This window comes from Arthrobacter sp. RT-1 (assembly GCF_003367205.1).
Taxonomy (GTDB): domain Bacteria; phylum Actinomycetota; class Actinomycetes; order Actinomycetales; family Micrococcaceae; genus Arthrobacter.
On the sequence record NZ_QRGQ01000017.1, the window covers coordinates 1 to 57,671 of the forward strand.

General features: G+C 67.4%; 41 protein-coding genes and 2 riboswitches. Of the genes, 32 read left to right on the forward strand and 9 right to left on the reverse strand.

Annotated elements, in window-relative coordinates; translation table 11 throughout:
- The 15 genes from DXK94_RS14435 to DXK94_RS14515 all read left to right on the forward strand — a co-directional run.
- Positions 1-5,523, forward strand: a 5,523-nt coding sequence (locus DXK94_RS14435; RefSeq protein WP_147294386.1) for an Ig-like domain-containing protein, incomplete at its 5' end; no start/stop codon positions are given.
- 43 nt (positions 5,524-5,566) lie between these two features.
- Complete coding sequence (locus tag DXK94_RS14440) at positions 5,567-6,538, forward strand: MoxR family ATPase (RefSeq protein ID WP_115525499.1); 972 nt, start codon at positions 5,567-5,569, stop codon at positions 6,536-6,538.
- 53 nt (positions 6,539-6,591) lie between these two features.
- Positions 6,592-7,923 (forward strand): DUF58 domain-containing protein, encoded by a 1,332-nt coding sequence (locus DXK94_RS14445; protein ID WP_115525500.1) that lies wholly within the window; start codon positions 6,592-6,594, stop codon positions 7,921-7,923.
- On the forward strand, positions 7,920-10,544 hold the full coding sequence (locus DXK94_RS14450; protein ID WP_115525501.1) for a transglutaminase family protein: 2,625 nt from the start codon (positions 7,920-7,922) through the stop codon (positions 10,542-10,544). Before DXK94_RS14445 ends, DXK94_RS14450 begins: the two co-directional genes overlap by 4 nt.
- On the forward strand, positions 10,541-12,106 hold the full coding sequence (locus tag DXK94_RS14455; protein WP_395929418.1) for an RDD family protein: 1,566 nt from the start codon (positions 10,541-10,543) through the stop codon (positions 12,104-12,106). Before DXK94_RS14450 ends, DXK94_RS14455 begins: the two co-directional genes overlap by 4 nt.
- A complete protein-coding gene (locus tag DXK94_RS14460; protein WP_258868560.1) occupies positions 12,103-13,128 on the forward strand; it encodes a PP2C family serine/threonine-protein phosphatase in 1,026 nt (341 codons plus the stop codon). Before DXK94_RS14455 ends, DXK94_RS14460 begins: the two co-directional genes overlap by 4 nt.
- A complete protein-coding gene (locus DXK94_RS21275; RefSeq protein ID WP_147294387.1) occupies positions 13,115-15,094 on the forward strand; it encodes an FHA domain-containing protein in 1,980 nt (659 codons plus the stop codon). The genes DXK94_RS14460 and DXK94_RS21275 overlap by 14 nt, the downstream gene beginning before the upstream one ends.
- Positions 15,091-16,854 carry a serine/threonine-protein kinase gene (locus DXK94_RS14480; RefSeq protein WP_115525506.1) on the forward strand — a complete coding sequence of 588 codons (1,764 nt, stop codon included), beginning with the start codon at positions 15,091-15,093 and terminating at the stop codon, positions 16,852-16,854. The genes DXK94_RS21275 and DXK94_RS14480 overlap by 4 nt, the downstream gene beginning before the upstream one ends.
- Positions 16,855-16,899: 45 nt before the next feature.
- The gene (locus DXK94_RS14485) at positions 16,900-17,604 is read left to right on the forward strand and encodes a hypothetical protein (protein ID WP_079595600.1); all 705 of its coding nucleotides are present in this window, start codon (positions 16,900-16,902) and stop codon (positions 17,602-17,604) included.
- The gene (locus DXK94_RS14490; protein WP_115525507.1) at positions 17,601-22,046 is read left to right on the forward strand and encodes an FtsK/SpoIIIE domain-containing protein; all 4,446 of its coding nucleotides are present in this window, start codon (positions 17,601-17,603) and stop codon (positions 22,044-22,046) included. Before DXK94_RS14485 ends, DXK94_RS14490 begins: the two co-directional genes overlap by 4 nt.
- Positions 22,047-22,165: 119 nt before the next feature.
- Positions 22,166-22,762, forward strand: coding sequence for a hypothetical protein (locus tag DXK94_RS14495; RefSeq protein ID WP_115525508.1), 597 nt, complete (start codon positions 22,166-22,168; stop codon positions 22,760-22,762).
- Positions 22,763-22,798: 36 nt separating this feature from the next.
- Positions 22,799-25,075, forward strand: coding sequence for an NAD-dependent DNA ligase LigA (ligA, locus tag DXK94_RS14500; protein ID WP_115525509.1), 2,277 nt, complete (start codon positions 22,799-22,801; stop codon positions 25,073-25,075).
- Positions 25,072-25,911: an inositol monophosphatase family protein gene (locus DXK94_RS14505; RefSeq protein WP_115525510.1), complete on the forward strand. Its 840-nt coding sequence runs from the start codon at positions 25,072-25,074 to the stop codon at positions 25,909-25,911. The genes ligA and DXK94_RS14505 overlap by 4 nt, the downstream gene beginning before the upstream one ends.
- An 81-nt stretch (positions 25,912-25,992) precedes the next feature.
- The gene (locus DXK94_RS14510) at positions 25,993-26,496 is read left to right on the forward strand and encodes a GNAT family N-acetyltransferase (protein WP_115525511.1); all 504 of its coding nucleotides are present in this window, start codon (positions 25,993-25,995) and stop codon (positions 26,494-26,496) included.
- 47 nt (positions 26,497-26,543) lie between these two features.
- Entirely contained in the window at positions 26,544-26,927 is a 384-nt protein-coding gene (locus DXK94_RS14515; protein ID WP_115525512.1) for a RidA family protein, read from the forward strand.
- Between the two features lie 12 nt (positions 26,928-26,939).
- Here the strand turns inward: DXK94_RS14515 and DXK94_RS14520 are convergent, their stop codons facing one another.
- Together DXK94_RS14520 and DXK94_RS14525 are read right to left on the reverse strand one after the other, a co-directional pair.
- On the reverse strand, positions 26,940-27,605 hold the full coding sequence (locus DXK94_RS14520) for a response regulator (RefSeq protein ID WP_079595593.1): 666 nt from the start codon (positions 27,603-27,605) through the stop codon (positions 26,940-26,942).
- Complete coding sequence (locus tag DXK94_RS14525; protein ID WP_115525513.1) at positions 27,598-29,331, reverse strand: sensor histidine kinase; 1,734 nt, start codon at positions 29,329-29,331, stop codon at positions 27,598-27,600. Before DXK94_RS14525 ends, DXK94_RS14520 begins: the two co-directional genes overlap by 8 nt.
- Positions 29,332-29,533: 202 nt before the next feature.
- On the opposite strand from DXK94_RS14525, the gene DXK94_RS14530 reads away from it, so the two are divergent.
- The 5 genes from DXK94_RS14530 (at position 29,534) to DXK94_RS14550 (ending at position 35,397) form a co-directional block, all read left to right on the forward strand.
- On the forward strand, positions 29,534-30,994 hold the full coding sequence (locus tag DXK94_RS14530) for a CitMHS family transporter (protein WP_115525514.1): 1,461 nt from the start codon (positions 29,534-29,536) through the stop codon (positions 30,992-30,994).
- A gap of 146 nt (positions 30,995-31,140) precedes the next feature.
- Positions 31,141-31,437, forward strand: a complete 297-nt coding sequence (gatC, locus tag DXK94_RS14535) for an Asp-tRNA(Asn)/Glu-tRNA(Gln) amidotransferase subunit GatC (protein ID WP_079595590.1) — start codon at positions 31,141-31,143, stop codon at positions 31,435-31,437.
- Between the two features lie 2 nt (positions 31,438-31,439).
- Complete coding sequence (gene gatA / locus DXK94_RS14540) at positions 31,440-32,996, forward strand: Asp-tRNA(Asn)/Glu-tRNA(Gln) amidotransferase subunit GatA (protein ID WP_115525515.1); 1,557 nt, start codon at positions 31,440-31,442, stop codon at positions 32,994-32,996.
- Entirely contained in the window at positions 32,996-34,504 is a 1,509-nt protein-coding gene (gene gatB / locus DXK94_RS14545) for an Asp-tRNA(Asn)/Glu-tRNA(Gln) amidotransferase subunit GatB (RefSeq protein WP_115525516.1), read from the forward strand. Before gatA ends, gatB begins: the two co-directional genes overlap by 1 nt.
- A gap of 188 nt (positions 34,505-34,692) precedes the next feature.
- Positions 34,693-35,397, forward strand: coding sequence for a hypothetical protein (locus tag DXK94_RS14550; protein WP_115525537.1), 705 nt, complete (start codon positions 34,693-34,695; stop codon positions 35,395-35,397).
- Between the two features lie 57 nt (positions 35,398-35,454).
- Here the strand turns inward: DXK94_RS14550 and DXK94_RS14555 are convergent, their stop codons facing one another.
- Positions 35,455-36,366 carry a LysR family transcriptional regulator gene (locus DXK94_RS14555; protein WP_115525517.1) on the reverse strand — a complete coding sequence of 304 codons (912 nt, stop codon included), beginning with the start codon at positions 36,364-36,366 and terminating at the stop codon, positions 35,455-35,457.
- Positions 36,367-36,499: 133 nt separating this feature from the next.
- On the opposite strand from DXK94_RS14555, the gene tdh reads away from it, so the two are divergent.
- The 6 genes from tdh (at position 36,500) to DXK94_RS14585 (ending at position 43,066) form a co-directional block, all read left to right on the forward strand.
- Positions 36,500-37,546: an L-threonine 3-dehydrogenase gene (gene tdh / locus DXK94_RS14560; protein WP_115525518.1), complete on the forward strand. Its 1,047-nt coding sequence runs from the start codon at positions 36,500-36,502 to the stop codon at positions 37,544-37,546.
- Positions 37,547-37,554: 8 nt separating this feature from the next.
- Positions 37,555-38,754 (forward strand): glycine C-acetyltransferase, encoded by a 1,200-nt coding sequence (locus DXK94_RS14565; protein WP_115525519.1) that lies wholly within the window; start codon positions 37,555-37,557, stop codon positions 38,752-38,754.
- A gap of 111 nt (positions 38,755-38,865) precedes the next feature.
- Complete coding sequence (locus tag DXK94_RS14570) at positions 38,866-39,981, forward strand: FAD-binding oxidoreductase (RefSeq protein ID WP_115525520.1); 1,116 nt, start codon at positions 38,866-38,868, stop codon at positions 39,979-39,981.
- A gap of 11 nt (positions 39,982-39,992) precedes the next feature.
- The gene (gene hutI, locus DXK94_RS14575; protein ID WP_115525521.1) at positions 39,993-41,204 is read left to right on the forward strand and encodes an imidazolonepropionase; all 1,212 of its coding nucleotides are present in this window, start codon (positions 39,993-39,995) and stop codon (positions 41,202-41,204) included.
- 96 nt (positions 41,205-41,300) lie between these two features.
- The gene (locus tag DXK94_RS14580) at positions 41,301-42,089 is read left to right on the forward strand and encodes a DeoR/GlpR family DNA-binding transcription regulator (protein ID WP_115525522.1); all 789 of its coding nucleotides are present in this window, start codon (positions 41,301-41,303) and stop codon (positions 42,087-42,089) included.
- Between the two features lie 197 nt (positions 42,090-42,286).
- The gene (locus tag DXK94_RS14585; RefSeq protein ID WP_115525523.1) at positions 42,287-43,066 is read left to right on the forward strand and encodes a CPBP family intramembrane glutamic endopeptidase; all 780 of its coding nucleotides are present in this window, start codon (positions 42,287-42,289) and stop codon (positions 43,064-43,066) included.
- 39 nt (positions 43,067-43,105) lie between these two features.
- Here DXK94_RS14585 and DXK94_RS14590 read toward each other — a convergent pair whose 3' ends face one another.
- Both DXK94_RS14590 and DXK94_RS14595 read right to left on the reverse strand, forming a co-directional pair.
- Positions 43,106-44,656 carry an HNH endonuclease signature motif containing protein gene (locus DXK94_RS14590; protein WP_115525524.1) on the reverse strand — a complete coding sequence of 517 codons (1,551 nt, stop codon included), beginning with the start codon at positions 44,654-44,656 and terminating at the stop codon, positions 43,106-43,108.
- A gap of 321 nt (positions 44,657-44,977) precedes the next feature.
- Complete coding sequence (locus DXK94_RS14595) at positions 44,978-45,616, reverse strand: VOC family protein (protein ID WP_079595580.1); 639 nt, start codon at positions 45,614-45,616, stop codon at positions 44,978-44,980.
- Between the two features lie 165 nt (positions 45,617-45,781).
- A riboswitch (SAM riboswitch) is annotated at positions 45,782-45,897 on the forward strand.
- A gap of 45 nt (positions 45,898-45,942) precedes the next feature.
- Between DXK94_RS14595 and DXK94_RS14600 the strand changes: the two genes are divergently transcribed.
- From DXK94_RS14600 to DXK94_RS14615, 4 genes are all read left to right on the forward strand, one after another.
- Positions 45,943-47,268, forward strand: a complete 1,326-nt coding sequence (locus DXK94_RS14600; protein WP_115525525.1) for a bifunctional o-acetylhomoserine/o-acetylserine sulfhydrylase — start codon at positions 45,943-45,945, stop codon at positions 47,266-47,268.
- A gap of 152 nt (positions 47,269-47,420) precedes the next feature.
- A riboswitch (SAM riboswitch) is annotated at positions 47,421-47,536 on the forward strand.
- 12 nt (positions 47,537-47,548) lie between these two features.
- On the forward strand, positions 47,549-48,664 hold the full coding sequence (locus DXK94_RS14605) for a homoserine O-acetyltransferase (protein WP_115525526.1): 1,116 nt from the start codon (positions 47,549-47,551) through the stop codon (positions 48,662-48,664).
- A 179-nt stretch (positions 48,665-48,843) separates the two neighbouring features.
- Positions 48,844-50,226, forward strand: coding sequence for an MFS transporter (locus DXK94_RS14610; protein WP_115525527.1), 1,383 nt, complete (start codon positions 48,844-48,846; stop codon positions 50,224-50,226).
- Positions 50,227-50,330: 104 nt separating this feature from the next.
- Positions 50,331-51,449, forward strand: a complete 1,119-nt coding sequence (locus tag DXK94_RS14615) for a zinc-binding dehydrogenase (protein ID WP_115525528.1) — start codon at positions 50,331-50,333, stop codon at positions 51,447-51,449.
- 52 nt (positions 51,450-51,501) lie between these two features.
- Here DXK94_RS14615 and DXK94_RS14620 read toward each other — a convergent pair whose 3' ends face one another.
- Positions 51,502-52,401, reverse strand: coding sequence for a LysR family transcriptional regulator (locus DXK94_RS14620; protein ID WP_115525538.1), 900 nt, complete (start codon positions 52,399-52,401; stop codon positions 51,502-51,504).
- Between the two features lie 139 nt (positions 52,402-52,540).
- On the opposite strand from DXK94_RS14620, the gene mmsB reads away from it, so the two are divergent.
- Entirely contained in the window at positions 52,541-53,443 is a 903-nt protein-coding gene (mmsB, locus tag DXK94_RS14625) for a 3-hydroxyisobutyrate dehydrogenase (RefSeq protein WP_115525529.1), read from the forward strand.
- Positions 53,444-53,456: 13 nt separating this feature from the next.
- The gene (locus DXK94_RS14630) at positions 53,457-54,941 is read left to right on the forward strand and encodes a CoA-acylating methylmalonate-semialdehyde dehydrogenase (protein ID WP_115525530.1); all 1,485 of its coding nucleotides are present in this window, start codon (positions 53,457-53,459) and stop codon (positions 54,939-54,941) included.
- A 65-nt stretch (positions 54,942-55,006) separates the two neighbouring features.
- Here the strand turns inward: DXK94_RS14630 and DXK94_RS14635 are convergent, their stop codons facing one another.
- Genes DXK94_RS14635 through DXK94_RS14645 form a run of 3 tightly spaced genes read right to left on the reverse strand, consistent with a single transcriptional unit; the run spans position 55,007 to position 57,654 of the window.
- Positions 55,007-55,549 (reverse strand): hypothetical protein, encoded by a 543-nt coding sequence (locus DXK94_RS14635; protein ID WP_115525531.1) that lies wholly within the window; start codon positions 55,547-55,549, stop codon positions 55,007-55,009.
- 13 nt (positions 55,550-55,562) lie between these two features.
- The gene (locus tag DXK94_RS14640) at positions 55,563-56,744 is read right to left on the reverse strand and encodes a winged helix DNA-binding domain-containing protein (protein ID WP_115525532.1); all 1,182 of its coding nucleotides are present in this window, start codon (positions 56,742-56,744) and stop codon (positions 55,563-55,565) included.
- Positions 56,745-56,784: 40 nt separating this feature from the next.
- Positions 56,785-57,654, reverse strand: a complete 870-nt coding sequence (locus DXK94_RS14645) for an SGNH/GDSL hydrolase family protein (protein ID WP_115525533.1) — start codon at positions 57,652-57,654, stop codon at positions 56,785-56,787.
- Between the last annotated feature and the right edge of the window lie 17 nt (positions 57,655-57,671).

The window sequence follows — 57,671 nt, forward strand, 5'->3', positions numbered from 1 at the left end:
TCGGAGTCCGAGACGTGGGGCGAGTTGAAGGGCGCGGGCGACCTGCAGATCACGGTGGTGGGGGACCAGCCGGTGGTTCTTGATGCGGCTGCGGGGGAGTTGTTCCTGCCGGGCGGGAAGCGGCTGCAGCTGGACAACGCCCGCGAGGCGAAGCTGCAGCAGGGCGGTCCCGCCAGCGACTTCGTAGCAGTTTCCACGCAGAAGGCGCTGCTGAAGCAGCCCCTCGACGCCGGCACGGCCAAAACGGTGGCGATCGACGGCGAGGGTGTCCCGGCTGCGCCGGTGCAGTTGGGCGGGTGTGTGCACGCGGCGTGGTCAGGGGCGAACAAGTACGTCCGTGACTGCACGAACGACGCTGACGACAAGAACGTGGACGTGCCCAAGGCCAGTGCGTCGCCGTCGTATGTTTTCCGGGTGAACCGTGACCTGGTGGTCCTGAATGATGTGAACTCGGGCAATGTGTGGCTGGTCAACCAGAACATGCAGCTCGTGAACAACTGGGACGACGTCATTCCACCCAAGAACGAATCCGACGAGCAGGACCAGGAATCGGCGGACAACAACACCATCAACGTCCTGCCGGACCGCACCAAACCCAACCGTCCGCCGGAAACCAAGCCCGACGCCGTCGGCGTGCGCCCCGGACGGACCACCGTCCTCAGCGTCCTGGACAACGATTCCGATCCCGACGGCGACGTCCTCACCGCCGCCCTGGCGGATACGGGCCCGAAATCCGGCACCCTGGAGAACATCTACGGCGGCACGGCCTTCCAGGTCTCTGTCCCGGCAGATGCGCAACCGGGCACCGAGACGTTCAACTACAACGCCTCGGACGGCCGCGGCCTCTCGGCCGGCGGCCAGGTCACGCTCAGCGTGGTGGGCCCTGACGAGAACAAGCCGCCACAGTTCAAGCGCGGCGATGACACCACCATGCTGGTGGAGCAGGGCAAGACCGTCAGCCAGAACATCCTCACGGACTGGATCGACCCCGACGGCGACGACCTGGTCCTCCTTGACGCCAAGGCAGACAACGACCAGGACCAGGTGAAAATCCGCCGCGACGGTCTCCTGACGTTCCAGGACTCGGGCGCCACGGCCGGCAAGAAGAACGTCGAGGTGACCATCTGGGACGGCCGCGCCACCGTGACCGGAAAAGTCGTGGTCAACGTCCAGCCGCCGGGAGCCTTAGCGCCGGTGGTCAATGCCGACCACGTCACGGCAGTGGTGGGCCAGGACCTGGTCATTTCCCCGCTGAAGAACGACGTGGACCCCAACGGCGGCGCCCTCCGGCTCGCCCAGGTGGAGGCAAACGGCCCGGCCGAACTCGGCCCGGTCACCGACGGCGGCACGTTCACCTTCCGCAGCACCACCCCCGGCCCCGTGTACCTGACCTATATCGCCAGCAACGGCCCGCAGAGCAGCCAGGGCCTGATCCGCGTTGACGTCGAATCCGGGGATGAGACCGGCAACCCCGTCGCCGTCCACGACGTGGCGCTGATGCCCACCGGCGGAAGCGTGCTGCTGGACCCCCTCGCCAACGACTCCGATCCGTCAGGCGGGGTCCTGGTACTCCAGTCCGTCAGGCTGCCCGAAAACTCCACGGCATCGGTCAGCGTCATCAACCACAGCGTCCTGCGCATCACGGACATCCTGGGGACCAAGGACCCCATCCTGTTCGAATACACCATGTCCAACGGCAGGAAATCGGCCACGGGCAGCGTCTCCGTTGTCCCGGTCCCGGCCCCCGCCGTGGTGGAGGCCCCCCAGCCGAAACCGGACGAGGTCAACGTCCGCGTGAACGACGTCGTGACCATCCCGGTGCTCGACAACGACACCCACCCGCAGGGCCAGGAACTCACCGTGGATCCGGTCCTGCCGCAGGGCGTGGACCCGGTGGACGGCAAGAGCTTCGTCTCGGAAAACACGCTGCGGTTCATTGCCGGCAGCCAGCCCAAAACGGTGCGTGCCATCTATAACGCCGTGGATCCGCAGGGCCAGAAGAGCGCCGCCGCGGTGACCATCCATATCCTTCCGCTCGAAGGTGCCGAAAACTCGCGTCCGCAGCCGCGAAACTTCACCGCACGCGTGGTGGCCGGCGGCACGGTCCGGATCCCCGTTCCCCTGGACGGCATCGACCCGGACGGCGACTCGGTCCAGCTCACCGGCATCGACAGCACCCCGGCGATGGGAACGGCCGCCGTCGGCAGCAACTTCATCGACTTCACGGCAGCCGGGGACGGCGCCGGAACAGACACCTTCCGCTACAAGGTGGTTGACCGCCAGGGGGCTGTCAACACCGGAACGGTGACTGTGGGCATCGCGCCGCGCGGCGAGACCAACCAGAAACCCACCCCCGTGGATGACGAGGTGCGGGTCCGCCCGGGCCGGCAGATCGCCGTCGACGCCACCGGCAACGACACGGACCCGGACGGCGACCTCATCCGCATCCTGACGGACGGCATCGAAGCAGACCCGGCACTGCAGGCCACCGTCAGCAAGGCCAGCGGCAGGATCATCCTGCTGGCACCGGGCGAAGCCGGAACCGTCAACGTCCGGTACACCATCGCCGACGACAGGGACGCGTCAGCCCAGGCCGCCATTCGGGTGGTGGTGGACAACGAGGTGCCCCTCAAGGCGCCCATCGCCCGTGACGACAGGGTCACGTCCGCGCAGACCATGGGAAAGACCGCAGTGGACGTCCCCGTCCTAAAGAACGACGAGGATCCCGACGGCGTGGGGGAGAACCTGCAGATCAGCACGGAGGCCACCACCGCCCGGCCAGGGGCCGACGGCACCATGATCGTGGACCTTACCGAGCAGCCGCAGCTCATCCCTTACACCGTCGAGGACGTGGACGGCCAGCAGTCGACGGCGGTCATTTGGGTTCCGGGGCTCGGCCAGCAGGTGCCCACCCTGGCCAAGGACGAGGTCATCGAGGTCATCGCCGGCCAGTCCGCCGACGTCGACCTGGACGAGTGGGTGAAGGTCCGGGAGGGCCGTTCACCGCGGCTGACGCAGACTGACCGGATCAAGCTGATCGGTTCGGACGGCAGCGATCCCGTCACGGGCGACGGCACCGGACTGAAGTACACGGCAGGTACCGACTATGTAGGGCCGGGGTCACTGACCTTCGAGGTGACGGACGGGACCGGGCCGGACGACCCGGCTGGCCTGAAGTCCACGCTCAGCATCCGCACCAAGGTGCTGCCCGATCCCAACCGGAACAACCCGCCGGAGCTCCTGGGCTCAAGCGTGGAGGTGCCGAAGGGTGACGCCGCCAGCACCGATCTGGGCAAGCTGACCTCAGATCCTGACCGGGACGACGTCGAAAAGATGAAGTATGAGCTGCTGGGAGGATCACCCGCCGGCTTCAACGCAAGCGTCGACGGCAAGACCCTCAAAGTATCGGCAGCCGATTCGAGCGGCACCGGAACCACCGCGGCCGTCCAGGTCAAGGCCAGGGACCCGCGCGGGCTCGAAGCAGTGGCCACGTACCAGCTGTCAGTTACCGCGTCCAACCGGCCCAAACCGGTGGCCAATGACGATGTCCAGGACAACGCTGCCGCCGGCAAGCCCGTGACGGTCAATGTCCTGGCCAACGACGCCAACCCCTTCCCGGAAACGCCGCTGAAGATCATCGCGGCCGGGGCGGAAACCGGCAGCGGCAACGTTGACGTGAACGGTGACGCCGTGACGGTCACCCCGGCGCCGGGCTTCACCGGAACCATGGTGGTGTCCTATACAGTGGCCGACAAGACAGGGGATTCCTCCCGGCAGGCGACGGCCCGCGTCCGGCTCACCGTCAAGGACAAGCCGCAGGCGCCCGCCACCCCGCAGGCGCAAAGCGTGGGGGACCGGACGGCCCTCCTGAACTGGACGGCGCCGGCGGACCGCGGCTCCCCGATCACCAAGTACACGGTGTACGGCGAGGGCGGGTTCCAGCAGGACTGCCCCGCCAACACCTGCACCCTCAACGGACTGGTCAATAACACCAAATACCACTTCCAGGTCACCGCCACCAACGAGTTCGGCGAGTCCGAGCGGTCCCCGGCCTCGGCCGAGGTCCGGCCCGACGTCAAGCCCGACACCCCGCTGGCGCCCTCGCTGAAGTTCGGCGACAAGGAGCTGTCCATCAACTGGACCGCCCCGGCCAGCAAGGGTTCCCCGGTGAAGTCCTACGACCTGGAGATCTCGCCGCCGCCGGCAGGGCAGAACGCCCAGATCCAGAACCTGACGGCTGTCAGCTACGTCTGGAAGGGCCTGCAGAACGGCGTCTCCTACAAGGTCCGGGTCCTGGCCCGCAACGATGCCAAGGAACCGTCCGAGTGGAGCCCGTACTCGGCTGCCGAAGTGCCGGCCGGCGTCCCCGCAACCCCGGCGGCGCCGACCGCTGCCCAGGCATCCTCGGTTGGCAGCCAAAGCCAAATGAAGGTGACCTGGACGGCGCCGAACAACAACGGCGACGCCGTCTCCGCGTACACCCTGACCACCCTCCGCGGCGGTGCTGTGGTCAACAGCCAGCAGGTGGCTGGCACGTCCCAGAACGTGACGGTGGACAACTCGGAAACCAACTACACGTTCACGGTTTCCGCCACGAACAAGGCGGGCACCAGTGCAACCAGTGCCCAATCGGCGGCAATCCGTGCCGTGGGCAAGCCAGGAACCGTGGCTGCCCCCACGGCAGCCCTGGTGGATACCGACGGCAACGGCGGCAAGATCGACGTCCGCTTCACCGTGTTGACGGAAGCGCAGAGGAACGGGTCCGCCCCGGCCGAAATTACCTACCAGTACAGGCTCACGTCCGGAGGCGGCTCCGGAACCATCCCGGCAGGAGGAGGCGTGGTGGCAGCCCCCAACGGCACTAACACTGCAGTTGTGGTGTGGGCGGTGTCGTCCCGCAGTACCGTTGCCGGCGATGCCAGCGCCCCGTCCAACTCCGTCAACCCGTACGGCCTGGCGGATGCTCCCGTGGTGACGGGGGCCAGCAAGCCCCAGGGGGAACGGTCGGTTTCCTGGACCTGGACGCAGCCCAGCGGCAATGGCCGGCCCGTGACCGGCTACCAGTACAGCCTCGACGGCGGTGCCTGGACGAATACCGATGCGCGGTCCTTCTCCACGGGTGCCGGCTACAACGAAACCCATACCCTCCGGGTGCGGGCCGTCAGCGCCGGACAGCCGGGCCGGATCGGTAGCGATACGTCACGCAGCGGATCGGCGCCACCGCCTCCGCAACCCACCTCGTGGACCATCACCGCCACACCGGTCCGCAGCTGCACCGAGCCCGGTTACGGCGTGGACAGCTTCCGCGCCGGCAACCCGTCCAGCTGCGTCAGCCCCGGCAAGTGGCTGCCCGAAAACACCCCGTCCGAGTCAGATTTCTATGTGGTCTGGTACAAGACCTCGGAGAACCCATCCGGCATCTGGTACCACCTGACCAGCGGTCCCGCCGCCGGCAACTACGTCCGTCACGACACCACCAACAGGGACGGCCAAGGCCCGCCCGCCGGCATGCCGCAGCGCTAGCCCGTTACTGCTTTCCCCCTACTCATCAAGCAAAGGATTGACCATGACCATGACCACCGAGCAGGCCGCCTGGTTTGCCGACACGTTCGAGAAACTCGTTGCCAATGTGGGCCAGGCCGTCCTGGGCAAGGAACACGTCATCCGGCTGACGTTCACGGCCATGCTCGCCGAGGGCCACGTGCTGTTCGAGGACGCGCCGGGTACCGGCAAGACGTCCCTGGCCAGGGCCCTCGCCGCCACGGTGCAGGGCTCGAACAACCGCATCCAGTTCACCCCGGACCTGCTGCCCTCGGACGTTACCGGCGTGACCATCTATGACCAGAAGACGCAGAAGTTCGAGTTCCACAAGGGCCCGATCTTCAACAACATCGTCCTCGCCGACGAAATCAACCGCGCCTCGCCCAAGACCCAGTCCGCGCTGCTCGAGGTGATGGAGGAATCCCGCGTCACGGTGGACGGCGTCACCTACGAGGCAGGCCGGCCGTTTATGGTGATGGCAACCCAAAACCCCATTGAGCAGGCCGGCACCTACCGGCTTCCCGAAGCACAGCTGGACCGCTTCCTGATCAAGACGTCCATCGGCTACCCGGACCACGCCTCCACCGTGCGCCTCCTGGGCGGGTCCAACCTCAAGGACCGTTCCAAGGAACTGTCGGCCGTCATCACCACGCAGGCCGTCGCTGACATGGCCGACCTCGCCGCCACGGCGCATGTGGACACGGCCGTCCTTGAATACATTTCCCGGTTGTGTGAAGAAACCCGCAACGCCCCCGAGACCCGCCTCGGCGTCTCGGTCCGCGGCGCGCTGGCGATGGTGCGTGCCGCCAAGGTCTGGGCCGCCTCGCAGGGACGGAACTTCGTCCTCCCGGACGACATCAAGGAACTGGCTGCCGTGGTGTGGACGCACCGTTTTGTGATGGACCCGGAAGCGGAATTCTCCGGAGCCACAGCCGGGGCTGTGCTGACCCGTATCCTCGCGGACGTCGCCGCCCCGCAGCAGCGCACCAACGCCTGACCGCCGCCACCCCCGCGAAAAATAATCCAGCGCAACATAACGAAGGCACACATATGTCCAGCGGCACCCCGTTGATCCGTCTCACGGAGCGTCTCAAGCAACCCTTCGCCAGGAACGGCCAGCCCACCCGGCTGCACCCGGCCGCCGTCTGGGCCGAAGCGAGCAGCACGGCCGGACTGGCACTGGCACCAGCGTGGCGGGCGGTCCGCGGGGCCTGGCTGAAGTACGCCTGGCCGGTCCTGTCAGTGGTCAGCGTCCTGGGCTGGTCCGTGCTTGCCGCTTCCATCCTGCTTTGGGCAACAGGCCAGGCCTTCGGCTGGCAGGAGGCCAAGGCAGCTGCCATTGCAGCCTTCGTCATGCTCCTGGTTGCGGTGGGCTTCATCCTGGGCCGATCCTCCTACGGAGTGGTGCTGGACCTCGCCCGCACACGGGTGGCCGTCGGGGACAGCGCTGTGGGCAGCATCGCCGTGTCCAACACGTCAGCCCGTCCTTTGCTGCCGGCAGCACTGGAACTGCCGGTGGGCAATGCCACGGCGGTGTTCCACCTTCCCCGGATGAAACCTCAGCAGGTCCACGAGGACCTGTTCACCATCCCAACGGCCCGCCGCGCCGTGATCGTGGTGGGACCCGTGCGCTCCGTCCGCGCGGACCCGCTGCACCTCCTGCGCCGGCAGGTCCTGTGGACCGAACCGGAAGACCTCTTCGTCCACCCCCGCACCGTTGCCCTCGCCGGTTCCGCAGCCGGATTCATCCGCGACCTGGAAGGCATGCCCACCACGGACCTGTCCAGCGCCGACGTGTCCTTCCACGCCCTGCGCGACTACGTCCCGGGTGATGACCGGCGGCACATCCACTGGAAGACCACCGCGCGGACCAACAAGCTGATGGTGCGCCAGTTCGAGGAAACCCGCCGCGCCCACCTTGCCATCTCCTTGTCCATCAACACTGATGAGTATGCCTCCGAGACCGAATTCGAGATGGCCATCTCGGCGGCAGCATCGATCGGCCGCCAGGCCATCCGTGAACAGCGGGAACTGGATATCCTCACCCAAAAAGGCCCGCTGCGCTGCGAAACCGGCCGCAACATGCTGGATGACATGACCAGGATTGTCGGCACTCCCATGCGCCGCACCGCCGTCGACCTCGCCAGAACCCTGGCAGACACTGTCCCCAACGCCTCCGTCATTTTCTTCGTGATCGGCAGCAACGTGACCGCCACGCAGCTCCGTTCCGCGGCGGTGTCTGTTCCGCCCGGCGTCCGCAGTCTCGCCGTGAGGATCGAGGCGGGGGCCGCCCCCACCAGGGCCAACATCGCAGACCTGACGGTGCTGACGCTTGGCGACCTGGCCGACCTTGCCATCGTGCTGAGAAAGGCGGCAGCATGAGCTCCGCACCGGGCCAGGGCCCGCGCATGACCTCCCGCCGCGCCGCCGCGAGGAACCAGCAGGGGTCGCCGTTTGACGACGGCCAGCCGCTCTGGCATTTCGTGCTCGACGCCGGCGCCCTGACCGTCCTGCTGGGTCTGGGCCTGCTCGGCTTCGGGCTGAGCTTCGGCGGCGATCCCTACTACCTCTTGTCCGGCTTTGGCGGGATTATCCTCGGCCTGGCCATCGGCGTCGTCAATGCCCACCTCCGCCTGGGCCTGCTGATCACCACAGCCCTCGCCCTGGGCGCCTACCTGGTGTTCGGCACGCTGCTGGCGGTCCCTGACTCGGCCATCGCGGGGTTTGTTCCCACCCTGGACTCGCTGCTGATCCTGCTGCTGGGCATCGTCTTCGCGTGGAAGGACATGCTCACGGTCGGCGTGCCGGTTGGAACGGCCGGCGGCGTGCTCATCGTCCCCTTCCTCAGCTCGATGATCACCGCGCTGATCGCTGCGGTCCTGACCTGGCGCGCCAGGAGCCCCTACTTTCCGCTCCTTCCCGTGCTGGTCCTGTTCGTCACGGGCATCGCGTTCAGCACCAACGCAGCGTTCCTCACGCTCGAACGCGGCATCGGCCTCACGGTCCTGGGCATCGCCTGGGCAACGTTCCGCCGGGACGCCCTGCGGCGGAACAGCACACGCAAGGTCTCGGTGAACAACCCGCAGACGGATTCCTCCACCGCCCGCCGTGCCAAGGTCCGGCGGCTGGGAATGGCCGCGGGCGTCATCGCCGTCAGCGTCGCCGTCACCGCACTGTCCGCCCCGCTGGTCACCGCCGGCAACGACCGGAAAGTCCTGCGGAACGTGGTGGTCCCGCCGTTCGACCCCAAGGACTACATCACTCCGCTGGCCAGCTTCCGGACCTTCGTCAAGGACAAGAAGGACGACACCCTGTTCGTCGTCAAGGGCCTCCCGCGCGATGCCCGGGTGCGCCTGGGGGCGCTGGACGCCTTCAATGGCACCAACTACAACATGGACCCCAACGGATCGGGCAACTTCAGCAAGGTGGGCGATACCGAATCCATCAACACGCTGGCCGACACCTCCGGGACCGTGCCCACCAACGACTACGCCATCAACATCACCATCGAGGACTACCAGGGCTTCTTTGTTCCGGGCGGGCGCAAAACCACCGGCCTCAGCTTTGACCAGGGTGCCTCCGCCGCAGCCTCCGGCCTCTACTTCAACTCGGGCACGGACACCGCCGTCACCACCAACGGGCTGTCCCGCGGCGATTCCTACAGCGTGCAGGTGTCCGACCCCGTCAAGCTGGAACACGGGCAGCTCACCCAGTACGACTTCGCCAAAATCACCCTGCCGGACGCCCTGGAGGTGCCGCCTGTCGTAGCGTCCCAGGCCAACGACCTGTCCGCGGATGCGCCCACCGCGATTGACCGTGTGCGCCAGATCGAAGCGCACTTCCAGAAGACCGGCGCATTCAGCAACGGCCTGGTCAGCGAGGGCCAGCTGCCCAGTGTCTCCGGCCACGGTTCCGCCCGGATCCGAAACCTGCTGACGGCGAAACAGATGCTTGGTGACGACGAGCAATACGCCGTCGCCATGTCCCTGATGCTCCGCCACTTGGGCATTCCGTCCCGCGTGGTGATGGGCTTCTACCCTGATCCCACCAGCCCCGAAAACGGTGCGGGCGCGGTCAAGATCACCGGCAAGAACGTCCATGCCTGGGTGGAAGTGGCCTTCGAACGCGTGGGCTGGGTCAGCTTCGACCCCACCCCGCCGAAGGACAACGTTCCCATCCCGCCGGACCCGGAAAACAAGTCCAAGCCCAAGCCTCAGGTGCTGCAGCCGCCGCCCCCGCCGCAGGAGCCCGCGGACCTTCCGCCGGACTCCTCGCCCGATGCGCTGGACGCCGACCAGAAGAAGAACAATCCCTGGCTGTTCTGGGGTGCCCTGCTGGGCGCGCTGGGCGTCGCCCTGATCCCGCTGTCCATCCTTGCGTTGCCGCTGCTGCTGATTGCCCTGCTGAAATCACGACGCCGCAAGTCGCGTTTCAGCGACGGCCACCCTGCGCAGCGGGTCGGCGGAGGCTGGAGCGAGGTGGTGAGCCTTGCCACGGACCTGGGCGCCGCCGTTGATACCCGTGCCACGCGCCGGGAAAGCGCCGCGGTCCTGGCCGAGGCGTTCCCCGCCAGCAGGGAAACAACCACCCTGCTGGCACGACGGGCCGACGCGTCGATCTTTGGTGCCGGCCAGCCCACCGAGGACGAGGTCCGGGAGTACTGGACCATTGTGGACAGCTCCCTGACTGAGATGACCGCAACGATGGGATTCTGGCGCCGGCAACAGGCGAGGTTTTCCCCGCGTTCCCTCCTTGCCGATGCCCGCACGGTCCTCAACCTGCGGGGTTCACGCCTGGCGTTGCCGGCCCTGCCGTCCATCACGTTGCACGGGCGGCGCCGTGCCGCGGCAGGACCGGGGCCGGGGCAGGAGCCGGCTGACGGTCCTGCACCGCAGGCCCCGCCGGCCGGACAGCCGGGCACAGGACAGCCAGGCACAGAACAGCCGGGCACAGGACAACCGCCCACAACAGCACCTCCCACGCAAGGACCCATGACGCAGTGACCTCCGACGCCGAACGTTGCCCGCGATGCCAGCAACTGATCCGCACGGGGGCGGCTTTCTGTACGGCCTGTGGTGCGCCCCTGCCCAACCGGTCGGCGCGGAGCACCAGCAACCTGGACCGCAGGCCGAACCACGGCGTGGACTCCCGTACCGGCCTGCGCGCCGCGCACGGGCCGGCGATTCCCGGTACTATCCCGGTAGTACAAACGCCCCCGGCCCATCACGCCGCGGGCATCGCGGGCACGGGGCAGGGGAGTTCCGGCGGTTCCACTGCCCAGGTGGGTGCCGCTCCAGGGGGAGGAACGGGAATGGCAACAAACCTTCAGCTTGTTCCGGCCACGGCGGGCAAGCGGCTCGGTGCCGCCGTCGTTGACTGGCTGCCGCCGCTGGCAGTGCTGGTGGTGACGTTCGCCATTGGTTTTGCGGGGATCACCCGTACCCGAAGCGGCGGGTTTATCACCTACGACACAGCGTCCCTGGTGCTGTTCGGCAGCATCGGACTGGGGCTTACCCTCGTCTACACCTTCGTGGTGATGGGAATCGAAGCCCGGACCGGCAAGACTCCGGGAAACCTGTTGATGGGCATCCGCAGCGCCGATAACGACGGCTACGCCCCCGGTGCAGGTGCCGTCTTCCTGCGTGGCCTGGTCACGGGTGCCGGCATCCTGCTGGCGCTGCTCGCGGCGATCCTGGTGGTGGTCTTCCAATGGTTCGGTCCCGCCCTGTTCATCCTCACGCCGCTGATGCTGGTGGGCGCGGCCTGGGCCGTGCTGGTGGTGGTATCCAACAGCTGGGACAAGAACGGCCGGCTTCGGGGGTGGCACGATGCCGCTGCCAAGACGCTTGTCTTTGACGTGAAGGCCGGCCGCGACCCCATCACCACCGGCGGCATCCAGGGGCCCTACAGTTTCGCGCCGCTGGACCTGCCGCCCGTGCAGCAGGTGCTGTCGCCGGTGGCCGGTGCCAAAGCTCCCACGGTCATCAATGCCCAGGGCCCGGCAAGTCCGGGCCAGGCGCCGGTGGCCACTACGCAGGCGCCGGGCGTTACGCTGCCCTCCCAGACGATGCCGTACACCGCCCCGGCGTCCTTTGCGCCGCCCTCCGGCGCGGGGTTGGAAGCGGCTCCGGCTGCTCCACAGTCACCGGCCCCGCAGCAGGTCCGGGCGTACCACCCGGACGACGACGTCGAGCGCACGCAGGTGCGGCCGGGAACCGGTGGCCCTGCTCCCGTTGCCGTCCTGAGGATCCGGCTCGACGACGGCCGCGACTTCCAGCTGGACCGCAGCGTGCTGGTGGGCCGCAACCCTGTGGGCCAGGCCGGTGAACAGCATGCGCAGTTGCTGGCCGTTGACGATCCCGGCCGCTCCATCTCGAAGACCCACCTGCACCTGCTCACGGACGGCGCAGGAATCTGGGTGACCGACCGGAATTCGACCAACGGCAGCGCCGTGACCACCCCAGACGGACTCCGCACAACACTTGTGCCGGGTGTCCCCACCTTTGTTACCCCGGGATCCAGTGTTCATTTTGGAGACCGAACCTTTTACCTAGGACAGGCATGAACCAACAGCCCGCCAGCGTTCCCTCCACCATGCAGCCGGGGCCGGGCCTCAGCCTTACCTGCGGTTACGGAACCGACCGGGGCCTCCGCCGGGAGCTGAACGAGGATTCCTACATTGCTTCCGATCCCGTTTTCGCAGTGGCGGACGGCATGGGCGGCCACGAGGCCGGCGAGGTGGCCAGCGGACTGTGCGTCCGCGCCCTGGCCGCCATGCCCCAGCTCACCACCGGCGAGCGGACCGCCACGGCCGCGGTCCTCCAGCAATACCTGGTCCGGGCGGACAACTCCATCCGGGAAGCCACCGGCGCCCGCGCCGGCACCACCCTGAGCGGTGCCGTAATCGTGGAGCAGATGGGCGTGCCCTACTGGCTGGTCATGAACATCGGCGACTCCCGCACCTACCGCCTCAGCCAGGGCCGGTTCGAACAGATCAGTGTTGACCACTCCGAAGTCCAGGAACTCGTGGATGCCGGCGAGATCACCCCCCAGCAGGCCACTGTGCACCCCCGGCGCCACGTGGTCACGCGGGCCCTGGGCACAGGAGACGAGACGGAGGCCGACTACTGGCTTCTTCCCGTTGAGGAAGGGGACCGCATCCTGGTGTGTTCCGACGGGCTCACCTCAGAACTGAGCGATGAACATATCTTCCGGATCCTCAGCACCGTGGGCCAGCCGCAGGACGCCGTGGATGCCCTCATCCAGGCCGCACTGCGCAACGGCGGAAGGGACAACGTCACGGTGATCGTAGTGGATGCCCGCAACGTCCTGAACGACGCCGGCGCGGCCACCACCGCGCCGCGCCTCGACTCCTCCGCGGAAGACGAAGTGACGCTGCCCCGCTCGCAGGCCGTGCAGTCGGCCACCCAGCCGCTGCCTCAGCAGGACGCAGGGGAGGACGACGCAGGGCAGCACACGGGGCAGACGCCGGACCAGGGTGCTGAAACGAACAACGGCCAGGGCCAGGAAACGAAGAATGAACAGGGCAGCGACGACAACGGGGAGCCCGACCATGGCCGGCATTAGTTACGTACCGGGCACCTGGCTGGGCATCGTCCGTTCCCGGACCGCCGTCCTCCTCGGCCCGGACACACCGCCCGCCCTTGCCGATGCGCTCTGGACGCTGCTGGCGGACACACCCGAGGTCCACGAAGTACTGCATGCCGTCACCAGCAGCTCCGGCGGCTCCCTGGCGAGCATCCCGTCTTTCGGCATCCTCGACTTCACCGGGCCCCTGCGGGTGTTCCTGCGGGGGGAACTGGAGCTCACTGTCGCGTTGCCGACCGGCACAATGGAGCTCAACGGCCGGGACGTCACTACCTGGAACGAACGCCGCTTCGACATGCCGGGAGAGTGCACACTCACCATTCCGGACGCTGCTTCCGAGGGGCACCGGGAACTTCCGCTGGGTGAGGGGGCGGTCCTGCTGCAGTCCCTGACCCTTGCGCTGGCTACGGGACAGGCAGGAGCCGGCTCAGTGCAGGCGACAGTCGGCGCCGCTGCACTTCAGGGAGAGGTTGACGCCGAAACCGCCCTCGAAGGGCACCTGGAAGTTGAAGCCGAAGCGGATGTTCTGGAAATGACGGTGTCGCCGGAGCACGGGGTGTCAGCGGAAACAGTGCTCGAGGTTATCGACGACGAGGCGGACCACAACGATCCGGACCACAACGAAACGGACCACGACGATGCGGGCTTCGGCGGGCAGCAGGAGGTGGAAGGCCATGCGGGGCACGCCCCGGAATCCTCGAGTCCGCAGGTATCCGTCACGCCGCACGACGCTTCCCAATCAGGGTCACTGGAGGCAGGCAGCGCATCTGGCGGAGCGGGGTCTGCACAGGCTGGAACTGTGACGGCCAGCGACCTCACGGGTTCCTATGATCATCTGTGGGAGCGCACGGTGATACGGAACATCGAAGATGCGGCCGTACGGGAAGACGCGGAGGCGGACGAGGCTGCGCAGGCCTCTTCCCGGGCCCCGGCCGAGGTCGCCGCCCAAGCCCCGGCCCTGGAGCCGGCGGCCCAGCGGGCGGCGCTTGAACCCGCCAACGAGGGGGAGGTGCCGGGCGTGCCCGCCACCAGCGGGGACTCCGCAAGCGCGTCGGGCTCCGGTCCGCTTGATGGTCCCGGGCACCGGCCCGGGTCCGGCAACGGGCCCGTGTCAGCAGCACGCCCGGGCCAGGCCGGGACCCTCATTGATTCCGTACCCTGGCGGACGGGAAACCCAGCCTCCGGCCAGGCGCAGGCGCAGGTGGGGGCGCACATCACCGCAACCCCAACCGCGGCGGCGCACATCGCCGCGCCTCCAGCACCGCCAACCCCCTCAATCCCGCCAACCCCGGGAACACCGCCGTCGGACGTGCCGGCACCCGTGGCGGGAACAACGCCGCCGGAAGGGACTGGCTGGCAAGGAGGGGCGCATCCACAGGCCGCAGTGGACTTTGACGGTGACCACGACGGCCAGACCGTGATGAAGGGCAGCCTCGCCGGCATGGTGTCCCATCCCGCCCCGGCCGTCTCCGCGGATCCCGCCGCAGGGCCCACTGTGCTGGCCCGGGTCTGTGCCCAGGGCCATGCGAACCCTCCCACCCGTGCCCATTGCGCAGCATGCGGAGAGGCGCTGTTGCCTGACGCCGTCCAGGTGGCCCGTCCCAGGCTGGGCCGGATGCGCCTGTCCACCGGCGAGCTGCTGGATCTGGACCAGTCCCTGGTCATCGGCCGGCAGCCGTCCGTATCCCGCGTGCAGGGCGGCGTTATGCCGCGCCTGGTCCAGGTGGCGAGTCCCGGCGGCGACATCTCCCGTTCCCATGTTGAAGTCCGCCTGGAAGGCTGGCACGTCATGCTCTGCGACCTGAAGGCCACCAACGGCACCGTCTTGGTGCGGGACGGCCAGCCGCCGCGCCGGCTGGCCCAGAACGAGATGGCCATCCTGCTGGACGGCGACATCGCCGAACTGGGAGACAATATCTCGCTGCGTTTTGAGGAGATTCTTTGAGTTCCAAACGGCCTGTAGCGCCGCCGCCCCACATCCCGGGGTTTACGTACATCAGCCTGCTCGGCTCCGGCGGGTTCTCCGACGTCTACCTGTATGAGCAGGACCGGCCCCGGCGGAAAGTCGCCGTCAAGGTGCTGCTTTCGGACCTGAAGACCGAGGGCGCCCGCCGCCGCTTCGAGTCCGAGGCCAACCTGATGGCGCAGCTGTCCTCGCACCCCTACATCGTCACGATCTATGAAGCGGAAGTGACCGACGCCGGGCACTCCTACCTGGCCATGGAATACTGCTCCCGGCCAAGCCTTGACGTCCGGTACCGCCGTCAGCGCTTCAGCGTGGATGAGGTCCTGGCCGTCGGCATCCAGGTGGCGTCCGCCGTCGAAACAGCCCACCGCGCAGGCATTGCCCACCGTGACATCAAGCCCGCCAACATCCTGGTGACCGACTACAACCGCCCGGCGCTCACCGACTTCGGAATCTCCGGCACGCTGGCCGGCGACTCCGACGACGACTCGGGCATGTCCATCCCGTGGTCGCCGCCGGAGCAGTTCAGGGACGGCAGCGTGGACGGCGTGATGGTGGACGTCTGGGCCCTCGGCGCGACGCTCTACACGCTCCTCGCCGGCCGGTCGCCCTTCGTGATGCCCGGCGCGGACAATTCGCAGCGTGAGCTGATCAACCGGATCAGCACCATGGCCCTGCCCCGGCTCGGCCGCGCCGACGTGCCCGAGTCCCTGGAACTGGCGTTGTCCACGGCGATGGCAAAGTCCCCGCAGTCCCGCTACTCGTCCGCGCACGCCTTCGCCCTTGCCCTGCAGCGGATCCAGGCCGAGCTCAACCTCTCCGTCACGCCCTTCGAGGTGCTGGAGGAACCGCACCAGGAGGACAGCCACCCGGACGACGGCTTCGAGGAGACCCGTGTCCGGAGCATCGCCGCCATCGATCCCGAGCGGACAGGCAGCGCGCCCACCTTTCCGGCACGCACGTGGCCCCAGGACACAAGCAAGGGAGGCAACAACCGGGGAACCGGCGGCCCCGGAAGCGCCGCACCGCCGTCGCGCCTTCCCGCAGCAGGGGCGTTGCCCGCGTCCCCGGCGGCGCCCGCCCCGCAGGTCCCCGCCGGCCTCCCGGCCCAGGACGTTAGGCACGACGGCGGCCCGCAGGAATGGGCCCAGGCTACGGTCCTGCGCGGCGGCGCGGGGAGCGCGGCTCCTCATGACGGCGGGCCCGCGCACGCCGCCGATGCTTCCTATACCGGCGCCGCTGACACCACTGTCCACCGGCCGGCAAGGGTGGACGAACCAGCCGTGGCGCCCGTCAGGGACCACGGCAAGCGCAACCTCTGGCTCGCCCTCTCCGGGGGGACCCTGCTGGCGCTCGCCGCCGTCGTCGGCCTGGTGGTGGCAAACGCCGCCCCGCACACGCCCGAAGCAGTCGAGACGCAGCAAGTGAACAATCCGCCCGCTGATGCCCTCGACAGCGGCACCGTTCCCGACGTTGAAGGCCTTGCCGCGGCGCGGACGTCCCACGACCGGAACATCATCGAATTCTCCTGGACAAACCCGCAGCCGCAGGAGGATGACACGTACAAGTACCGGACCAAGTCGGCGAAATCGGACGGCGAGTATGAAACCGTACTCACGGAGAGTACCTTCGTCTCCGGTTTTCTCGAGCCGCCCATCTGCGTTCAGGTGATCCTGGTACGGGCCGACGGCAGCGCTTCTCCGGGAGGCCCGGACTCCATCGCCTGCCTGGAGGATTAGCCGGCGTATGACACAAGCACATTGCCCACAGAGGAGGCACAGAGCATGGGGGATCTAGCAATAGATTTCTGTGGTGAATGGTACGAGCCGTCGGACGAGGACGTCTTCAACATCGGCCGTGAAGGCGACCTGGAGGTGGACGACAACCCGTACCTGCACCGGCAGTTCCTGCAGGTGGCCCGCTACGACGGTATCTGGTGGCTGAGCAACGTGGGCAGCATGCTGTCCGCCACCGTTGCCGACGCCTCGGGCGGCATGCAGGCCTGGCTCTCGCCCGGCGCCCGGATCCCGCTGGTGTTCAGCCACACCAACATCATTTTCACGGCCGGTCCCACAACGTACGAGTTTGCGGTGCACCTGAAGACCCCCTCCTTCCGCCAGGAGGCGCGCGACGGCGACAGCAACGGCGACACCACCATCGGCCCGGTGGTGTTCACCGATTCGCAGAAGGCCCTCATTGTGGCGCTTGCCGAGCCGATGCTCCGCCGGGAAGGGACGGGGTTCAGCGCCATTCCCTCCTCAGCCGCGGCGGCCAAGACCCTGGGCTGGGCCCTGACCCGCTTCAACCGGAAACTGGACAACGTCTGCGACAAACTGGACCGCGTGGGCGTGGTGGGGCTGCGCGGCGGCGGCGGCAAGCTCGCCACCAACCGCCGGGCACGGCTCGTGGAACACGCCGTCACCTCACACCTGGTGACACCGGACGACCTCCACCTCCTCGAGAAGATGAGGGGCGTGGACGAAGGATGAGGATCCGGCTGACACTCCGCAGGGAACCCGCCGAAGCCAAGGACCTGGCCGTGACCGTGGACGGCCTGGCCACGGTGGCTGACATCGCCGCCGTGCTCTGGGCTGCGGACCCGGACCGCAAGGGCACCCCTGCGCCGGAGAACCTTTCCCTGCGCATCGATGAGGCCTTCGTGGGCGCCGGCATCAGCGGGAACGTCCTGACCCGCACCGACAACCTCCTCGAGTCCGGCCTCCGCCCGGGCTCGGTGGTATCGCTGGCCCAGGTGAGCGAACAGTTCCATGTTCCCGGCGCCAGCCGCGGGCCGGCCGCCGCCACCCTCCGTGTACTGTCCGGGCCCGACGTCGGACGGGAATTTTCCCTGCCCACCGGCACCAGCTACATCGGCCGGGACCGGGACGTCGACATCCGGCTCACTGACCCCCTGACCTCCAAGCGCCATGCCCGCATCACCGTGGGCGAAAGCGTGGAGATCGTGGACACGAACTCGGCCAACGGGCTCCTGATGGACGGCCTTCCCGTCACCCGCGCCACCCTGAACTCCTCGGACACGGTCACCCTGGGCGACACCACCGTGACGGTGGTTCCGCTGGGGCACAACCACGCGGCAGCCCCGACGTCGCCCCTTGTGGACTTCAACCGGTCACCCCGCGTGGTGCCCCGGTTCGAGGAACCCAAGCGGGTGGTTCCGGCCGGGCCCAAACGGCCCGATGACCAGCCTTTCCCCTACATCATGCTGATCACCCCGCTGATGATGGGTGCCGTCATTTTCGCCGTCACGCGCAACGCGCTGTCGATGGTGTTCATGCTGATGATGCCGCTGTTCGTGGTGGGCCATTATGTGGACCAGAAGATGCGGAGCAGGCGCCAGCAGAAGGAAGCACTCAAGCAGTTCCGGGCCTCCATGGCGGCCTTCCGGCAGGACCTCACCGAAGCCCAGCAGGTGGAGCGTGCTGTCCGCCTGCAGGAAGCACCGTCGGTCAGTGACACCGTTGATGCCATCTACAAGCTCGGACCGCTGCTCTGGACCCACCGCCCGGAGCACGAGTTCTTCCTGGGCCTGCGGTTCGGGCTGGGGACGGCGCCGTCGCGGATCCAGCTGGAAGAACCGTCCAGCACCGACACCGAAGTCCAGTACACCCGCGAAATCCAGGACTGCCTGAAGCAGTTCCGGGACATCGAAGGCGTGCCCGTGGTCTCGCAGTTCCGTACCTCCGGTTCCCTCGGCCTGGCCGGCGCGCGCGGCCTGGTGGACGACGTTGCCCGCGGCATGGTGCTCCAGCTTGTGGGGCTGCATTCGCCCGCGGAGGTGGTCCTCACCGCCATCACCTCGGCGCAATCGCGGGAGCGCTGGAACTGGCTGCAGTGGCTGCCGCACGTCGGCTCCGGCCACAGCCCCCTCTCCGGCGACCACCTCGCCGCCGGATCAGCCGGCGGCTCCTCACTCGTGGCCCGTCTCGAGGACCTGCTCGACGCGCGGGAGGCGGCCGCCAGACGGTCCGCCCCGGACCTGCGTCCCGCTGTGGATCCCGCCAAGCATGAGATTGAAGCGCCGGTGCTGCCCTCTGTGCTGGTCATCGTGGAGGACGACGCGCCCGTGGACCGCGGACGGCTCACCAGGCTTGCCGAACGCGGACCCGACTCCGGCGTCCACGTCATGTGGGTGGCCACTGACGTCCAGGCCCTGCCGGCAGCCTGCCGGGACTTTATGGTGGTGGACGGCGATCACGGCACCACCACCGGCCAGGTACGCCTGGGCCGCCACACCTACCCGGTCAGCTGCGAGAGCGTGGACGCCGAACTCGCCGGCCAGCTGGCACGGATGCTCGCCCCCGTGGTTGATGTGGGCAAGCCGGTGAACGACGACTCGGACCTGCCCCGCGCGGTCTCCTATGCAACGCTGATCGGCAAGGACTTCCTGGACAATCCCCAGGCAGTGGCCGAACGCTGGACGGAAAACAACTCCGTCCACGCCACCGCTGTGCCTAACCGGAAGGACAACGGCACCCTCCGCGCCCTGGTGGGGTCCAAGGGCATCGAGCCGCTGTACCTGGACCTGAAGAACGAGGGCCCGCACGCCCTGGTGGGCGGCACCACCGGCGCCGGCAAGTCCGAGTTCCTGCAGTCCTGGGTGATGGGGATGGCGGCCGCCTACAGCCCGGACCGCGTCAGCTTCCTGTTCGTGGACTACAAGGGCGGCGCCGCCTTCGCCGACTGCATCAACCTTCCGCACACGGTAGGCCTGGTCACCGACCTCTCGCCGCACCTGGTGCGCCGCGCCCTGACGTCGCTCCGGGCTGAGCTCCACTACCGCGAGCACCTGCTGAACCGCAAGAAGGCGAAGGACCTGCTGGCGCTGCAGCGCGAGGCCGACCCCGAGGCGCCGCCCTACCTCATCATCATCGTGGACGAATTCGCGGCCCTCGCCAGCGAGGTCCCCGAGTTCGTGGACGGCGTGGTGGACGTCGCTGCCCGCGGCCGGTCCCTGGGCCTGCACCTCATCCTGGCCACCCAGCGGCCCGCCGGCGTGATCAAGGACAACCTCCGCGCCAACACCAACCTCCGGGTGGCCCTGCGCATGGCGGACGAGGAAGACGCCACCGACATCCTGGGCGTGCCCGACGCCGCCTACTTCGACCCGGGCATTCCCGGGCGCGGCGCCGCGAAGACCGGCCCGGGCCGCATCCAGGGGTTCCAGACCGGTTACGCCGGCGGATGGACCACCGACAAACCGCAGCGTCCGCAGATCGACATCGTGGAAATGGCTTTCGGGTCAGGGCCAAGCTGGGAAGCGCCCGCCCCGAAAAAACCGGCAGTGGCCGAACCTGCCGGGCCCAACGATATCGCCAGGATGACGGCAAACATCGCGCGGGCCGCCGATGCGCTCGCCATCCGGCCGCCCCGCAAGCCATGGCTGGACGAACTGGCCAAAACCTACGACTTCTCCAGGTTGCCCAATCCCCGTACCGACGAGCAGCTCCTGCTCGGCGTGGCCGACGACCCCGTCCGGCAGGACCAGCCCACGGTGTTCTACGAGCCGGACAAGGACGGCAACATGGCCATTTACGGCACGGGCGGGTCCGGAAAATCCGCCGCCCTGCGCGGGATAGCCATCGCCGCCGCCGTCACGCCCCGCGGCGGGCCCGTCCACGTCTACGGCATCGACTGCGGCTCGGCCGGCCTGCGGATGCTGGAAGAACTTCCGCACGTTGGTGAAATCATCGACGGCGACGACGTCGAACGGGTGGGCCGCCTGCTGCGCCTCCTGCGCGACATCGCCGACCAGCGCTCCGCCCGCTTCGCCGAAGTCCGGGCATCCACCATCGTGGAGTACAGGAAGCTCGCCAACAGGCCCGACGAGAAGCGCATCTTTGTCCTGGTGGACGGCATGTCAGCGTTCCGCGAGGCCTATGAGCACAGCCGGCTGTCCGGACTGTGGGACATCTTCCTCCAACTGGCAACCGACGGCCGTGCCCTGGGTATCCACCTGGTGGTGACGGGGGACCGGCCCAACGCCGTGCCTGCGTCGCTGCTCGCTTCCATCCAGCGGCGGCTGGTGCTTCGCCTGTCCTCCGAGGACGACTACCTCTCCCTGGACGTGCCCCGCGACGTCCTGGGCGCCACCTCCCCGCCCGGCCGGGGACTGCTGGACGGGCTGGAAGTCCAGTTGGCCGTGCTCGGCGGAAACTCCAACCTGGCCCTGCAGGCACGCGAGGTGCACAAGCTCAGCGAAGCGATGCTGCGCCAGGGCCTGGACGCAGCGCCTGCCATCGAGCGGCTTCCGGACCAGGTGGAACTGGACGTGCTGCCGGCCGGCGGCCCGGACGTGCCGGTTATCGGCGTCGATGATGAAACCCTGCAGCCCGCGGGAATCATGGCCCGCGGTCCGCTGCTGCTGGCAGGGCCTCCCGGCGCCGGCCGCACCGTGGCCCTGGTGACGCTCGCCTACGCCCTGCGCCGGTCCAACCCCGAAACCGAGCTGATCTACCTCGGCGCCCGGCGCTCAGCGGTGGCCTCGCTGCCGTTGTGGAACCGCTCCGTGGTGGGACCCGATGACCTGGCGGAGGTGGTGCAGGACCTGGTGGCGCATTCCTCCGGAAACCCGGGCCGGCTGGCCATCTTCATCGAAGGCCTGACGGAATACACGGATACCTTGGCAGAATCCGGCGTGGCACAACTCGTCACCGCGTCCATCAAAGCGGACCAATGGGTGGTGGGGGAGTCGGAAACCTCCACCTGGTCCTCGGCATGGCAGCTCGCCCAGCCCTTCAAGTCCGGCCGCCGGGGCCTGCTGCTGAACCCCGGCGACATCGAGGGCGACAGCCTTTTGAACACGTCGCTGGGCCGGGTCAGCCCGGACTTCATCCCGGGCCGCGGATACGTGGTGGGCCGCGGAAAGGCGCGCAAAATCCAGGTGGCGCTGCCGCCCGAAAACCGGGACTAGGAACCATATAACCGAAGGGCCGCACATTCGATGGATTTGCGGCCCTCCGGCGTGTTGTAGAAGACTGCAGGGACACCAGAAAGCCGCAGACGGGGGACTGCGCGCGTCGAAAGGTACCCATGACCGCGTCCTCCCCGATACTCCGCGCTGCCTCGGCAACCGCATCAGCAGCCGTACTGGCGCTCTCGCTGACCCTTCCCGCAGGCGGAGCCGCCTTCGCTGATTCGCCCGAGCCAACAGGTTCTGCCACTACCAGCACCACCTATCCTGCGGAACCAACGGAAACCAAGACCACGGAGCGTACAGAGAAGCCCCGGGATCCCGACGATCCCCCCGGCCAACCCGACGACCCTGCTCCGGTGGCCCCGCAGCCCCAGCTGCCCTCCGCGCCCGCTCCCGCAGCCCCCACTGTGGTCCCCGAGCCCGCAGAACCGGCTGATGCCGACGCTCCGGACCCCGCCGGAACGTCCGGCCCGCCCGAAACCGGCACCCCGGCCGGCGTCAGTCCCTCCACGGCTGGACCGTCGTCGGAATCAAACTGGAACAAGCCCGTCACCCGCTCAGCCAAGGCCACCCAGGCCGCCGCGGTGACCCGTCCCGGCAGCCACGGCCCGGGCGCACCCAACCTGGCGGCCGTCACGGCCGGCGTCCTCCTGGTGGGCCTCGGCGGAGGCGTCTTTACCTGGTGGGGCAGGAACCGCCTCCGCGCGCACTGACCCTGGACTCCGGCACGGGTAGGGCAAGATAGGTCTGTGAGCACAGGAGCAGGCCCCGCAGAAAAGACAGCCACCCGGACCACCGCACCCGATGGTCAGGACGCCATCCCTTCCGAGTCCGTCCGGGAGGAGTACGAGAACCTGGCGGACCTCGTCCGGAAGTACCGGTTCGCGTACTACCAGGAAGACGCGCCCCTGGTATCGGATGCCGAATTCGACACACTCTTCCGCCGCCTCGAGGAGATCGAGGCCCTGCACCCCGAACTGGTCTCCAACGACTCACCCACCCAGGAAGTGGGCGGCGAAGTCTCGGCAGCCTTCGCAGCCGTGGAGCACCTGCAGCGCATGTACAGCCTCGAGGACGTCTTCTCCCTCGGGGAACTCGAGGCATGGCTCAACAGGGCCGAGGCAAGCATCGAAAAACTTGGCGACGGCGCTGCCAAAGCGGCCTGGCTCACGGAGCTCAAGATCGACGGGTTGGCCGTCAACCTGCTGTACCGGGACGGCAAGCTGGTCCGTGCCGCCACCCGCGGCGACGGAACCACGGGCGAGGACATTACCCACAACGTGCTCACCATCAAGGAGATCCCGCAGCAACTAAACGGCGACAGTTTCCCCGCCGAGATGGAAGTCCGCGGTGAGGTGTTCATTCCCTCGCAGGCCTTCGCCGAATTCAACGAAGCACTCATCGAAGCCGGCAAGGCTCCGCTGGCGAACCCGCGCAACGCCGCCGCAGGCTCGCTGCGGCAGAAGGACCCGGCGGAGACCGCCAAGCGGCCGCTGAAGATGTTCGTCCACGGCATCGGCGCACGCGAAGGCCTCGAAGCCCGCAGCCAGTCGGAAACCTACGCCCTGCTCAAGGACTGGGGCCTTCCCGTGAGCCCGTACTTTGAAGTGCTGGAACGCCGGGAGGACGTCCTGGCCTTCATTAAGAAGTACGGTGACCAGCGCCATAAGCTGCTCCACGAAATCGACGGCATCGTGATCAAGGTGGACGACTTCGCCACCCAGCGCGCGCTCGGCTACACCACCCGGGTACCGCGCTGGGCCGTCGCCTACAAGTACCCGCCGGAGGAAGTGCACACGAAGCTTCTGGACATCCTGGTCAACGTGGGCCGCACCGGACGGGTTACACCTTTCGGGATGATGGAACCGGTCAAGGTGGCCGGCTCCACCGTGGAGATGGCCACCCTCCACAACCAGGACGTGGTCAAGGCCAAGGGCGTGAAGATCGGCGACATCGTGGTCCTGCGGAAGGCCGGCGACGTCATCCCCGAAATCGTGGGCCCGGTCCTGAACCTGCGCGACCAGCAGGATCCGCCGGTCCGGGACTTCGTCATGCCCACCGAATGCCCGTCCTGCGGCACCCCGCTGGCCCCGGCCAAGGAGGGGGACGTGGACATCCGCTGCCCCAACGCCAAGTCCTGCCCCTCACAGCTCCGGGAGCGGGTGTTCCACCTCGCCGGCCGCGGCGCCTTCGATATTGAGGCGCTGGGCTGGGAAGCGGCCATCGCGCTGACCCAGCCGGCCGAACCGGAGGTTCCGCCGCTCACCTCGGAGGCCGCCCTCTTCGACCTCACCACCGAAGATTTGGCCCCCGTAAAGATCCGGCGCGAGAAGCGGTCCAAGGGCGTTGGAACCGGTGAGTACGAGCTGGTGCCCTACTTCTACAGCAAGGGCACGGCGAAATCGCCGTCGAAGCCCACCGCCACCACGGAAAAGCTGTTCAAGGAGCTGGAAAAGGCCAAGGCACAGCCGCTGTGGCGCGTCCTGGTGGCACTGTCCATCCGGCACGTCGGCCCTCGGGCCTCCCGCGCGCTGGCCCAGGCCTTCGGCACCATGGACGCCATCCGGGCAGCGTCGGAGGAAGACCTCGCCCACGTTGACGGCGTGGGACCCACCATCGCCGCCGCACTCAAGGAATGGTTCACGGAGGACTGGCACCGGGAGATCGTGGACCGCTGGGCAGCCGCCGGCGTGCGGATGGAGGATGAGCGTGACGAGTCCATGCCGCGCACCCTTGAAGGACTCACGGTGGTGGTGACCGGCTCCCTGCCCAACTTCAGCCGGGACGAAGCCAAGGAAGCCATCCTGCTCAGGGGAGGCAAGGCCGCAGGCTCGGTCTCCAAGAACACCAGCTACCTGGTGGCCGGCGAAAGCGCCGGCACCAAACTGGACAAAGCCGAGCAGCTCGGCATTCCCGTCCTGGACGAAGACGGCTTCCGGCAGCTGCTGGAGGCCGGGCCGGCAGCATTCGCGGAAGCAGCGCCGGCAGCGGCGGATACGGCCGAAGCCTTGGAGGAGGACGCATGAGCGCCGGCGAAGGACAGTTGGATACCGAAGCCACAACAGCCGGGCTCCTTGCCATCGCAAAGGACGCGGCAGCGGCAGGAGCGCAGGTCCTCGCCACGAGGAACAGCGACGCACTCAACGCCAGCAACAAGGGTGCGGCCGGGGACTGGGTCACGGCCTTCGATGTGGCCGCCGAGAACGCGGTGCGCGCGGTCATTGCCGCGGCCCGCCCGCATGACAGCATCACCGGCGAGGAACACGGAACCACCCGGCCGGAGGCGTCCTCCGGGTACCGCTGGTCCATCGACCCCCTGGACGGCACCACCAACTTCATCCGGAACATCGTCTACTACGCCACGTCCGTGGCGGTGGCGGATGCCGACGGCGCCTGGCTGGCCGGCGTGGTCAACGCGCCAGCGCTGGGCCGCGTCTACTACGCCTCCCGCGGCGGGGGTGCCTGGCTGGAGGAGGGCGGCACGGTGACCCGGCTGGAAGGTCCGGTTCCCGGCCGGAAGGGGCAGATCCTCGCCACCGGCTTCAGTTATGATCCCGGCGTCCGTTCCGAGCAGGCAGCCGTCTTTGGCCAGCTGATGGCGGGCTTCGCGGACGTCCGGCGCCTTGGCTCCGCCGCCCTGGACCTGTGCCTGGTGGCGGACGGAACCCATGATGCCTTCGGGGAGCGCGGACTCAACGAGCACGATTTTTCGGCCGGTGCCCTCATCGCGGAGGAGGCCGGGTGCTGGGTGCGGCGGCCCCGGCTGGCCAGCCCGCTGGAGGGCGGACCCACCGACCAGGAGCGGCTGGACGCCTGGACCTGTGCCGCGGGCCTGGAGCTCTCCGGCAGGTTCCCGCTCTGAAAGCTGCCAAAAGGTGATAGTTCGATCACGGAAAACGCCCTTTGGGGCCAGGGGAGCGCTGGCCGCCACTACCATTGATGGGTGCATCCGCAGATAACCGTCCGTCCCGCCGTCGAATCCGATTTCGACGCCGTTGCCCGCATCACGCGTGATTCCTACCTCGCGGCGGGCTACTTCGACGACGCCGAGCACCCCTACATGCGCAAGGTCCAGGACGTCGCACAGCGCGCCGGCCAGGCCACCGTCTGGGTGGCAGAGCGGGCCGGAGCCGTGGTGGGGTCGGTGACCCTGGCCCTGGCGGGCGAGCCGTACGCGGACATCGCACTGGGCGACGAGCTGGAATTCCGCATGCTGGTGGTGGACCCGGCTGTGCAGCGCAGCGGCGCCGGCAAGGCCATGATGGCGGCCATCGTGGACCACGCCAAAGCATTGGACGGGATCAACGCCGTTTCGCTGACCACCGGAAGCACCTGGGAAAGCGCCCGCGGACTGTACGACAAAACCGGCTTCGCCAGGGTGCCGGACCGGGACTGGTTCGTCCCCGGAACTGACATAAAGCTGCTGGTTTACCGGCTGGACCTGTAGCAGCCCTACAGTGGTGGCGACCTCATTCCAGCTCTGAAAGGCCCACCATGCGCAAAACCTTCGGCACCGGCTCCGTCTGGGAACAGACCCTCGGCTACTCCCGCGCCGTCCAGGTAGACAACACGCTCTACATTTCCGCCACCGCAGCAAGCGGCGAGGACGGCATCGTGGGCGAGGACTTCTACACCCAGACCCAGTACATCCTGCAGAAGCTGGGCAAGGTCCTGGCTGACGCCGGATTCGGGCTGGAGGACGTGGTGCAGTCCAAGCTGTACCTGACGGACATCAGCAAATGGGAAGAAGCCGGCCGGGCCCACGGGGAAGTCTTCGGTGACATCCGCCCCACCCTGTCGCTGGTACACGTGCTGCCGTTCCTGGACCCGAAGATGCTCGTCGAAATCGAGCTCGTGGCCCAGAAGAGCGCCGACTAGCCAGGGCGCGGCTCAGGACGTCGCGGGCAGGCCGTAGCGGTGCTCCGGCCTGCCCGTTGTCCCGTAGCGCAGCTGGATGTCCACGGCGCCGTCGTCCGCGAGCGAGGACAGGTACCGCTGCGCAGTCGCCCTGGATACGCCCACCCGGCCCGCGACCTCGGCCGCGGAGTACTGCTCGCCGGGAACCAGCGATTCGAGCACCGCGGCTTCCGTCGCGGAGCGCGGCCTGGCCGACGGCGTGACGTCCCCCGGGATCAGCGAACGTTTGGCCCGCTCCACGGAGTCCTGGTCCAGTGCACCTGGCTGCGCCAGGAGGCGGCGGTAGCGGGCGTAGGACCGCAGCTGCTGCGACAGGGCGTCAGCCGTGAACGGCTTCAGCAGGTAGCCCAGGGCGCCGCGGCGGAAGGCCAGCCGGACGGACGCCGCGTCCGACGCTGCGCTGAGGATGATGGTGTCCACGTCCAGCTGCTGCAGCAGGTCCAGGCCCGAAGCGTCCGGCAGGTACACGTCCAGCAGCACCAGGTCCGGCCGCAGGCTGTGGATCGCCTGCAAGGCCAGGGAGGCGGTGCCCACCGGCGAGAGCGCCAGGAAACCCGCCACCGAGTCCACGTAGGCGGCGTGCAGCTTGGCCACATGGAAGTCGTCGTCCACGATCAGGACGCGAAAATCCTCAGCCATCGTTATCCTTTCCAGTTACCCCCGGGATCTTTGCGGTATGGCTTCCTGCCGTGGTGTGCGGCAATGTGGCCATAAAAACTGCGCCCGGCCCGCCCCTGCCGCCCGGATCCAGCACCGTGACGTCGCCGCCGCGCCGCCGGGCCAGCTGGCGGGCCAGCGCAAGCCCGAACCCCTGGCCGCCGCCGGCCCGCACGTTTCGGGAAAGCGGTCCCGTGGCGGTGGTGAAGCCTTCGGCGAAGACCGCCTCGGCGTCCGTCCCCTCAGCCAGCCCGTCGCCCGAGTCTGCGACCACCACGTGGAGGGTGCCGCCGTCGTCGCCCGGCTCATCCAGCACCTCAAGCTCAACCCAGCGGTCCTCCGCCGAGCCGGCCACGGCGGCGTTGACCGCATTGTCGATCAGGTTGCCCAGCACGGTGGTGACGTCCTGGGCCTCGGTGACCTGCCCGCGGACCAAGGTCTCGGGCCCGATCCGCAGGGCGACGCCCCGCTCGTCGGCTTCCACGCCCTTGGCCCCCACGAAGGCCTGCAGGTAAGGGTCCTGGAGCAGTTCCGCCTGCTCGACAGGAAACTTCAGCGGCCCTGTGGCAGCCAGCCGGCTAAGGTACTCGCGGGCCTGCTGGTGCTGTCCGATGCTCATGAACCCCGCCAGCGTGTGCAGCTGGTTGGCGAACTCGTGCCGCTGGGCCCGCAGGGCCGTCGACATCGTGCCCACGGCGTCCAGCTGCCGGGTGAGTTCCTGCAGTTCGGTGCGGTCCCGCAGCATCACCACCCAGCCCAGGTCCTCCCGCCGGTGAAGTGCCTTGCGGGCGTTCGCCACCAGCACCCGGCCGCCGGCCACGATCTCCAGGGCGTCGGCACCGGCGGGACCTGGCCTGGTGAGGGACTTCAGCTGGTCCGGGACCGGGGCGTCCTCCCAGCGACTGCCCGCCAGGTCGGGCAAACCCAGCAGGCGCTGCGCCGCTGCGTTGAACACACTGATCCGGCCGTCGGCCGAAATGCCGATGACGCCGTCGTCCACGCCCTGCAGCACCGCCACCTGGTCGTGGACCAGCATGCTGATCTCCTCAGGCTCGAGCCCCAGCGTGAGCCGCTGCAGCCGGCGGCGCAGCAGGAAGGATCCCAGGACGCCGGCCAGCAGGGCGCCGGCGGCCGTCACCGCCACCGGCCCGATGTCGCGGGCCACGCTCTGGCCCACGGTTTCCATCGAATAGCCCACGCTCACCTCGCCCACCACGGCAGTGCTGTCCGGCGCGTACACCGGCACCTTCGCTCCCGCGGACGGGCCCAGGGTTCCCGTGTTCCGGGTGGTGACCTCCCGGCCCGCCAGGGCTTCGGAGGGATCCGTGCTGACCTTTTCCCCCAGCCGCTCGGGGTCCGGGTGCGCCAGCCGCAAACCTGTCTCGTCGGTAATCACCACGAACAGGGCGCCCGTCCGCACCCTTGCGGCCTCGGCTTCCCGCATCAGGGGCCCGGCCGCCAGCTCGGCCGGCGGGGGAGTGCCGGGCTGCCTGCTGATGGCCAGCACGTCCGCGCGCACGGAAGGGTCCGAGGCGACGGTCCGGGCAAGGGTCAGCGCCTGGTTCTCGGCCTCGCTGCCCACCCGGTCATAGGTGAGCCAGGCATGGACGGCGGCGCTGAGCAGGACCACCAGGAGGACCACGGCCACCTGCAGCAGGAGCGTCTGGGTGGAGAACCGCAACGGCGGGCGGGGTGCGGAACGCTGCATGATCCTCCTTGATGGGTGTCCGGCGGGCGGCGGGGCGGGTGGCAGTGGCGTGGGCAGAACGCGTGAGCACAATGCGCAAAATGCTCCCAATAAGCAGTATGCCAATCAATTGAGCCAAAGGCACTGCCGTGACGGCGGCCACCCTACAGTCTGTAGCACGCGTCACAACGCTGTGCCGCTGTTCACAAAGAAGGAGCCGGCCGTGCTGGTATTACTTGGATTCGCAATGATCGCGGTATTCATGGTGCTGATCATGACGAAAAAGTTGACGCCAGTGCTGGCGTTGATCATCGTCCCCACCGTTTTCGGACTTTTCGCAGGTGCCGGCCTGGGCATCGGCGACATGGTGATGGACTCCATGAAGTCCATGACCTCCACCGCAGCCCTGCTGATGTTCGCCATCATCTACTTCGGACTGATGATCGACGTCGGGCTGTTCGACCCGCTGGTGAGGTTCATCCTCCGCAAGCTGGGCAATGACCCCGCCAAGGTGGTCCTGGGCACCGCCCTGCTGGCTGCCGCAGTGTCCCTGGACGGTGACGGCTCCACCACCTTCATCCTCACCACCGCCGCCATGCTGCCCATCTACCTCCGCCTGAAGATGAGCCCCGTGGTCCTCACCTGCGTGGCCGGCCTGGCCAACGGCACCATGAACATCGTTCCGTGGGGCGGCCCCACCGCCCGCGCCGCCACCGCCCTGAAGATCGATGTCAATGACGTCTTCGTTCCCATGCTCCCGTCGCTGATCGGCGGCATCGCCGTCGTCCTCGCCTTCGCCTGGCTCCTTGGCCTGCAGGAGCGCAACCGCCTCCGCGCCACTGCCCCGGAGATCTGGGGCGTGCCGGACACCGCTGAAGGGTTCGACGGCGGCACCCCCGCGGGCGGTTCAGGAACCGGCCGCGGACGCAAGGGAACCAACCCCGGCGGAGCAGCCCCCGCCGTCGGCGGTTCCTCCGTCGCCGTCCTGGAACGCACCGAAGACCTCGTGGATGACAGCGACACCGCCATGGCGGACACCGCCCTGGACCCCAACCGCAGCACCCTGCGCCCCAAGCTGTTCTGGTTCAACCTGGTCCTCACGGTCGCCGTGATGGGCATGCTCATCGCCGACCTCGTGCCCCTGCCGTACGTGTTCATGGTGGGCTCCGCCATCGCCCTGCTGGTGAACTTCCCCCACGTCAAGGACCAGGCCGCGCAGATCGTGGCCCACGCCCCGTCAGTGGTTGCCGTGGTCAGCATGGTCATGGCTGCCGCAGTCCTGACCGGCGTGCTCACCGGCACCGGCATGGTGGAGGCCATGTCCGCGTGGCTGGTGCAGATCATCCCGTCCAGCATGGGCCCGCTCATGGCCGTCATTACCGGCGTCCTCAGCATCCCCATGACCTTCTTCATGAGCAACGACGCCTTCTACTTCGGCGTGCTCCCCGTCCTGAGCGAGACCGCCGGCCATTACGGGATCAGCGCAGCCGAGATGGCCCGCGCCTCCATCACCGGCCAGCCGTTCCACATGCAGAGCCCGTTGGTTCCCGCCATCCTGCTCCTCGTATCACTGGCCAAGGTGGACCTCGGCGACCACCACAAGAAAGTGCTGTGGCGCAGCGCGGTAGTGTCCCTGGTCATGCTGGGAATCGGCGTGCTGACCGGAGCCATTGGAATCGGTTAGTCTGTAGCTGCCGCGGTGCTGCCCTGAGGGGCAGGGACCCGGTAGGAAGGTGCCTGTCTGACGCCCGCTGGGGGTCGTCAGACGGGCATCATCGTTTCCCCACTAGAATGGATCGGAAATCAATTCAAACTTTGCAGGGGAGATCCATGGCTGCGATCAACCGTGACGACGTTGCGCATCTCGCGCGGCTCGCTCACATTGAGATGAGTGCTCAAGAGCTGGACAGGATGGCCGGGGAACTCGCCGTCATCGTTGATTCGGTCAAGTCCGTCAGTCAGGCCGCCGGTGACGACGTCCCGGCCACGTCCCACCCCATCCCGCTGAACAATGTGTTCCGCGAGGACGTTGTTGGGCACACCTTCACCGCGGAACAGGCACTCTCCGGTGCGCCGGATTCCGATGACAACCGTTTCAAGGTCCCGGCAATCCTGGATGAGGCATAACCATGACTGACAACAACGAACTCATCCGCCTCTCCGCCGCCGGGCTGGCGGAAAAGCTGGCCGCCGGTGAGGTGACCTCCGTGGAGGCCACGCAGGCATACCTGGACCGGATCGCCGCCGTGGACGGCGGCGAACGGGGCGTCAACGCGTTCCTGCACGTCAACGCCGAAGAGGCCCTCTCCGTCGCAGCCGAGGTGGATGCCATCCGCGCCGCCGGCGGCGCGGAAGCCGATGCGCTGCACGTCCTGGCCGGCGTTCCCATCGCCGTCAAGGACCTCATCGTCACTGTCGGCCAGCCCACGACGGCCGGTTCGAAGATCCTGGAGGGCTGGCACAGCCCGTACGACGCCACTGTGGTGGAGCGCCTGCGCGCGGCGAAGATGCCCATCCTGGGCAAGACCAACCTGGACGAGTTCGCCATGGGCTCCTCCACCGAGCACTCGGCCTACGGCCCCACCCGCAACCCCTGGGACCTGGACCGGATCCCGGGCGGCTCCGGCGGCGGGTCCGCTGCCGCCGTCGCCGCTTTCGAGGCCCCGCTTGCCCTCGGCACGGATACCGGCGGGTCCATCCGCCAGCCCGGGGCAGTCACCGGCACCGTCGGCGTGAAGCCCACCTACGGCAGCGTGTCCCGCTACGGCGCCATCGCCATGGCCTCCTCGCTGGACCAGATCGGCCCGGTGTCCCGGACTGTCCTGGACTCGGCACTCCTGCACCAGGTCATCGGCGGGCACGATCCGCGCGACTCCACCTCCCTTCCGGACCCGCTGGCGGACCTCGTGGCCGCCGCAAAGACCGGCAGCGTCGAGGGCATGCGGATCGGCATCATCAAGGAACTGCACGGCGAGGGCTACCAGGCCGGCGTCGAGAACCGCTTCAATGATTCCCTGGAACTGCTGCGGGAAGCGGGCGCGGAAATCGTTGAGGTGTCCTGCCCCAACTTCCAGTACGCGCTGGGAGCCTACTACCTGATCATGCCGTCAGAGGCGTCCTCCAACCTCGCCAAGTTCGACGGCGTCCGCTACGGCCTGCGCGTCCTGCCCGAGGACGGTCCCATGACCATTGAGCGCGTAATGGGTGCCACCCGCGCCGCCGGCTTCGGCGATGAAGTGAAGCGGCGCATCATCCTGGGCACCTACGCCCTGAGCGCGGGCTACTACGACGCCTACTACGGTTCGGCCCAGAAGGTCCGCACCCTGGTGCAGCGCGACTTCGATGCCGCCTTCACCGTGGCCGACGTCCTGATTTCCCCCACGGCGCCCACCACCGCCTTCCGCCTCGGCGAAAAGCTGGACGACCCGCTGGCGATGTACCTCAACGACGTCGCCACCATCCCGGCCAACCTGGCCGGTGTACCCGGGCTGTCCCTGCCCGGCGGACTTGCGGACGAGGACGGACTGCCCGTGGGCATCCAGCTGCTCGCCCCCGCCCGGGAGGACGCCCGCCTGTACCGGGTTGGCGCCGTGCTGGAGTCGCTGCTTGAGGCCAAGTGGGGCGGTCCGCTGCTGGCGCAGGCGCCCGCGCTGGGTGAGCTCGTTGAAGCCAAGGAGGCAAAATAATGAACACTGACGCAATCCTGAGCTTCGAAGAGGCCATGGAGAAGTACGATCCCGTCCTGGGGTTCGAGGTCCACGTGGAGCTCAACACCAAGACCAAGATGTTCTCCTCCGCGCCCAACGTCTTCGGTGACGACCCCAACACCAACGTCAACGAGGTGGACCTGGGCATGCCCGGCGTCCTGCCCGTGGTGAACAAGGCCGCGATCGAGTCCTCCATCAAGATCGGCCTGGCACTCAACTGCAAGATCGCCGAGTCCTGCCGCTTCGCCCGGAAGAACTATTTCTACCCCGACACCCCCAAGAACTTCCAGACCTCGCAGTACGACGAACCCATTGCGTACGACGGCTACCTGGACATCGAACTGTCCGACGGCACCGTGTTCCGCGTTGAGATCGAACGCGCGCACATGGAGGAGGACGCCGGAAAGCTGACCCACATGGGCGGAGCCACGGGCCGCATCCAGGGTGCGGACTTTTCGCTGGTGGACTACAACCGCGCCGGCGTGCCCCTGGTGGAAATCGTCACCAAGCCCATCGAGGGAGCGGGCTCCCGTGCGCCGGAGCTGGCCAAGGCCTACGTGGCTGCGGTCCGCGAAATCGTGAAGAACCTTGGTGTGTCCGACGCCCGGATGGAACGCGGCAACGTGCGCTGCGACGCCAACGTCTCCCTTCGCCCGCACGGCCGCGAACGGTTCGGCATCCGGTCTGAGACCAAGAACGTTAACTCGCTGCGCGCCGTCGAGCACGCCGTCCGCTACGAGATCCAGCGGCACGCCGCCGTGCTGGACTCCGGCGAGCCCGTGGTCCAGGAAACCCGCCACTGGCACGAGGACACCCGCACCACCACATCCGGCCGGGCCAAGTCCGACGCTGACGACTACCGTTACTTCCCGGAGCCTGACCTGGTTCCCGTGGTTCCGTCCCGGGAATGGGTTGAGGAACTCCGGGCCACGCTGCCCGAGCCGCCGGCTGCCCGCCGCAAGCGCCTGCAGGCCGACTGGGGCTACTCGGACCTGGAATTCCGCGACGTGGTGAACGCCGGCGTTATGGACGAGATCGAGGAAACCATCGCCGCCGGTGCGTCGGCTTCGGTTGCCCGCAAGTGGTGGATGGGCGAGATCGTGGGCCGCGCCAAGAACGCCGATGTGGATCCCGGCCAGCTGGGTGTCCGTCCCGCCACCATCGTGGAACTCGCCCGCATGGTGGAAGAGGGCAAGATCAACAACAAGATGGCCTCCGAGGTGCTGGACGGCGTGCTCGCCGGCGAAGGCACTCCGGCGGAGATCGTCGACAAGCGCGGCCTCGCCGTCGTGTCCGACGACGGCCCCCTGCTCGAAGCCATCGACGCCGCCCTGGCAGCGCAGCCCGACGTCGCGGACAAGATCCGCGGCGGCAAGGTACAGGCCATCGGCGCCATCGTGGGCGGGGTCATGAAGGCCACCCGCGGCCAGGCCGACGCCGGTCGCGTCCGCGAGCTGATCCTGGAGAAGCTGGGCGTCACCGTCTAGGTCCTTTCGTCCTAACCGGGCAGCAGTTTTGCCGTTCATGACGGCATCTACTGCTGCCCGGTTGTGCTTTAAGTACTCAGGTGGCCGCCCCGAAAAGTACGCGTGTTCATGCGCCCGCCACGGTCCTACACTGGAGCGCACGGGGCCGGCCTATGGCGGCCCCGGCCAGCGATGCGAAGGGGGCCGCGATGCCACAGCAGGACCAGCCGGGGATCCGGAAGGCACTCCTGGCGGGGGCTGTGGCCCTTGCCCTGACCGGAACTGGCGCGGCCCTGGCTTGGTCTGCCGACTCACCCACGCCTTCACCGTCCCAGTCGGCGCCCGGGCAGGACAACCGCCAGGACAAGCCGGCCAAACCGGACAAGCCGGCCAAGCCGGACAAGGCCCAGCGGCCCCAGCTGCAGCACAGCGAAAGCGTGGTTAAGAGGGCGGACGGCACCTTCCAGACGGTTCTTGAGCAGCGCGGAACCGTGGAATCGGTGAGCGCCACGGCCATCACGGTCAGGAGCGAGGACGGCTACACCCGGACGTACGCCGTCACCGCTGATACGAAAATCACCAAGGTCCCGGCTCCTGCGGCGGACGGCGGGTCCACGGGCAGCCCAGGGTCTACGGGCAGTCCAGGGTCTACGGGCAGTCCGGGGGCAACGGGCGACGGCGGCAAGCGGCATAAGCAGTCAGCAGGAACCATCGCGGACATCACCGCCGGGGAAGTGGTCCGGATTTCCGGGGTGACGAACGGGGACCAGGCCACGGCGGACCGGATCGCCGAGGGCGCTGGGGACGTGCCGGGCCTCGGGCTGGGCCGCGGCCACGGCCTGGGGCATGGAAAGGACCACGGGCACGGCAACGGGCTGGGCAGGGGCCACGGGCACGGAAACCAGCCCAAGTAGGTAGCACCAACTGTCGTTATGGGTGCCCAGAACGACAGTTACTGCTACCCAGTTGGGTCAGTCCCGGTCCACGAGCCCCGCCATGATGTCCTGCAGCGCCTCGCACACGATCATGACGGAACGGCGCTTCAGGTTTTCCGGCCGGGCCAGCAGGTCGATCCGTCGGCGGGTGCTGATGCCCTCAAGGGGACGGAGCACAATGTCCGGGTTGAGCACCGGGCCTGCCGTGTACCGCGGCAGCAGTCCGATCACACCCCCGGCAGCCACAAGTGCCGCCACCGTGGAGTAGTCGTTGATGCGATGCACGATGTTCAGTTCCCTGCTGGACACGGCGGCGACGGCGGACAGCACATCGGCGGGGGAGTAGCCGGCGTGGCTGGTCACCCAGGCCTCGCGGCCGACGTCGTCCGCTGTTACGGCGGCCTGGCGGGCCAGCCGGTGCCCTGCGGGCAGCGCCACGTCCAGCGGCTCATGGGCGAGCGGAATCACTGTCACCCGTTCGGCAGGCCAGCGGGGGCTGTGGTCCATGCGGTGCGCGAGGACCAGGTCGTAGCGCGCCGTCAGCGCGGGAAAGTCCTGCTGTGCCACGTCCTCGTCGGAGAGTTCCACCCGCGGCTGCCCGGGGGCGTCCAGGATCCTGGCCAGCGGCGCGAACACGGCCTGACCGGCGCTGTGGAAACCGCTGAGGGTTACCCGGCCGGACGCCGACCCGTGGTAGGTCCCGATCGCACCCCTGGCGTCGGCCATGGCACTGACGACGGCGGCACCGGCGTCAGCAAGCACCTGCCCCGCCTCGGTCAGCACCAGGTTCCGGCCCTCCTTCCGCGTCAGGGGCACGTCCACAGTTCGCTGCAGCAGGGCCAGTTGCTGGGAGACGGCCGACGGGGTGACCATGAGGGTGTCCGCAACGGCCTTGACGCTGCCCAGGGCGCCGAGTTCGCGCAGGATTTCGAGCTGGTGGATCTCCATCGCACCAGTCTATGCATTAGGAAAAGCTACATCGTCGATTGAGAATATCCCTGTTGTGCTAAAGCTTCTTCGCCGTTGTAATGAGGAGGGCAGCAACCTGCCGAAGAAGTGACTGACGAGAGTAAGGAAGCCAATGAAGGCTCTGTACAAGGCCGGCCCACAGGCCGGCTTCGAGCTGGCGGACCGGCCGGAGCCGGAGGCCGGCCCTGCCGACGTCAAGATCCGCGTTATGACCACGGGCATCTGCGGCACCGACCTCCACATCCAGTCCTGGGATTCCTGGGCGCAGGGGATCATCGAGGCGCCCCTGATCGCCGGCCACGAGTTCTACGGCGAAGTGGTGGAAACAGGCGAAGACGTCCGCGACGTAAAGGTGGGGGACCGGGTATCCGGCGAAGGGCACGTGGTGTGCGGAATATGCCGCAACTGCCGTGCGGGCCGCCGTCAGATGTGCATCCACACGGTCAGCGTGGGCGTGCAGCGTGATGGTGCCTTTGCCGAATACGTCGTCATACCGGAAACCAACGTCTGGGTGCACCACGATCCGTCGGTCACCCCTGAGCTGGGGGCCATCTTCGATCCTTTCGGCAACGCCGTGCACACGGCACTGAGCTTCCCGCTGGTGGGCGAGGACGTGCTGATCACCGGCGCCGGGCCCATCGGGCTGATGGCCATCGCCGTCGCCCGCCATGCCGGTGCCCGCAAGATCGCCATCACCGATGTCTCCCGGCCACGGCTGGACCTGGCCCGGCAGCTGGGCGCAGACCTCGCCATCGACGTCTCCACCACGCGCGTCCATGATGCCCAACGCGAACTGGGCATGCGGGAGGGCTTCGACATCGGCATGGAAATGTCCGGCCACCCCACAGCCCTGCCCGAGATGATTGACAACATGAACCACGGCGGCCGGATTGCCATGCTGGGCCTGCCGAGCCAGGACATCACCATCGACTGGGGCAAGGTGGTCACCCACATGCTCACGCTTAAGGGCATCTACGGCCGGGAGATGTTCGAAACCTGGTACGCGATGAGCGCCATGCTCTCCTCCAACCCCGTGCTCCACGCGGGCATCTCCGCCGTGGTCACCGATACGCTCCCCGCTGCCGAATGGGAGAAAGGCTTCGACAATGCCCGCAGCGGCGCGGGCGGCAAAGTTGTCCTCGACTGGACCCGACTCTAAGGAACACCATGTACACCTCGATCAAGGACCAGCTGCGCACCGAGCTGGAGGACATCCGCACCGCCGGACTCTACAAGACCGAACGCAGCATCAACTCCCCGCAATCCAGCCACATCACGGCAGGAAGGATTGGCGCGGACGGAGCAGCCGTCCTGAACTTCTGCGCCAATAACTACCTTGGCCTGGCGGATCACCCGGACATCATCGCCACGGCCAAGGCCGCGATGGATGAGCGGGGCTTCGGCATGGCCAGCGTCCGTTTCATCTGCGGCACGCAGGACCTGCACCTGGAGCTCGAGGCGCGCGTCTCCCGCTTCCTGGGCACCGAGGACACCATCCTGTTCTCCAGCTGCTTCGATGCCAACGGAGGTGTCTTCGAGTCCCTGTTCGGTCCTGAGGACGCCATCATCTCCGACGCCCTCAACCACGCCTCGATCATCGACGGCATCCGGCTGTGCAAGGCCCAGCGGTTCCGCTACGCCAACCAGGACATGGCGGACCTAGAAGCGAAGCTCGTGGAGGCGAAGGGAGCCCGGCGCAGGATCATCGTGACCGACGGCGTTTTCTCGATGGACGGTTACCTGGCTCCGCTGGAAGCCATCTGCGACCTCGCCGAAAAGCATGACGCGCTGGTGATGGTGGATGATTCGCACGCGGTCGGTTTTATGGGCGCCACCGGCGCAGGAACTCCGGAACATGCCGGTGTTTCGCACCGGGTGGATATCTACACCGGCACCTTTGGCAAGGCCCTGGGCGGAGCGTCCGGCGGTTATGTGTCCGGGCGTGCCGAGGTGGTGGCCATGCTGCGGCAGAAGGCCAGGCCGTACCTCTTCTCCAACTCCCTTGCCCCGGCCATTGTTGCCGCCACCACTAAGGCGCTGGACCTGGTCCAGAACTCAGCGGACCTGCGGCGGCAGCTCTTCGACAATGCCGCGCTGTTCCGTCAGCGGATGACGGAGGAAGGCTTCGACCTGCTGCCCGGCGAACACGCCATTGTCCCGGTGATGTTCGGCGACGCTGTCCTGGCGGCCAAGGTTGCTGACCGGATGCTGCAGCACGGCGTCTTTGTCACTGCCTTCAGCTTCCCCGTGGTTCCGCGCGGCGCCGCGCGGATCCGGGTGCAGCTTTCGGCCGCACACTCCGCGGACGACGTCGAGGCCTGCGTGGCTGCCTTCGTCGCCAGCCGGGCTGAGGTAGCAGCAGACTGACCCGCCACCGCACCCCCTGCAACACTTTGGTTCGCTCCCTAACCTCCGGTGGTTGAGCCTGTCGAAACCAGAAGGAGCCCAGCAACTCTGCATCTCTGCAAGGATGGACGCATGGCAGCACATTACGATGTCCTGATCGTCGGCGGCGGCATCGCCGGATTGTCTCTGGCGTCCGCGCTGGCGGGCAGATGCAGCGTGGCGCTGGTGGAAGCGGAGCAGGAACTCGCGTACCATACGTCCTCCCGCTCCGCCCGGCAGCTCATCCCGAGCTACGGACCGCCGGTGGTCCGGGAACTGACGGTCCGGACCCTGGAGCTTATTGCCGCCAGGGACGTGGAACTGCCTGAACCGGTGCTCACGCCCCGCAGCTTCATGCTGATCGGCGGCGAGGAGGACGTGGCGGCGGAAGCCAGCGGCTCCATGCAGCCCATCACGCATGCCGAGGCGCTGGAGCTCTGCCCGGCGCTGGTCCCGGACGCGTTCAGCGCGGCCGGCCTGGACACCCACTCCTTCGGATGCAATGCTCCACTGCTGCTGGCGGACCACCGGCAGCGGGCGGTAGCGGCCGGGGTGGATATCATCACCGGCGCACGGGTCCATTCGGCGCAGCGCCTGGGTTCCGGCTGGCAGGTGGGGGCGGGCACCGAGGCCTTCCAGGCCGGCGTCCTGGTCAACGCCGCCGGTGCCTGGGCCGATGAACTCGCCGTCATCAGCGGCGTGGAAAAGCTGGGCCTTCAGCCGTACCGGCGCACTGCGGCGATTGCCGCCGTCGGGCACCCCCTGCCGGAGCACAGCCCCATGGTTGCAGCGGCGGACAACACCTTCTACTTCCGGCGGGAAGGCAACGACGTGCTCATTTCGCCGTCGGAGACCGTGCCCAGCGGGCCGGAGGACGCCCGGCCCCGCGCGGGTGACGTGGAGCATCTGGTGGAACGGCTGAACGCTGTCACCACGCTCGGGATCACGGCGGTGCGCAGGGCCTGGACGGGACTCAGGACCGAGGCTGCCGACGGCGTCCCGGTGGCGGGATTCGACGCCGAAGCGCCCGGCTTCTATTGGCTCGCGGGGCAGGGCGGCTACGGGTTCCAGACCTCATCCGCCCTGACGGAACTGGCTGCTGAGCAGATTCTGTCCGGGCAGCAGGGCCGGGGTGAGGCCGGCGGCGAGCGTCCGGAATCCCGGACAGCGGAGGCGTTGGCAGCCACCCGCTGGTCCATCCGGCGCTGAAGAATGGTTCAATGAGCACCCTGATCACCAACATTGCCGAGCTGATGACCCAGGATCTCGAGCACCGGGTCCTGAAAGACGCGGCGGTGGTGGTTGAGGGGGAGCGCATCGCGTGGATTGGCGCTGCTGCCGATGCCCCTGCTGCGGACGAGGCCATTGATGCCGGCGGCCGGGCGGTCCTCCCGGGGTGGGTGGACTCCCATACCCATTTGCTGTTCGCCGGCGACCGGACGGCCGAGTTCGAGGCACGCATGGCGGGGGAGCAGTACGCCGCAGGCGGCATCGCCGTCACCATGAACGCCACCCGCGCCACCTCGGACTTCGACCTCACGCGCCTGGCGCTCGGCCGGGTGGCGGAAGCCGTCTCACAAGGAACCACCTACCTGGAGACGAAAACCGGTTACGGCCTGGACACTGACCATGAGGCCCGCAGTGCCCGCATCGCGTCCACCGTTGCAGACCAGGTGACGTATCTGGGCGCCCATCTGGTTCCGGCGGGCCAGGATCCGGAGGCGTACACCGACCTGGTGTGCGGTCCCATGCTGGCTGCGGTCCGTCCCTACGTTCAGTGGGCTGATGTTTTCTGCGAGGAAGGCGCCTTCACAGCTGAGCAGTCACGCCGGGTCCTGCTGGCCTGCCGCGACGCCGGCCTCGGACTCCGCGTGCACGGCAACCAGCTCGGCGAGGGCCCCGGCGTGCAGCTGGCCGTGGAACTCGGCGCAGCCAGCGTGGACCATGTGAATTACCTGGCCGGCGGGGATGTCGAAGCGCTCGCCGGAACCTGGTCGGGCTGGGACGCAGCCGCCGGCGAGGGTTCGCGGGGGACCGTGGCCACGTGCCTGCCGGCGTGCGACCTTTCCACCCGGCAGCCGTTGGCACCCGCCCGCGCGCTCCTGGACGCCGGCGTGCAGGTGGCGCTCGCCTCCAACTGCAATCCCGGCACCTCCTACACCAGCTCGATGGCGTTCTGCGTCGCTACTGCCGTGCTCCAGATGCGCCTCAGTGTGCACGAGGCAGTCCGGGCCGCCACCTACGGCGGCGCCCTGGCGTTGCACAAGGACACCGGAAACGACGCCGACGGCGAACGCGCCGTCGGTTCCATCGCCGTCGGGCACCGGGCGGACCTTCACATGCTTAACGCGCCTTCGGCCACGCACCTCGCTTACCGGCCGGGCATGCCGTTGACGTACGCTGTGTGGCGGGCCGGAGACCGGGCACGGTAAATCCCTGCCACCTTTGTGACGTAAGGTGATCGTTTCGCTTCTGTTATGATCAGAAAGCGTCATCGAAGCGATGGCCGGAGTACCGAGAGGCCCTGCATGACCCGCACTGACCGGCTGACCGCCATCCTTGACCTGCTGGCCAAATCGGGCCAGGTGGAAGTCGATGAAATCGTCAGCAACCTGGGCGTATCACCGGCCACCGCACGGCGGGACCTGGACAGCCTGGCCAAGCGCCGGCTCCTCACCAGGACCCGGGGCGGAGCCACCACCGGTGCCCTGGCGTACGACCTTCCCGGCCGCTACAACCGGGACGACCACGCCGAAGCCAAGGAACAGATTGCACAGGCGGCGTCCGCGCTGATCAGGCCGGGCGCCGTGATCGGTCTCTGCGGCGGCACCACCAGCACCGCGCTGGCACAGATCCTCGCCACCCGCGAAGACCTCAACGCCCCCTCCAACCAGCCCACGCTGACGGTGGTCACGAACGCCATTAACATCGCCGGGCAGCTGGCGGTGCGGCCCAATATCAAGGTCATGGTGACCGGCGGCATCCTCAACCCCCGGTCCTACGAGCTGGTGGGCCCCTACACGGACATCATCATGCAGAAGGTAGTGCTGGACATCGCCTTCATCGGGGTCAACGGCATCGACCCGGAAGTGGGGCCAACGAACACCGGCGAGGGGGAGGCATCCGTCAACGCGCTGCTCGCGAGCCGGGCACGGGTTTCCTATGTCCTGGCTGATTCTTCCAAGGTGGGCGTCCGGGCCTTTGCCACCATGGACGGGTACAACTTCACCCGGCTGATTACGGATGCCGGGATCTCGCCGCGGGACAAGGCGGCCTTCGAGGCCAATGGCACCGAAGTTATCGTCGCGCCCAGCTGAACTCCCGGCTCAATACGGCAGGCCTGAATATCCCCGGCCTGAATATCCCGCCTGAATATCCCCGGCCTGAATATCCCCAGCCTCAATACCTCCGGCCTGGATACGGCAGGCCTGCACACCGCCCTCCGAATACCGCCGGCGCCACGCGTGGATTGCTCGGTCAGGCTTGACCCAGCAACTGCAGGCAAGATGGGTACATGTTGGTTCCCTCCCGCCGCCGCCTGAAGTTCGAAGTCTGGATTGTACTGGGCCTCTCCCTTGGCCAGTCCGCCGTGTACTCCGTGGTGCAGCTCCTGGACAAGATGACCCGTGCGCCGCTGGCCGAGGGCACCTCAACGCTGAACCGCTCCCAGAGTACACGCGAGTATTTTGACCTGACCTACCAGTTGCTGGACATCATTTTCGCGCTGGTTCCTGTGCTGCTGGTGATCTATTTCCTCACTGACCAGCGGCAGGCGGCGTCCGGAGATGTTGGCAATCAGGGCTCAGCCTTCCGGAAGCTGGGCTTCAATTTTGCGCGGCCGGGAATGGACATGATGCAGGGGGTGGGGTTGGCGGCCCTGATCGGCATCCCGTCGCTCGGCCTCTACGCCGCGGGCCGGGCGCTGGGGATAACCACCGCGATCATTCCCAGTGCGCTGGACGCCTACTGGTGGACGGTGCCGGTTCTGATCCTGTCCGCCATCCGGCATGCCGTGGTGGAGGAAGTCATCGTGGTGGGCTACCTGCTGAACCGCTTCGGCAAGTTTGGCTGGAGCGTGCCGCTGTCCATTGCCGCCAGCGCGCTCCTGCGTGGAAGCTACCACCTGTACCAGGGCTTCGGGCCGTTCATCGGCAATGTGGTCATGGGTATTGTCTTCGCGTGGCTCTACACCCGGACCAAGCGCGTCATGCCCCTGGTCATTGCACATGCGTTGCTGGACATCGTCGCTTTTGTCGGCTTCAGCCTTTTTGGAAGGTCCGTGGGCCTGGGCTAGGCGGGCACGACGACGGGCGGGGCACAAGCGGGCCGTTGCTCAGTTTCCGGTCCCGTGCAGGACACGCAACAGGCCTTCCTCACCCGGGGACAGCCCGATGTAGCAAAGGTCCGGGTAGCCGTAGGGACCACCCTTGGTCAATGACCGCGGCCGGTGCACGTTTCGCTTCCGCCGTGAAAGTTGTCTCCGTTTCCGCTTCCGATGCAGCTCGCGCCTGAGTTGATCCGGCCATTGTGGTGGTTCCCAGTCCTGGTGTTCGCTTTTGTATCTTCGGCCTGCTGGTGAAATCCAGCCGGGTGGTTCGTTTTTGGTGGCCGGGGTGGGTGTCCAACCACTGGTGTGCTTCAGGCGGTGGTGCTTCGGGCAGGGCTGGCCCAGGTTGCTGATCCCGGTGGTCCCGCCGTGATGCCACGCCAACAAATGGTCAGCTTCGTTGTCCAGGGAGTTGTTGGAACAGCCCGGGAACGGGCACTTCCCGTCCCTCATACGCAGCCACCGCCGGATAGCCTTCGTAACCCGGTAGCTGGTGCGCCCGATTTCCAGCGGCGCCCCGTCCCGCGGATCCACCAGCACCCGATAAAACGAGCCAGCACCGTCCGCCACCAACTTCCGCGCCATCGACGCCGGGATCGGGCCGTAGCCGTCGAGCATCGCCGGTTCATCCGTCAGACCCATAAGCGAGAACACGGGCACCGTAACCAGGACCTCCGCGTGCGGAATACGGACCTCCGCAACAGTACCGCCGGAATCCTGCACGGTCTGCCCGTGCTGCCCGTTCTGTCCGTTGCTGAGGACGGCGTCGGCGAAGATGTCGGCGCAGATCTGAGGCAGGGTCCGGGACTCGTCCGGGCCCTGCAGTCCCCGGGCCAGGGCGGTGGTGCGGTTCCACATCGCCGACGCGGTATCGGCAGGGAGGTAGGCGTGGAACCAGGCCATCCCGTCCTGGTCCGGACGGTGTTCGACCCGCCGCTCCGCGACACTTTTGGCGTGGCGTTTTTCAAGGGATTCGGGGTGGTGGCGTTCGCGCCAGATCCGGGCCTTGTGCCGGAACCGGTGCGGCACCAACTCACCCGGCCCCGCACACCCGGTGGCCAGGTTCGGTGCGTCCGGGCCCAGGAAATGCTCCTCCAGCGCGGCGGCCCCGGCCCGATCCAGGGTGGCGGTTTCCTCCACCATGGCCTTCGCGTGCGCCCACGACAAGCTACCGTCCTGCAACCCCGCCAAGGTCAACGGCAAAACATTGGCCAGCACCTGCGACTGCTCCAGCAGCACACCGGCAGCCCGCGCACCAATAGTCAACACACCCGCGACCTCCGCGACCATCGACGCTTCCTGCGCCATCGCCCCGGACGGCACCATGGCCCGTGACGCCACAGCCTTGGCAGCTTCTGCATACCCTGCCGCAAGATGCACCTTCAACGCCGCGGTCCGTGCTTCAAGCCGGGCGACCCCGGCGAGCCCGTCCAGGCTCCGATCAGCCTGCTCCCGCAACGGATCAAAACCCTCACCGGTCCCACGCAGCACAGCACCCAGCTCAGCAAGGGACGCCTCAAGGACCTCCAACGCTTCCAATGCCGCCCTGCTTGCCATAGGAAAACTATGACAGGGGGGTCTGACAAAGCACCGAGGGATTTCAGCATGCCGGGTCCAGCACGCATTCCACCCTTGCTGTCTGCGACCGTCTGGAACCCGGCAAACCAAGAACCCGGCAAACCAAGAACCCGGCAAACCAAGAACCCGGCAAACCAAGGAACCGGCAAACCAAGACCGGGCACGCCAGGAAATGGATTCGGCCGCCATCGGCAGGTGACTTCGTTGTCACATGCTGATGGCGGCCGAAGATGGTCGGACAGGGAACCCAAGGGGGGTGCCCCTGCGTGATCCGGCAGCACCGGACCACGCAGCAGGAGGTCAGATTGTGACGGCTCCGCTGGCGGTTTCGAACGTAACTGACAGAATGCCCGGCGTCCCGTGTGGCGCCACCCACTCCACGGCCACGTCTTCCAGCGGCTTCTCCACCGGTTCGCCCAGCCACTCGGTGACCCGGGCAGCCGAACCGGCAATGGTGAGGCAGCTCATCTTGACGTTGCTGTCGTAGGCGTTGGACGGGTGCAGGGAGGGGTCGCCCTCCCACTTGAGCATGTACGGAACCTGGGGGTCGGCAATGAGCCCCAGGATGCCGATCTGCTTCCACACCAGTTCACGGCCGTCCGGGAATTTCCGGTTGCCGTTCACGGCGGAGCGTCCGAGGCGTTCTTCGAAGGGGGCGAGGTCGTCCACTTCGACGCACCAGCCCATCCATCCGCCGCCGGCCGCCGAGCGGGCACGTACTGCCTGCCCGAAGGGTGCCTTGTCCGATGCGGGGTGGTCCAGGACCTCCACCACCTCGAGGTATTTGTGTCCCGCGAGCGGGATGATCATATTCCGGGTTCCGAACCGGGGGTGTACCCCGCCTTTCACTGCCTCAACGCCGAGGGCAGAGGAAATACGTTCGGTAGTGGCCGCGAGGCCATCGTGTTCACAGGCGTAAGAGACGTGATCCATGCGCATGCCAACATCTTGGCACTTTGTGATCGGGCTCTCAGCTAAGGGTTGCCTTACTGGGATTTTCCGAGGTCAACCCCTTCACGGGCCACCTTCAGGCGGCGAAACCTGCAGGACTATGTTCGTCACAATGCTGTCCGGCCAGCCGGCAATGTTCCTACACTGAGCTCAGGTCATGAGCGCCAGCGCCAAGCCCCGGCTCGCTGGCCGGCAACCCTCCATCCGCGGTGGGGTGCCCCGGGTGAGGACCTGGCTGTCCGGCAACGGCCGGATGGCAAGCGCGGCCCGTGGTGCTCCCAGCCCGCCCCGGGCCCATGTCAAAGGAGCCTTGAATGTCCAACGGATGGTCCTTCGAAACCCGCCAGATCCACGCCGGACAGGAACCGGACAGCGCCACCGGCGCCCGTGCGCTGCCCATTTACCAGACTACGTCCTTTGTGTTCCCCAGCGCGGAAAGCGCCGCGAACCGGTTTGCGCTGGCGGAACTGGCGCCCATCTACACGCGCATCGGCAACCCGACCCAGGACGCGGTGGAGCAACGGATTGCCAGCCTCGAAGGCGGCCTGGCAGCCCTGCTGCTCAGCTCCGGACAGGCAGCCGAGACCTTCGCTGTCCTGAACATTGCCGAGGCCGGCGACCATATTGTCGCGAGCCCCAGCCTTTACGGCGGAACCTACAACCTCTTCGCCCACACCCTGAAGAAGTTCGGCATCAGCGTCACGTTCGTGGCGGATCCGGACAACCTGGCCCAGTGGCGCGCCGCCGTGCAGCCGAACACCAAGCTCTTCTTTGCCGAGGTGGTGTCCAATCCGCGGCAGGATGTCCTGGACATCGAAGGCGTCTCCCAGGCCGCCCACGAGGCAGGTGTGCCGTTGATCGTGGACAACACGCTGTCCACGCCGTACCTGATCCGTCCGCTCGAGTGGGGCGCGGATATCGTGGTCCACTCAGCCACGAAGTACCTCGGCGGCCACGGCTCAGCCATCGCCGGCGTCATCGTGGACTCGGGCAAGTTCGACTTCAGCAAGGACCCGGAGCGGTTCCCCGGCTTCAACACCCCGGACCCCACCTACAACGGGCTGGTCTATGGGCGTGACCTCGGGGAGGGCGGCGCCCTGGGCGCCAACCTGTCCTACATCCTTAAGGCACGCGTCCAGCTCCTGCGGGACCTGGGCTCTGCTGTTTCGCCGTTCAACGCCTTCCTGATCGCCCAGGGTCTGGAGACGCTGAGTCTCCGCGTGGAACGCCACGTGGCCAACGCCGCGGAGGTTGCCCGCTGGCTGGAAGCGCGTGACGACGTCGAATCCGTCGCCTACGCGGGCCTTCCCTCGAGCCCCTGGTACGAGCGCGGCCGAAAGTACGGACCGAAGGGGACCGGTGCCATTGTGTCCTTCAACCTGGCCGGGGGTGCCGAGGCCGGCAAACGGTTCGTGGACGCCCTGGAGCTGCACTCGCACGTGGCCAACATCGGGGACGTCAGGTCCCTGGTCATCCACCCTGCGTCCACCACCCACAGCCAGCTCTCCCCGGAGCAGCAGGCCGTGGCCGGCGTGACCCCCGGGCTGGTCCGCCTGTCGGTGGGCATTGAGCACATCGACGACATCCTGGCCGACCTTGAGGCCGGCTTCCGTGCAGCAAAGGCGGCGTCGGGCGCCTGACCAGGATCAAGGCGCGACGGCGGCCGGAACGTCAGGCGGGCAGGCAGCCTCCACAGCAAACAGGCAGCCAGGGCCGGCGTGCCCGGGCCGGGGAAGTCACAACCAGTCACACTCTTGGCTTGGGACGGGTGGTGTTTCGTACACTCGAACCAGGTCATGAGTGCCAGTGACAGCCCCGGCTTGCTGGCCGGCAACCCTCCTTCCGCGGTGGGGTGCCCCGGGTGAAGACCTGGCCTGCCGGTCATTCGACGGCAGGCAAGCGCGTAGAAGAGGTCTTGCCATGACGGTTACCGTCACCCGTACCACCGTTCCCGAACACGGGATTGTCCGCTACGCCTCCATTGGAGGCCTGGAACTTGAGGCCGGCGGCTATCTTCCGGAGGTGACGCTCGCCTACGAAACCTGGGGCACCCTCAACGCGGACGGCAGCAACGCCATCCTGATCGAACATGCCCTCACCGGCAGCACCCACGTGACCCGGGGCGACACCGACGAACCGGGCTGGTGGGAACAGCTGGCCGGGCCCGGCGCACCCGTGGATACAGACCGTTTCTTCGTTGTCTCCATCAACATCGTGGGCGGCTGCTACGGATCCACCGGCCCGTCCTCGCCTGCCCCCGACGGCAACCCCTGGGGTTCCCGCTTTCCCCTGGTCACCCTGCGGGACAGCACCGTGGCAGAGGCCCGGCTGGCTGACCAGCTCGGCATCCAATGCTGGTTTGCCGTCCTGGGCGGTTCGATGGGCGGCGCCCGCGCACTCGAATGGGCTGTCACCTACCCGGAGCGCGTGCAGCGCTGCGCGGTCATCGCCGTAGGGGCCGCCAGCACGGCCGAACAGATCGCCTTCGCCCAGGCGCAGACCCTCGCCATCCGGCAGGACCCCAACTTCAACGGCGGCGATTATTACGGCGGCCCTTTCCCCGAGGCCGGACTGGCACTGGCACGGCGCATCGCACACATCACCTACCGCTCAGCCGCCGAGCTGGAAGGCAGGTTCGGCCGTGCCCCGCAGGCTCCCGAATCGCCGTTGCAGGGTGAGTGCCTGGCGGAACGCGGACGCTACCAGGTGGAGAGCTACCTTGACCACCAGGGAAACAAGCTGGTGCAGCGGTTTGACGCCAACAGCTATATCGCCATCACCGAGGCGCTGATGAGCCATGACGTGTGCCGGGGGCGCGGCACGCTGGCCGAAACACTGGCCGCCAGCCAAGCCCGCTTCTTTGTTGCCGCCGTGGACTCCGACCGCCTGTACTTCCCGTCCCAGTCACGTGAGCTGGCCCGGGCGCTTCCGGGGGATGTGGACGTCCACCTGATCGAGGCGCCCATTGGCCACGACGGGTTCCTGACCGAAATCGGCCAGCTGGGACCGCAGCTCCAGAGGCATCTTTCCGCGTAGCACCACTCCCTCCTTTGCCCGGATGTGCGTTTATGCAGATGTGCTCTGCGAGATTCGCCGTTGAGCTGGGCTGACAGGCGGACCATACTCAATGGGACCCGGCGGTTCGTGGCCAAAATCACACTTAGCCGCCCCAATACGTCCCAGTGGTGTCGACGACGACGCCGAAGGAGTAACAGATGAGCACGGAAAGCTCCGCCGCACGGCGGACCGAGGAAACCGACGTCAAGGCCTCCGGCCTGAAGAAAGTCGTCACGGCCTCAATGGCCGGCACCGTTGTGGAGTGGTACGAGTTCTTCCTCTATGCCTCCGCCGCCACCCTGGTGTTTGGCAAAATGTTCTTCCCCAATTCAGGGACCGAACTGGATGGCATCATCGCCGCCTTCGTCACCTACGCCGTAGGGTTCGTGGCGCGCCCCATCGGCGGCATCGTCTTTGGCCACTTCGGTGACAAATTCGGCCGCAAGCAGCTGCTGCAGCTGAGCATCATCCTGGTGGGCGTGGCCACCTTCCTCATGGGATGCCTGCCCACATTCGCCCAGATCGGTTACTGGGCCCCGGCCCTCCTGGTGTTCCTGCGCTTCGTGCAGGGCTTCGCCGTCGGCGGTGAGTGGGGCGGCGCCGTGCTGCTGGTCGCAGAGCACAGCCCCAGCAAGTCCCGCGGTTTCTGGTCCAGCTGGCCGCAATCAGCAGTACCGATGGGCAACCTGCTGGCCACCGGCGTGCTGTTCACCCTTTCGGCCACGCTGTCCCAGGAAGCATTCCTGGGCTGGGGCTGGCGCGTCGCCTTCTGGCTCTCTGCGGTCATCGTGATCGTCGGCTACTACATCCGCACCAAGGTCCAGGACGCGCCGATCTTTCTCGAGGCCCGCAAGGAAGTCACCGTGGAGAAGAAGGGCTACGGCGTTGCCGAAGTCTTCCGCCGCTACCCGCGTGGTGTCTTTACCGCCATGGGTCTGCGTTTCGCCGAGAACATCCTGTACTACCTTGTGGTGACCTTCTCCATCACGTACCTCAAGGTTGTAGTCCAGACCGACACCTCCCGCATCCTCCTGCTTCTGCTCGTGGCGCACTTCATCCACTTCTGCGCCGTGCCGCTCGTCGGCAAGATGTCCGATGCGTTTGGCCGGCGCCCGGTCTACATGGCCGGCGCCATCCTCGGCGGCACCTGGGGCTTCTTCGCCTTCCCCATGATGGACACTGCGAATGACATCGTCATTCTGGCCGCCATCACCATCGGCCTGCTGTTCCACGCGCTGATGTACGCGGGCCAGCCGTCCATCATGGCCGAGATGTTCCCCACCCGCATGCGGTACTCGGGCGTTTCCCTGGGTTACCAGGTGACCTCCATCGTGGCCGGTTCACTGGCCCCGATCATCGCCACATCGCTGCTGAGCAGCTTCAAGTCCTCCACTCCGGTGGCGCTGTACCTGCTGGGAGCCTGCATCGTGACGGCAATCTCCGTGTTCTTCCTCAAGGAAACCCGGGGCATTTCGCTCCACGATGTAGACGCAGCCGATGCCCAGGGCACGGCCGACCTTCTCGCAGCCGGCAAGAAATAGGCAACGCCACCACAAAAGCCACACAGCATGCCAACTGCCCGGACCCGCCACCACGCAGGCCCGGGCAGTTGCGCGTCAGCACCTCGAGGAAGTCAGGATTCTCCATGAAAGCAGCCGTTCTTTACTCCACGGTCCCGTCCGGAACCAGCTACACCCAAGCGCACCCGCTTCAGGTGGAGGAGCTCGACCGGCCCGAACCCCGCGCCGGCGAGTTGGGGATCGACATCACCTATTCGAGCCTGTGCCACTCTGACCTCTCGGTGGTGGACGGTTCCCGCGTCAGGCCGCTCCCGATGGCGCTGGGGCACGAGGCTGTAGGACGGGTCGCTGCCGTGGGACACGGCGTCACCGATGTTTCCCCGGGGGACCATGTAGTTCTCGTCTTCGTCCCCAGCTGTGGTGGCTGCCGTGCCTGCCGGGCAGGCCGCCCGGCGCTCTGCCACCGCGCCGCCGACGTCAACGGGTCGGGGGACCTCCTCCATGGCGAAGCCCTGCTGCGGACACCTGCCGGGAAGCGCATCAACCACCATCTGGGGGTTTCGGCATTCGCCAATTACGCCGTGGTGGCCCGTGAATCAGTGGTGGTCATCGACGACGACGTCCCGGACACCGTTGCCGCAATGTTCGGTTGCGCCGTGCTCACCGGAATGGGGGCCGTCCTCAACACAGCGGCCGTCCAGCCCGGCCAGTCCGTAGCTGTCTTCGGGCTCGGTGCCGTGGGGCTCTCGGCCGTTATGGCCGCGGCGCTCGCCGGTGCCTCCTCCGTGATCGCCATCGATCCCAACGCCGCCAAGCACGGGCTCGCACTGAAGTGCGGGGCAACGGCCGTAGGGACCCCGGATGACGCTTCCCGCCTGATTGCCGACGCCTCCGGTGACGGTGTGGACACCGCCGTCGAAGCCGTGGGGTCTGCCCGGGTCATCGCCTCGTGCCTGGAGCACGTAACGCGCGGTGGCTCCGTAGTCTCCGTAGGGCTGCCGCATCCCACGGCGGAACTGACGGTGCCGGCGCTCCAGTTCGCCGGTGCGGGCAAACGGCTGCTGGGCTCGTACATGGGGGACGCCGTCCCGGGCCGGGACATCCCCCTCTACCTTGGCTACTGGCGGGAGGGCAGGCTTCCCGTTGAACTGCTGCACACCGACACCCGGCCGCTTGACCAGATCAACGAAGGCCTTGACGCACTCGCTGCGGGGCAGGTGGTGAGGCGGCTCTTCCAGGCCTGACAACTGCACCGGGTCCCAGGGACCAGGACCCGAGTGACCAGGGTGCCAAGGCCTAGGCTGCCAGAAGATCCTGGCGGGCCGCCACTTCTTCCTTGAGGGCAGCAATCACGGCCTGCACCCGGGCGGACCGGAGCGATTCCGGCCGGGCCACCGCCCAGACGGGAATCTGGCGCTGGAAGGCGTCGGGGAGCACCGGAATGAACTCCGCGTTCTGCGCCACCATAAAGTTCGGGAGCAGCCCGATGCCGGCGCCACGGCGCACCGCCTCCACCTGGGCAAAGATGCTCGTCGCCTGGAAGCTGGATTTCGGCATCGGCAACTGCGAGGACCGGTGGCCCAGTTCGGCAACCTGCAGGGCGGACTCAACGTAGGAGACGAAGCCGTGCTGCCCCACGCCGTCGGGCGTTTCCGGCAAGCCCCGCTGCGCCGCGTACGCGGGACTGGCATAGAGCCGCACGAAGTAGTTGGCCAGGAAAATGGCCTGCGCATTGCTCACATCCGTGCGGCCCACCACCACTTCAAGGTCCACGCCGGAGCGGTTCTGGCTGACCTTGCGCGTAGCGCTGAGCATCTCCACATTCAGCAACGGGTGCCGCTGTTGGAGGCGGACCAGGGCAGGAGTGACGAATTCGGCGCCGAAACCGTCAGAGGTGCTGATGCGCACCATACCGGACACTGCGTCCCGGTCCTGGCCCACAACGGCGGCCAGTGACCCAAGTGTTTCCTCGATCGTTTCCGCAGCCGCGACGGCCGAAGCGCCAAGCTCCGTCAGCTCCCACCCGTGCGGACTGCGCTCCAGCGTCCTGCCGCCCAATTGCTTGTCCAGGGCGAGGATCCGCCGCGAAATCGTGGTGTGCGTGGTCCCCATCGTTTCGGCGACCGCGTTGAAGCGTCCCAGCCTGGCCACGGTGAGCAGGATTAACAGGTCGTCCGGACTTGGAAGCCGCGCCACCGGATGTCCCTTCATTCGTGTGCATCAGTGCACATGCCTTCTGTGATTTTTCCCCTTGATTGCACTGTAGCAGGGTGTGATGGTGGACACAGACCTTCCGGCCGGTCCCGGCCGGAGGCACAGCAAAGGAGCTTATGCCATGGCAGTAGTCGGTTGGATCGGTTTGGGAAACATGGGCGGATCCATGTCGGGGAACCTTGCCAAGGCGGGTCACGACGTACGGGGATTCGACCTCAACCCCGCCGCCGTCGCCGCTGCCGAGGCTGGCGGTGTGAAGCCGGCAGGAAGCATCGCAGAGGCTGTGGCGGGCGCCGATGTTGTGTTCACCATGCTTCCGAAGGGCGAACATGCCAAGGCCGTCTACCTTGGTGCGGACGGCGTGCTGGCACATGCGGAAACACGGACGCTCCTGGTCGATTCCTCCACCATCGATATCGCCGCTGCCAGTGAACTGCACGACGCCGCCGCTGCCGCCGGCTTCCGCTTCGTCGATGCCCCCGTCTCCGGCGGGATGAGTGGCGCCAAAGCAGGAACACTCACGTTTATGGTGGGCGGTGAAGCCGACGCAGTAGCGGATGCCACCCGCTACATCGGGCCGATGGCCACCAACATCATCCCCACCGGCGGAGCCACTACCGGCCAAGCGGCCAAGATCTGCAACAACCTGATGCTCCTGATCAACCTGGCCTCCACCGCTGAGGGTGCAGTGCTGGCCGACAGGCTCGGACTCGACAAGAAGGTGTTCTGGGACATCGCCTCCGTGTCCTCCGGTGACAGCTGGGCCCTGCGCACCTGGTACCCCGTTCCCGGTGTGGTCCCCACCGCCGCATCCAACAACGACTTCGCGCCCACGTTCACCGCCGAGCTGGCGAACAAGGACATCGGCCTGGCCATCAGCGCTGCCGAGGACACCGGCACGCCGCTCGAAATCGGCAGGCATGTTCAGCAGCTGTACCAGCGCCTCATCGATGCGGGCGAGGCCGGCAAGGACTGCTCCATGATCATCAAGCTCGCCGACGGTTCCCTGGATTCAGCAAAGTAGAAGAGAGACTTTCATGCACACCATTCCGCATTACATCAACGGCAGCCGCGTTGCCGATGCCGAGCGCTTCGGCCCCGTGTTCAACCCGGCCACCGGAGAACAGGAAAAGCAGGTTGCGCTCGCTTCCGCTGCCCGGGTAGAGGAAGCCATCGCCGCTGCCACGGCCGCGCTGCCCGCCTGGCGGGCGACGAGCCTGGCGAAGCGGACCAACATCTTCTTCCGGGTCCGCGAAATCCTCACACAGCGCAAGTCCGAGCTGGCCGCCATCCTGACCAGTGAGCACGGCAAAGTACTCTCCGACGCCGAAGGGGAGATTTCGCGCGGCCTTGAGAACATCGAGTTCGCCACCGGACTGTCCCACATGCTTAAGGGGGAACGCTCGGAGCAGGTTTCCAGCGGCGTGGACGTGCACTCCGTCCGGCAGCCTGTGGGTGTGGTCGCCTGCATCACCCCGTTCAACTTCCCGGCCATGGTGCCGCTCTGGATGATCGGCAGTGCCTTGGCGTGCGGCAACACCGTGCTGCTGAAGCCCAGTGAAAAGGACCCGTCCTCCGCCGTGTTCATCGCGGAAGTCTTCGCCGAAGCGGGACTGCCGGCCGGTGTGCTGAACGTGGTGCAGGGCGACAAAGAGGCGGTGGACGTCCTGCTCGAACACCCGGACGTCAAGGCCGTCAGCTTCGTGGGCTCAACGCCCATAGCGCAGTCCATTTACAAGCGCGCAGCCGATCACGGCAAGCGGGTCCAGGCCCTGGGCGGGGCCAAGAACCACATGGTGGTCCTGCCGGACGCGGACCTGGACATGGCAGCAGACGCCGCCATTTCGGCTGCCTACGGCTCGGCCGGTGAGCGCTGCATGGCGGTCAGCGTGCTCGTCGCCGTCGGTGCCATCGCCGACGACCTGGTGGCGGCCATCCAAAGCCGGATGGCCACCCTTACGATTGGTCCCGGGACGGACCCTGCATCACAGATGGGACCGTTGATCACCGCCGAGCACCGGGACAGGGTGGCCTCTTATGTGGCAGGCGCCGAAGATGAAGGCGCCACAGTGGTTGTTGACGGCCGCTCGCAGCAGTTCGATTCCAACGGGTTTTTTATCGGAGTCAGCCTGGTGGATCACGTCAAGCCGGGCATGAAGGTCTACGACGACGAAATCTTCGGTCCGGTCCTGTCCGTAGTCCGGGTAGATACCTACAGCGATGCGGTCCGCCTGGTCAATGACAACGAGTTCGGAAACGGGGTTGCCATCTTCACCCGCGACGGCGGTGCCGCCCGGCAGTTCGAGTTCGACGTCGAGGCCGGCATGGTGGGCGTCAACGTGCCCATCCCGGTTCCGGTGGGTACCTTCTCCTTCGGTGGCTGGAAGAACTCCCTGTTCGGGGACACGCACATGTACGGGCCGGACAGCATCCGGTTCTACACCAGGGGAAAAGTGGTCACCACGCGGTGGCCGGACCCGGCAACGTCCGTCATCGACCTGGGCTTTCCGCAGGTGGACTAACGCGCCAGGGCTTTCCGCAGGTGGACTAACGCACGTGGGCTTTCCGCTGGTGGATGTGACGCAGGTCAGCCGTTCATGATGTCGCTGCGGCGTGTCATGTACTCCTCGACGGACAGTTCGCCGTTGCTGTATTGCTGGTCCAGTTCCGCAAGCTTCCGCGCCCGGTAGCCCTGCGGGGCCGACGGCGGCGGGGGAGTAGCGGGGGCCGCGTGCTGTTCGGGGGAGGGCTGGCCGGGCGCGCCCTGCTGGGAGAACGGGGGCTGCTGGAACGGCGGCTGCGGCGCGGTCCGGTTGTCGGCGCCCGGCATCGGCTGCTGGGGCGGCTGGCCATACTGGTAGGGCAGCGGCTGGGGATCATTGATGGGCTGCGGCCGCTCGATCTGCTGGAATCCGCCGGCAAAATAGTCCTGCTGGGTGTAGCCGTCGCGGGGCTGCTTGCTCTGCGGCCCGGCCGATCCAGGGAATTGGCCGGCGCCCGGGAACTGCTCCGGGTAGCGCCCGGAGAAGCTCTGCCCATGGTCCCTGCGGGCCACGGATTTCCGGTACATCCGCATGGCCACCGGGATCAGGAGTGACAGGATGATGATCCAGAAAAACAGGTTGCTCACGGTGGGGCGCCTCTCATGTGTGTCCTTCCAGCTTAGTCCCCGACTGCACACGAACGGCCGGGAGCCCCGTGAAAGCCGCGTAGCGGTCCACAGCGTCCTGGATAGCGGCGGCCAACGGGGAACCCGGCGTCTCGGCGGCATGAGACAACCGGATATCGAGTTCGCACCGGTCCGGAAGCAGTTTGTGCCGCCAGGATCCGGCCATCCGCCCATCCAGCAGCACCACGTGGATGGGCTCCCCGGCAAAGGGGAAGGAAGGGGCGCTGCCGCCCATGTAATGCCGGGTGGCGGAATAGCCCATCACATATTCGTCGTAGCACTGGATCAGGTCCACCCGCGGTCTGCTATCGGAGCGAGGTCCGCGGTCAGGACCAGCGCCGGCTTCCCCGCCGGCGTCTCCAGCGAAGTAATGCTCGACGCCGTCAATCGCCGTTGCTCCCAGGGCACCGGGACTAGCCTCCATGGCCAGCTGCACACCCTGCCGTATATCGGTCATTGTCAGCTTTGACCAGTCCGCGCAGTCCCGGATGGTGGCGGGTCCCCGGCTGGTGAAGTAGCGGAGGGCGAGTTCAGCCAGTGCTTCCGGCCGGGAAAGCGGTACGGCCGGCAAGGCGGGTACCCGCTCGTCAAAGAGCGCGTACGTCTGTCTCAGCGCACCGCCCGGGCTCCGGACCGGCGTGCCGCTGGCAAGGACGCCGCTGGCTTCGGCGTGCATGATGATGTACGCAAGGCGCAGTCCGCTGGCCTCGAAGCCGGCCTCCTGCAGCTTTACGGCCAGTTGCCCGCGGGTGAGGTGGTTGCCGCCGGCCACAGCCCCGGCCAGCACCTCGCTGCCCCGGGCGGCAGTTGCTTCATCGATTCCGGTGAGGCGGTACGTCGGCGCATTGGCCTGGTGCAGGCGCGGTGCCGACAGGGCAACAAGCCAGCGAAGGTCGTCACGGTGGACGAAGTGCCAGGTGGGCGGAAGGATATGCGTCCGCAGGATCCGGCCGTCGGCCACTGCCTGCTCAACCTCCGCTGCCGCAACGGGGGATGCGCCCGCCGACACCCGCTGGGCAAGGCTCCACCGGGCGTAGGGAAACTCCTGCGCCTGCACGGCCAGCAGCTTTCGCAAGGCGGCCTCCGGCGATGCGGCAGCGGGCTCCCGAAGCATCTGGGCTTGCAGCCTCAGCCGCACCACCATATCCGGTTGCATACCGCCCGCCTGCGCCGCTGCCGGGTTCCGAGTACCGGCGTCAGCGCCGGGACGGCTCCGCGGTACCCAGCGGCCCCTCGCCCGAACCCAGCGGAACGCCCGGGCCAAAGACGGGACCCGGCGTCGGACGTTTTGCGGTGATGCCGTCCCCGGAGGACTGGTGGCGGAGGCGGCGCAGCACCCACGGGACAAAGTATTCGCGCGCCCACACCAGGTCGCCGGACCGCGCCTCGCGCCACGTCCGGTGCGGCAGGGCCTTGGGCTGCAGCGGCTCCAGGGTGTGCTCCACGTTCAGTGCATCCAGCACCATGGCCGCGATGGTGTGGTGGCCCAGCGGGGAGAAATGCAGCCGGTCCTGGTCCCACATTTGGGGGTCGCTGAGCTGCCGGAGGGACCACATGTCCGCAATGACCGCATCGTGCCTGGCCGCGACGGTACGCAGGTTCTCGTTATAGATGGCCACCTTGCTGCGGATCCTGCCCAGCACGGACGAACCGGTATCGGGCCCGTTGAAGAGGACCACAGTGGCGCCGCCCATGGCCAGTATTTGCACCACGGAATCCAGCTTTTCGGCCAGCGCGTCAGGGTCGCCGCCGGGGCGGATGAGGTCGTTGCCCCCGGCGGACAGGGTGACAAGGTCCGGCTTCAGGGCCAGGCAGGGCGCCAGCTGCTGGTCCACGATCTGCCGCAGCAGCCGGCCCCGTACCGCGAGGTTGGCGTACGCGAAATCCGGCTGGGTGCGGCCCAGTTCCTCCGCCACCCGGTCCGCCCAGCCGCGGAAGCCGCCGGGGCTTGAGGGCTCGGGGTCGCCGATGCCCTCGGTGAAGGAATCGCCCATGGCCACATACCGGGTCCAGGGGTGGGATCCGGAGCGTGCATGCGGGGTTTCAATGATGCTTGCGTCAGTCACGGTCCTTATCCTGCCTT

Coding starts and splice junctions, on each gene's coding strand:
- DXK94_RS14450 (WP_115525501.1), top strand. CDS start 7,920: ATGAGCTCCGCACCGGGCCAGGGCCCGCGCATGACCTCCCGCCGCGCC.
- DXK94_RS14595 (WP_079595580.1), bottom strand. CDS start 45,616: ATGCGCATGGATCACGTCTCTTACGCCTGTGAACACGATGGCCTCGCG.
- DXK94_RS14460 (WP_258868560.1), top strand. CDS start 12,103: ATGAACCAACAGCCCGCCAGCGTTCCCTCCACCATGCAGCCGGGGCCG.
- gatB (WP_115525516.1), top strand. CDS start 32,996: ATGAACACTGACGCAATCCTGAGCTTCGAAGAGGCCATGGAGAAGTAC.
- DXK94_RS14590 (WP_115525524.1), bottom strand. CDS start 44,656: ATGGCAAGCAGGGCGGCATTGGAAGCGTTGGAGGTCCTTGAGGCGTCC.
- DXK94_RS14570 (WP_115525520.1), top strand. CDS start 38,866: ATGGCAGCACATTACGATGTCCTGATCGTCGGCGGCGGCATCGCCGGA.
- DXK94_RS14585 (WP_115525523.1), top strand. CDS start 42,287: ATGTTGGTTCCCTCCCGCCGCCGCCTGAAGTTCGAAGTCTGGATTGTA.
- DXK94_RS14610 (WP_115525527.1), top strand. CDS start 48,844: ATGAGCACGGAAAGCTCCGCCGCACGGCGGACCGAGGAAACCGACGTC.
- DXK94_RS14490 (WP_115525507.1), top strand. CDS start 17,601: ATGAGGATCCGGCTGACACTCCGCAGGGAACCCGCCGAAGCCAAGGAC.
- gatA (WP_115525515.1), top strand. CDS start 31,440: ATGACTGACAACAACGAACTCATCCGCCTCTCCGCCGCCGGGCTGGCG.
- mmsB (WP_115525529.1), top strand. CDS start 52,541: ATGGCAGTAGTCGGTTGGATCGGTTTGGGAAACATGGGCGGATCCATG.
- gatC (WP_079595590.1), top strand. CDS start 31,141: ATGGCTGCGATCAACCGTGACGACGTTGCGCATCTCGCGCGGCTCGCT.
- DXK94_RS14445 (WP_115525500.1), top strand. CDS start 6,592: ATGTCCAGCGGCACCCCGTTGATCCGTCTCACGGAGCGTCTCAAGCAA.
- DXK94_RS14520 (WP_079595593.1), bottom strand. CDS start 27,605: ATGGCTGAGGATTTTCGCGTCCTGATCGTGGACGACGACTTCCATGTG.
- DXK94_RS14515 (WP_115525512.1), top strand. CDS start 26,544: ATGCGCAAAACCTTCGGCACCGGCTCCGTCTGGGAACAGACCCTCGGC.
- DXK94_RS14640 (WP_115525532.1), bottom strand. CDS start 56,744: ATGCAACCGGATATGGTGGTGCGGCTGAGGCTGCAAGCCCAGATGCTT.
- DXK94_RS14440 (WP_115525499.1), top strand. CDS start 5,567: ATGACCATGACCACCGAGCAGGCCGCCTGGTTTGCCGACACGTTCGAG.
- DXK94_RS14555 (WP_115525517.1), bottom strand. CDS start 36,366: ATGGAGATCCACCAGCTCGAAATCCTGCGCGAACTCGGCGCCCTGGGC.
- tdh (WP_115525518.1), top strand. CDS start 36,500: ATGAAGGCTCTGTACAAGGCCGGCCCACAGGCCGGCTTCGAGCTGGCG.
- DXK94_RS14565 (WP_115525519.1), top strand. CDS start 37,555: ATGTACACCTCGATCAAGGACCAGCTGCGCACCGAGCTGGAGGACATC.
- DXK94_RS14495 (WP_115525508.1), top strand. CDS start 22,166: ATGACCGCGTCCTCCCCGATACTCCGCGCTGCCTCGGCAACCGCATCA.
- DXK94_RS14600 (WP_115525525.1), top strand. CDS start 45,943: ATGTCCAACGGATGGTCCTTCGAAACCCGCCAGATCCACGCCGGACAG.
- DXK94_RS14485 (WP_079595600.1), top strand. CDS start 16,900: ATGGGGGATCTAGCAATAGATTTCTGTGGTGAATGGTACGAGCCGTCG.
- DXK94_RS14615 (WP_115525528.1), top strand. CDS start 50,331: ATGAAAGCAGCCGTTCTTTACTCCACGGTCCCGTCCGGAACCAGCTAC.
- DXK94_RS14525 (WP_115525513.1), bottom strand. CDS start 29,331: ATGCAGCGTTCCGCACCCCGCCCGCCGTTGCGGTTCTCCACCCAGACG.
- DXK94_RS14580 (WP_115525522.1), top strand. CDS start 41,301: ATGACCCGCACTGACCGGCTGACCGCCATCCTTGACCTGCTGGCCAAA.
- DXK94_RS14550 (WP_115525537.1), top strand. CDS start 34,693: ATGCCACAGCAGGACCAGCCGGGGATCCGGAAGGCACTCCTGGCGGGG.
- DXK94_RS14605 (WP_115525526.1), top strand. CDS start 47,549: ATGACGGTTACCGTCACCCGTACCACCGTTCCCGAACACGGGATTGTC.
- DXK94_RS14630 (WP_115525530.1), top strand. CDS start 53,457: ATGCACACCATTCCGCATTACATCAACGGCAGCCGCGTTGCCGATGCC.
- hutI (WP_115525521.1), top strand. CDS start 39,993: ATGAGCACCCTGATCACCAACATTGCCGAGCTGATGACCCAGGATCTC.
- DXK94_RS21275 (WP_147294387.1), top strand. CDS start 13,115: ATGGCCGGCATTAGTTACGTACCGGGCACCTGGCTGGGCATCGTCCGT.
- DXK94_RS14505 (WP_115525510.1), top strand. CDS start 25,072: ATGAGCGCCGGCGAAGGACAGTTGGATACCGAAGCCACAACAGCCGGG.